This window comes from Amycolatopsis sp. NPDC058986 (genome assembly GCF_042741125.1).
In the GTDB taxonomy this organism is placed as follows: Bacteria; Actinomycetota; Actinomycetes; order Mycobacteriales; family Pseudonocardiaceae; genus Amycolatopsis.
This window is the reverse complement of sequence record NZ_JBHYJW010000070.1, coordinates 1-45769: the sequence shown is the minus strand read 5'-3', so window position 1 is coordinate 45769 and position 45769 is coordinate 1. Positions and strand designations below refer to the sequence as shown.

Genomic DNA, 45769 nt, shown 5'->3' with positions numbered 1-45769 from the left:
GGACCGGCTGACCTGACTACTTCTTGGTGAGGTTCAGATCGAGCGTGTTGCCGTCACTCTTGGCGAACGCGCTGATCCAATCGTTGAGCTGACCACAGTTCTGCAGTGCGGACAGCGAGTAGGTACCGGTCAGCTTCCCGCCCTTGAGCAGGTCGAAGTCCGGGGCCGTCTTCATCTCGCTGGTCGAGGGGCTGACCGTGCCGCACTTCGGGTCGCTGCTGATCGGAATCCCGAAGACCTGCACCGAGGGCAGGAACACGTTGAACTTGATGTGTGCCTTGAACCCGGTGCCCTCGAGCTCACCGGTCTGCTGACCGACCTGCTCGACCTTGATGTCCGAGCCGCCCTGGATGAACCCGAACAGCTTGAAGTCGGTGTGCGACGGGTCGAGCTTCAGGTCACCGGTGAAGGTCTTCTTCGCGAGGTCCACGTCCGCGTCGAAGCCACCACCGATCGGCGCGGTGCTGCCGAGCGCCTTCAGCGCGGTCTGGCCCTTGATGCCGAAGGAGTACTTCAGCCCGCCCCCACCGGGAGTGCTGGTCGGCGGCGTCGTCGGCGGAGTGGTCGGCGGCGTCGTCGGGGGCGTGGTGGGCGGGGTGGTCGGCGGGGTGGTGGGAGGCGTGGTCCCGCCGCCGTCACCGATGGTGACCGTGGCCAGCGTGTTGTTCTGGCCTGGATCCTGCGTGCACGGCGCGTCGATGTTGCCGTCCGGCGTGATGCCGGTGACCGAGCCGTCGGCCTTGCGCGGCGTGACCTTCAGCTCCAGGTCGCCCACGGTGATCTTGGCCTCGCCGGGCTGGGTGAAGGTGAGCGACGGGGTCTTGCCGCTGGCGTCGAGCGTCATCTCACCCGAGGGCGGGATGTTTGCCTTCGGCACGTCGATCGGCACCTTGACCGGCAGGTTCAGGCTCGGCGCCGCGACCGCCGCACTCGCGATCGCCTGTCCCTCCAGGGTCGCCGCCCCGATCAGGTTGAGCCCGCTGACGGTGTCCGCGTTGATCGTGGCCTTCGCCTTGATGTCGAACGCTCCGGTCGGCTGCCCGGTCTTGACCGTCTTCGGCAGATCGGAGTTGATCACCACCTTCATCGCCTGGGAACCCACCAGGGGGTAGGTGCAGTGGTAGTTCAGGGTGAGCGAGACGGGGTCGGCGGCACTGGTCTGTGCCCCGACCACGAGTGCCGTGGCGACAAGCCCCGCGGCACCGGCAGCGGCGGCGGCGACCGCCCTCTTTGTTCCTCTTCGGTGACTCACAATCGTCCTTCCGTGGTATCAACGATGATACGAAACGGCGTATAATTCCCCATGTCGCCTGTAAACCAGACCCCGGGGAATTTTCCGGGTAGCGACGATGTCTGACGGATCGCAACCGAACAGTAAACTAACGACGGCACCTGGCGCCGATCAAGAGCTTCCCCGGAAAACTTGGTGCCCCTGCGGTAAATTGTCATCCGGGAACGTCGCCCAGCGAGGGTTCCTAGCAGGGGCAGGCGAGTTTTCCCAGCACAGCGCTCTCTGGAACGCTCACGAGAACCGCTGACGCGCGTAACAAAAACCCCCGGCGGAATTAGCTCGCGCATGCCAATCATCATTTCCGTGCTCTCATCGTGCACCGCTGCGCTTGCCCGGCGGAAGCCTTCGTGAGTAACCTCGCAGTTCGCACCCGTCGGTCACCGGCGACCGGCGCAGAATGCGCTGCCCGGCCGTGCGCCCCGCCGACTCCCTCCCTTCGCGAATTCGACGAGGACATCATGAAAAGAATGCGCCGCACGGCGTCGAGAATCGCGTTCGCCCCCGCGTCCGCCGTGGCCGTCGCGGTCCTGCTGACCGCCTGCGGGGCGTCGAAGGCCGCCGACGCGGGCCACCACGCCGATCCCGCCGCGCTCGCCTGGGCCGACAAGGTGTGCACCGGCGTGGCGGCGGGCTCGGCGAAGCTGTCCCAGCCACCCGCCCTCGACCCCGGCAACCCGCAGCGGTCCAAGGACGCGATGGTGGGGTTCCTGACCTCGCTCACCGCCGCGCTGGACGACATGGCCGGCGGCATCCGCGCCGCCGGTGTCCCGCCCGTCCCGGATGGACAGTCCGCGGTGGACAAGGCCACCACGACCCTCGGCGAAACCCGGTCGAAGGTGGCCGACACCAAGGCGAAGATGCAGGACGCGAAGGTCACCGACCAGGCGAGCCTGCAGAAGGTGATCGGCGAGGCCGACGGCACCATGAGCAAGCTGAGCGAGCCGGAGGGCCCGATCAAGGACCTCAAGGCCAACCCCGAACTGAACCTCGCCTTCGCCGAGTCCCCGACCTGCAAACGGGTCTACGGCAACGCCTGACCCGTCCCGTCCCCTTCCTGGAGGCCCGGCCGTGATCTCCTTCCCCCGTCCGTCCCGCAAGGCCCTCGCCGCCGTGCTGGCCGTCGTCCTCGCCACCGGTCTGGCGGCCCTGCTCGGCGCGACCCCGGCGAGTTCGGCCGTCCCGTCCGGCACGGCCGGGACCGGTCCGTTCGACGACACGTTCTACACCCCGCCCTCGCCGTTGCCCGCGGGCAAGCCAGGCGACGTCATCCGCTGGCGTGCCTCGAAAGCCGGGCCACGCAAGGATTCCGTCAACGCGTGGCAGGTGATGTACCTGTCCACCGACGCGCTCGGCAAGCCGGACGCGGTGACCGGGACGGTACTGGTGCCGAAGAACGCCGACCCGGCCTCCGCGCCGATCGTCGCCTTCGCGCCCGGCACACACGGGCCCGCGTTCAGCTGCACGCCGTCGTCGATGATCGACATCGGGGCGTTCTACGAGCAGCCCGGCCTCGACGACCTGCTCGACGCCGGATACGCCGTCGCCGTCACCGACTACGAGGGCTACCACCAGGATCCGAAGACGACGTACGTGGTCGGCAAGTCCGAAGGCCCCGCCGTCATCGACTCGGTCCGCGCGGCACAACGGCTGTCCGAAACGAAACTCTCCCCCAGCGCCAAGGTCCTCTTCCGCGGCTACTCCCAGGGTGGCGGCGCGGCGGCATGGGCCGGTCAGCTCCAGCCGTCCTACGCGCCGGAGCTGAACCTCGTCGGAGTCGCCGCCGGCGGGGTGCCCGCCGACCTCGTCCAGGTGACCCTGCAGCTGGACGGGAAGTTCGGCTTCGGGGTGATGGCCTACGCGCTCGTCGGCCTCGACAACGCCTACCCCGAGCTGAAACTCGACTCGTTCCTCAGCGACAACGGGCGCGCCAAGCTCAAGGAGATGCAGCAGAGCGCCTGCACGTTCGAGCTGCTCACGACGTACGCGAACCAGAAGATCGCCGACTACACCACCAGCGCGGGCTACGTGAAGCCGGAATGGGTGGCGCGGCTCAACGAGAACAAGCTCGGCGGCATGCCGATCAAGGCCCCGCTGTTCCTCTACCACGCCACGCAGGACCAGCTCGTCCAGTTCGGCCAGGGCGACGCGCTGCACAAGGCCTACTGCGCGGCCGGGGTCAAGGAAACCTGGAAGACCTACGAAAGCGACCACATCACCACGATCTACACCGGCAACGCCGACGTGCTCGCCTTCCTCAAGGACCGGGTCGCGGGCACGCCTGCGACCTCGAACTGCTGAGCCCGCGGTGCCGAGACCCGCATCCGTGTCCTCTGTGGACACATTGTCGTCCACAGAGGACACCGCGGAGCGCGGGACGCGCCTGCCCGGCGGTGGCGAGACCGGGAAGCTTCGGGAGCTTCTCCGGTTCGCCACCGTCGGGCTGGCCGCGTTCGGTGTCACACTCGGGGTGAACTACGGCCTGAAACTCACCGTCCTGCAAGCGAAACCGGTGACCGCGCTGGCCATCGCGACCGTGGTGGCCACGGCGTTCGCCTACCTGCTGTCGCGCCGCTGGGCGTTCCACACCCGCGGTGGCAGGCGACGGGCGCACGAGGCCGTGCTGTTCTTCACGGTCAACGCGATCGCCGTGACGCTCAATCTGTGCCCACCACTGATCTCCCGGTACGTCCTGCGGCTGGAAGTGCCCGAGGTGAGCTTCACCGCGCAGGAGATCGCCGACTTCGTCAGCGGCATGCTGCTGGGCACCGCGGCCGGTTCGGCGTTCCGGTGGTGGGGCTACCGGCGCTGGGTCTTCCCGGTCGCGGGCGCCCGTCAGCCGGTGGTGCGCAAGCGTTCCGCGCGCAACGCGAGCTCGATCCGCAGCCGCTGATCCGGATCGTCCAGCCGGTCCCCGAACAGCTCGCCGAGCCGCCGGAGCCGGGCCCGCACCGTCTGCGGGTGCACGGCGAGCTGCCGGGCGATCTCGGGCGCGCTCCGCCGCGTCTGCACCAGGATCAGCAGCGTCGTGGCGAGTTCCTGGCGCTGCCGAGGCGGGAGCCCGGCGAACGGCGCCAGCACCTCCTCGACCAGTTGCTCCAGGAGGAACTCGTCCGCGAGCAGCAGCAGGGTGGTGAGGTGCTCGCCGCACCACAGCACCGGCCCGACGACGGTGATCAGTCCGCGCGCGGCCAGCTCCCCCGCGTGGCGGGCGATCCGGAACGATTCGGCGGCCCGCGAGAGCGGCACCGGCGGGCCCACCGCGGCCGACCAGCCCGCGGGCAGTTCCCGCAGCCCGCTCAGCTCGGCCTCGGGACAACCGGCCAGCGCGCCCGGCCGCTCGCCCGCGAGATCGGCGGGCGCCGTCGCCGGCAGCAGCCCCGCCGGCAACGCGGGAGCGCCGGGTGCGGCGCGGAACACGACGGCGGTGATCCTCTCCGGTGGCCGCCAGCCGATCGCGGTGGCCAGCGCGTCGACGTCGGCCCGCGCGTAGGCTGCTTCACCGGTCAGCAGCCGGAAGAGCCGGGCGCGTTGCTCGACGGGCCCGACAGCGCCGGACTCCGCCGCGTGGTAACCCTCGGTCAGCGCCATCGTCGCCTCGACGACATCGCCGAACAGCCCTTCCGCGGCGCCGTAGAGCACCTCACCGGACAGGCCGAGCTGACGGCCGGCGTCCGCGATCGAACGCCACAGCACCCGGCTCGCCACCCGGAACGCGGCCTGCGCCGCCTCCTTGCTCAGGCCCTGTTCGAAGGCGGCCCTGCCCTGCTCGCGGAACTCGGCGAGCGAGTCGTGCTGCAGCAGTTCCGGGACCCCGACCCGGTCGATGGCCCGTTCGATGCCACGCCGGGTGAGCTCGACGGCGCCCGCGCGCAGCGTGCTGTCGCCGAACACCTCGGCGCATTCGCCGATTTCGGCCACGACGTCCTCGACGCACCGGCGGGCTATCGCCGGGATGCGGGGCCGGATGACGTCGCCGAGTTCCCTCGGCAACCGCGCCCACAACGAACCCACGGGCCGCGCGCTCACGTGATCGCCCCGGGCCAGGAAAGTATGCCGACGATTTCGGGCCCCAATTCCTTCTCGCCTCGGCGCCGCGGGGCGCCTCGAATGCACGGAGCGTAGAACCGATCGCTCGTCCGTGTCAAAATCCGGTGCGACACAACGTCCGTATGTCACACATGAGTGCCGTCCGCGGATTTCGCAGACAATTGTTCGTCACGTTCCGGATGCGCTCGCCCGCGTCATCGAGTAGAAACACTCCTGGACCGGTTCCGGTGGTCCGATGCGCTCGAGCAATGAAGCTCGCGTCCCCCTTCGGCGAAATCACAGGTGGTCTTCGTGGTCGAGTACCGCAGCTTCCGCATGCTGGCGGCATTGCCGCGCCGGCTCGGCGACGAACTGCGGCCGCACACCGGCCACGCGGCGGCCGCGATGATCCAGGAGATCCAGCGTGCGGTCCCGGCGTTCTCGATGCCGTTGCGGGGCGTCTTCGGCCGTGTCGTGGTCGTCGCCGTCGAGCGCGCGGTGCAGCATTACGTCGACTGCATCGGCAACCCGGACATCTCCCACGACGGCTGGATCGCGTTCTACCGTGCACGGGGGCGGCAGGAGTTCGAGGAGGGCCGCGATCTCGATCCCCTGCAGGACAGCGCGACGATCGGCGCCCGCGCCGCGTGGCGCGCGATGCAGCCCGTCGTGCGCGGGCTCGACGTCCCGCCCGAGATCGTCGCGCTCTCCGCCGAAGCCGTCTTCAGCTACGTCGACGAGCTGTGCGCCACGGCGGCCGAGGGCTATCTGGCCGCCAAGTCCGAGGCCGCGGGCGCCGTCCCGATCCGCCGCCGCAGGCTGCTGACGTTGATCGCGCGCGCACCGGAAACCTCCGCGAGCAGCATCACGAGCCTGGCGGCCGGGGCGGACTGGCGGCTCCCGGAGACCGCGGCCATGGTCGCGCTCGAACGGGCTCCCGGCGCACCCGCGTTCCCCGCGCACCTGCTGGGCGAGGCCGTCCTGCTCGACCTCGACGACACCGAGCCGTACCTGCTCACCGCCGATCCCGACGCCGATCTCGCCCCGCTGGAAGGCGCGATGACCGGGTGGCGGGCGGCTGTCTCCCCCGTCGTCCCGCTGGCGGACGCGCCCGCCGCGCTGCACACCGCCCGCCGCGCGCTGCGGTTGTCCGGCGAAGACGTGCCGGGCCCGATCGTCTGGTGCCGGGACCACCTCGCGTCGTTGTGGCTGCTCGCCGAGGACTTCCTGGGCGCCGAACTGGCCAAGCAGAGCCTCGACCCGTTCGCCTCGCTCAGTGAAAAACAACGGGACCGGCTCAGCGAAACCCTGCTGGCCTGGCTGGAAACCCGTAGCGGAGCACCCGAGGTCGCCCAGCGCCTCGGCGTGCACCCGCAGACCGTGCGCAACCGTCTCCGGCAGCTGGAGCGGCTGTTCGGCGACCGGCTCAAGGACGCCGACGACCGGCTGGGCATGCAGCTCGCCCTGCGTGCCCAGCGGCTCATGCGCGCACACCGTCGCGACGAGGGGGAACCGGGGAGCTGACCGCTTCGGGCTCCCGGGCAGGCCGCCCACTGCGTTGCGCGGGCACCTGGACCGTCGGCAGCACCCGTCGCCAGCCCCGGCCCCGGCGACGGCCGCGCGAGCGCGGGTAGTCGGGCCCGAAATGGAAACTCGCCCGGCAGGCCATCAGCCCGCGGCCGTCGTTCCGGCACGGCGCGTCGTCGCATCCATGCGTCTCTCCCGTACTGCCGGGGTGATGACGAACAGTTTCCTGAATACCGGGACGGCCGGAAATTGTCGATACACAATTGTTTGGCAGTGCCCGAATCTAGCATCCGCGTGCGGTCGCGGCGAAGCGTTGTTGTCACGCCGATCGCAACCGATTCGGCCTGCCCGCGGCAGGCTCCCGGAACAGGGCTTCCTTACGTTATTTTCACCCGGAGCGGAAAGGCGGCACATGGCACTCGACGTACACACCGTGACCCTGCACGGTCAGGAAATCCGGCTGCGGGAATACGTCCCGCCCCACCCCGCGGAGTCCCCGGACGACGACGTCCTGGTGCTGCTGCACGGCATTTCGGGCAGTGGCGAGACGTGGCTTCCCCTGCTGGAGCAGTTCGAACGGACCGGGTTCGGCCACCGCGTCCTCGTCCCCGACCTGCCGGGGCACGGCGATTCCGGCGCGCCGCGGGCCGACTACGGCCTCGGCGCGCTCGCGAGCGTGGTCCGGGACCTCCTCGCGATCACCGGGCACCGGCACACCACGATCGCCGGGCACTCGCTCGGCGGCGGGATCGCGATGCAGTTCGCCTACCAGTTCCCCGAGATGTGCTCCCGGCTGGTCCTCGTGGGCAGCGCCGGCCTCGGCCCGCAGGTGACCCCGGTCCTGCGCGCGACCGCGTTGCCCGGGGCCCGCGCGACACTCACCGTGACCGTCAACCGGGTCACGGTGGCCGTCGCGCGTGCCTTCGCCGCGGCCGGCCGCAAGCTCGGTGGCCGCCTCTCACCGGAGGCCAGGGAACTGACCCGGCATCTGTCCTCGCTGGCCGACCCTGGCCGCAGGCGCGCCTTCCTGTTCATCGCCCGTAGCCTCATCGACCTGCGGGGCCAGCGGGCGAGCGCGGTCGACAAGCTGTACCTCGCCGAGCAGGTGCCGACGCTCCTGGTGTGGGGCACGCGCGACCCGCTCATCCCGCTCGAGCACGCCAGAAGGACGGTCGCGGTGCTGCCGGACAGCCGCTTGACGGTGTTCGAAAATGCGAAACACTTTCCACATGTGGCCGATCCCGCCCGGTTCGGCCTGACGCTGGAGCGCTTCCTCGCCGAGACCACGCCCGCCCGGTTGAAGCTGGAGGAGGTCGTGGCCGTCCTCGTCGCCGCGAACCGCGTCGCACCCCTGGAAACGGCCCCGGAAAAGTTGTCACCCGGGCATCATCCTCAGCGCCGCTAAATGTCACTCGCCACTGCTTCGAGCCACCCGTTCGGGTGTAGTCCGGACGGGTTACCTCAGCGGCTCCCGGAAGTCGTTGACAGTTCTCCTGGCCGGATTTTATGTTGCCTGAGCCACAAAATCTGGATCGGCTTCACCGTTGAAGAGGCTGATTTTGTTGCCAGCAAGGATAAAAACATGACCGACTTGGACACCGGGTTCTCGCGGCACGATCTGCGTACGGCACGGCCGGACCCGGACGTGCGGTACCCCGTCCCACCGCACCGGCCCGCTTCAGGACCCAGCACGCGGCCACGTGCCTTCACCCCGGCCCCGCGAACCCCTGTGGAGACCCGATCCGTGCGCAGCACCGGTGCGAATGGACTGTGGGCGTCCCTGCCGAGGGAACTGGGCGAGAAGTTCCGGCCACGGGTCGACCCGATGGCACGGGCCATCCTGCAGGAGGTGCAGCGAGCGGTACCCGAATACGCGCAGCCACTGGAGGGCGCGTTCGGCCAGATCATCACGCAGGGTATCCGTCAGGCGATCCTGCACTGCCTCGACAGCATCGGCGTCGGCACGGTCGCGCTCGACACATGGACCACCGTCTTCCGCAATCTCGGCAAGGTCGAGTTCAACGAGGGCCGCAGCCTCGACTGCCTGCAGACGGCCTACCGCGTCGGCGGCCGGGTCGCCTGGCGGCACGTCTCGGAGTTCGGCCAGGCGATCGGCAGCGACGCGGACACGCTGTGCACCGCGGCGGAGGCCATTTTCGCTTACGTGGACGAGATTTCCGCCCTCTCCATCGAGGGCTACACGGCCGCGCAGGCACGGGCCGCGGGCACCAGGGCACGGCGGCGGCGCCGGCTGCTCGAACTCCTGCTCGCCGATCCGCCGTCCTCCCCGCAGTCGATCGCGGCGCAGGCCGCGAACGCGCAGTGGGCGACGCCCGCCGAGGTCACCGTGGTCGCGCTGGAACGGCGGCAGGGGCCGCACGGCCCGGCCGCCCCCGACCTGCACGACGACGTCCTGGTCGATCTCGAAGGCGCCGAACCCTGCCTGGTCACCGGCGACCCCGGGGAGCACCTGAAGGACCTCGCCGAACGGCTGCCCGGCTGGCGTGCGGTGATCGGGCCCGCCGTCCGGCTCACCGACGCGCCGCGGTCGCTGCTGTGGGCCCGCCGCACGCTGCGGCTGGTCCAGCGCGGCGTCCTCCCGGACGTCCCGATCACGCGCTGCAGCGACCACCTGTCCACGCTGTGGCTGCTCGCCGACGAGTTCCTGGTCCGTGAGCTGTGTGCCCGCAGCCTCGCGCCGTTCGACGACCTCACCCCGAAACAGCGCGCCCGGCTCGGCGAGACACTGCTGATCTGGCTCCAGTCACGGGGCAGCGCGCCCGAGATCGCGAAGAAGCTCAAGGTCCACCCGCAGACCGTCCGGTACCGCATGCACCAGCTGATCGACCTGTTCGGCGACCGGCTGAACAACGCGGACGACCGGCTCGACATGGAAATCGCGCTGCGTGCGGAGGCCCTGCTCGCCACGGACTGAAGAAAGCGCTCGCACCGTGGGCGCCGCGCAGCACACTCCCCTACCGCACTCACTCACGACACTCACTCACAACGAGGTGATGAGGTGACCCGACCGCAGGGTGGCCGCGGCGGCGTCGAGGCGACGTTCGGCCCCCTGCTCGGGCCCGCCCGCAACGCCGGGGACGGCACGCGCCTCGTCCAGCTGTGGGCACTGCTGCCGCGCGAGCTGGCGGCGGTGTTCCGGCCGGGCCTGCCCGACGTGGCCGGCGAGGTGGTCCGCGAAATCCAGCGGACCATCCCGGACTACGCGCGCCCGCTGGACGGCGCGTTCGGGAAGGCGCTGAAAACCGGCGTCCAGGCGGCGTTCCTGCAGTTCCTCGACCGGATCGGGAAGCCGGACACGCCCGCCGAGGACCGCAGGCAGGTGTTCGTCAAGCTGGGCGTGCACGAATACACCCAGGGCCGCAACGTCGATGTCCTCCAGGCCGCGTACCGGGTCGGCGCCAGGGTGACATGGCGGCGGATGGCCGAGACAGGGACCCGCGCCGGTGTGCCGTCGGCGACGCTGTGCCTGCTCGCGGAGGCCATCTTCGCCTACATCGACGAGCTGTCCGCGCTGTCCGTCGCCGGCCACGCGGAGGCGCGGGAGAAGGCCGCGGGCGCACTCGAACGCCGTCGTCATCGGCTGATGGAACTCCTGCTCACCGAGCCACCGTCACCGCCGGGCATGGTCACCGAGGCCGCCGAACTGGCCCGGTGGCGGCTGCCGGACCGGCTGGTCGCCGTCGCACTCGACCAGCCCGGCGACGAACCGCCCGCGGCCGCCGCGGACGCGCTGGCCGACCTCGAAAGCAGCGCGCCGTGCCTGGTGCTCCCGGCGCCGGAGGACCGGGAGCAGCTGGCCGGCGGCCTCACCGGCTGGCGGGCCGCGATCGGTCCCGCCGTTCCCCCCGTCCTCGCCGCGCGCTCCCTGCGTGCCGCGCGGGAAGCGCTCCGCCTCGTCGACGCCGGGGTCCTCGACGACGAACCGGTGACATGGTGCGACGCGCATCTTTCGCGGCTGTGGTTGTTCAAGGAACCGTTCCTCGCCGCGGAACTTTCCCGGCGACGGCTCGGCCCGCTCGCCGGGCTGACGGAGAAGCAGTACACCCGCCTCGCCGGTACTTTGCTGGCCTGGCTGGAAACGTGCGGCAACGTCCGCGAGGTCGCCGACCGGCTGGCCGTGCATCCGCAGACCGTCCGCTCCCGCGCGCAGGAACTGGAAGCGCTGTTCGCCGACCGCCTCCACGATCCGGAGCACCGCTTCGAAATGATCCTCGCCCTGCGCACCACCCCCTGACCGCGTGATTCCCGGCGGAGCCGGGATGGTGTCGCGAACGACGCGTTCGAGACGCTCATCGTCCCCAACGGAGCGTTCGCGACAAAGCAGCGGAGAGGCGGCGCCTGCACCAGCCCACCACTCGCTCCCCACACACGAGATCTCCGTTGAATCACGCGAGATCTCCACTCGATCACGCGAGAACTCCGTTACCACACAACGATTTACCGCCAGAATAGTCCTCTATGGACAGTCGCCAACAGGTTCACCGATACGAGTGATGCCATCGCACAGGTGTTCGGCGTAGCGTCGAAGACATGATCAGTCCGAGCACCACCCCGTCCCCGCCCGACATCGCCGATGTCGCGGCAGCACTGTCCACCTACTGGATTCTCGAGGAGGAGATCGCCAAGGTACAAGCACGGCAGCTGCGCGCGCTGGAGGTGTATTCCCGGAGAGCCACATCGCGAAGAGCCGCCACCGCGGAGGTCGCGCGCACGCTGTCGCTGACGACAGCGGAGGCCGAGCGGAGGATCGCCCTCGCCCAAACCCTGGTGCGACGGCTGCCGGGCACGCTCGCCGCGATGGAACGCGGCGAGATCACCGAACACCAGGCCGCCGAGATCGCCGAAGCCATCACCCGTGCGGGAGGCCCGTCATGAGCGGGAGAGACGTGAGGTCAGCCGCCCAGCTGCGGCGTCCTGGGTTCCCCCGGAGACCACGCGAGACGGGCGGCGTGCCGGACGTCGCGGCGCCACGCGACCTCGTCATCACCCGTATCCGCCCGCAGCTCGCACACCAGAGCGTCCACATCGGACTGGGGGTCCAGATCGACGAGGCCGACATGGAGACCGGGGTGTTCCAGCACGAGAACGCGAACGAGCCCCCGCAGGAAATCGAGCCCGGGTTCCTCCGCGCCGAGGTCGGTGACGGAGCGGGTCACGACGTAGAGCCGGGTACCGCGCGCCTGGCCCGTCTTCCTGATCAGATCGGTCACCGCGTGCATCAGCTCGCGGGCGTCGTCGGCGTCGCGGTAGGCGCCCGGCGGCCCGACCAGCAGCACGATCCCCCACACCGGGCGGGCGTCGGCGGCACGTTCGGCGAGCAGCCCCGGCAGTTCGGCGACGTCGTCCTTCGGCAGCGACAGCGCCTCGTCGCCGGTCGCGTCCAGGGCGATGGCCAGGGTGATGAGCCGTGCCAGGCTCAACGGATGCTCGTCGGTCAGCAGCAGCCACGACCTCGGCGCGGCCAGCGGTGCGTCCGGCAGGGGCACCTCCGGCCAGCACGTCTCGAAGGACCCCGGGACGGGCGTTCCCGCGAGCGCTGCCCGGCCGAGCCGGTCCAGCTGCTCGGCGAGCCCGTGCTCGTCACCGTCCTCCGGCCGGTCGGCGTCCATTGCCCTCGCCCCCTGTCCGGTCATGCCGCGGCCAGTGCGGTGACCCGCCACCGGCCTCCGCTCCGCTCCGCGGTGACGCTCAGCTGCGCGGCACCGGTACTGCGCTGACCGTCCCCGCGGACACCGGTCTGGTCGAGGAATACCAGCAGCGAGGCGCGATCCCCGTCGAGCAGCTTCACCCCGGAGGTCACCGCCGCAGAGGTGACCACCAGCTTCTGCTCGGCGGCGAGCTTGCGGACCTGGGCGAACAGCTGGTCGTACTGCGCCAGCGCGGGCCCGGTCAGCACCTCCTTCGCGGCCTGCTCGCTCTTGCCGGGATCGTCGTAGCGATACGAGAAGATCGTGGCCAGTGCCTTGCCGACCTGGTCGTTCACCTCGGCGGTAGCGGCGACGTCGGCCAGCGCGGTGTTGTGGGAGACCACCGCCGTGGCGTCCCGCGCCTCGATCGCGAACCAGCCCGCGAGCGCGGCCATGACCACCGCCACCGCCCCGCACACGAGCGGCCATCGCCGACGCCGGACAGGTTCTGGCACCGAGTCGGGCGCCGATTCCGGTTCAGCGGCCGACTCCGCCTCGGCGAGGGGTTCCGCCTCGGACACGGCATCGTCGGGAACACCCTCGAGTTCCGTATCCGGCGCGTCCTCGGGTTCCGGTCCGGCGTGCGCGAGTGTCCGGCGGGCACTCCCCGCCACCTTCACCGCGCGCCTGCCCGGCTTCACGGCTCGTTTCGTGTGCATTCCCGTCCTCCGCGTCACGACTTGCCGACGTCAGACACCGGGACCTGGCCGAGCGCGGTGACCCGCCAGCCGTCCGGGGTTCGGTTCAGTTCGGCCTGGAACCGGTTGTGCTTGGTCACGGCGTCGCCGCCGTCGGGCCGCACCTGCAGTTCGACCGAGGCGATCACCTTGGCGGTGCCGGCGCCACTGTCCACTTCGGTCACCGCGGCGTCGGCCACCCGGCCGGTGGTCACGGTCTTCGCCTGGGCGATCCGGTCGAGACTGCCCTGTCTGTCCTGGGCCAGTTCGTCGTGCAGCGCGCCACCGGAGAGGTCCAGCCAGTGCTGGTAGCCCTGCGCGGCCTGCCGGTAGTCCAAAGTGGTCAGTGCGGCCACCGCCTGCCTGCCCGCGGCCAGCGCGTCCTCGCGCACGTTCGCCCGCGCGACACCGTCGTCGTGCCCGGCGTGCCACCAGGCGTAACCGAACCACGCGGCCAGCAGCGTCGCGAGCACCGCGGCCCCTGGCGCGAGCCAGCGTACGATCCGTGTCATCGCCTTCACTCCCTTCACCGGCCGCCGACCGGCGCGTTCTGCGAGCCGCGCACGTTCGTCGGATCACCCTTGGGCAGGGCGCATCGTGCAGCGGTGTTGAGCGGCCGCGCCGACGTGTCGAGCCCGTCGCGGTAGCCGGTGCCGTAGCCGGTGACGCACGGCGGCGGGTCGAAGAACGTCAGCGAAAGGCCGATGTGCGCGCCGTCGGGCCCGACGATCGCGTTGCCGGCGGCCACGGCCTTGGGCGCGGTGACGAGCAGTTGCTCGATGCCGTTCTGCCGGGACTCCAGCACATCCGCGGTGCTCAGCAGATTCGCCAGCAGGACACCGAGATTCGGCCCGGCCTCCCGCAGGAGCGTGCTGACCTCGTTCGCCGCCGACGGCACCGCGGGGATGAGCTTCCGCAGGTCACTGTCGGAGTTCTTGAGCGTCTCGGCGAGCAGCTTCGCGTTCGCCCCGAAGCTCCGGATCGCCTCCGCCTGCTGGATCTGGGTGTCGAGCACCGTGTGCGCGTCGGTGACGAACGTCGTCAACGGCGCGACGTGCGCACTCGCCGCCTTGACGAACTCGATGCCCCTGCCCACGAGCTGATCCAGCGCCGGACCGGCGTCCGAGGTCGCGTTGTACAGCTCGTCCACCACGGTGCGCAGCGCCGGCTTCGGCACCGACGCGGCGAAGGAGTCCACACTGGACAGCACGACGTCCACCGGCAGCGGGATCTTCGTGTCGTCCTGGGTGATCACCGATCCGTCGTGCAGCATCAGGCCGTTGCCGCGGCGCGGGCGCAGGTCGACGTACTGCTCGCCGACGGCGGACCGGTCCGCGACCACCGCCTCGGTGTCGGCGGGGACCTGCGGGGTGCCCGGGTCGATGTTCAGGTCCACCTCCATCCCGGAGGCGATCAGCCGCAGGTCTCCGACGCGCCCGATCGGCACGCCGCGGTAGGTGACCTCGGCGTTGGTGAAGATGCCGCCACCACTGGTGAACCGCGCCTTGACGGTGTAGCCGCGGTCGAGTACCAGCTTGTCGAGCCCGGCGTAGGTCGCCCCGACGTAGGCGATACCGAGCACGGCGATGATGACGAACACCACCACCTGCGCCCGGACGAGCTTGGTCAGCATCAGCGGCCACCCTGTGCCTTGAAGTCGAGGAACCCGTTCAGGTAATCGCCCCGGATGGCGTCGAGCGCGGCGTCCGGGAACGGGTAGGTGAAGATCATCTCCATCGCCTTCGGCAGCTTGTCGCCGGAGTCGGCCAGCCGCCGCAGCATCGGCTCGAGCGCCTTGAGGTCGGCGACGAGGTCGTTCTTGCTGCGGTTGACGGTGTCGACCGCGACCGAGGTGAGGCCGTCCAACGACTTCAGCATCCCGACCAGCGCCTGGCGTTGCTGGTTGAGCACGTCGATGCCCGGCGTCAGCCCGTTGAGCGTCGTCTTGATCTTGTCGGTGTTCGCGTTCAACGTCCCGGCGAGTTTGTTGACGCTCTCGATCGCGCGGGTGATCTCGGACTTGTGCTCGTCGAGGCCACGCACGAAGGTGTCCAAACTGGACAGCAGGCTGCGCGCGGCGGTCTCCTTGCCGCCGAGCGCGTCGTTGAGCTGATGGCTGATGTTCTGGACCTGGGCGACACCACCGCCGTTGAGCAGCAACGAAAGCGCGCCGAAGACCTCTTCGATCTCCGGGGTCAGCGACGAGCGGTCGAGCGGGATGACCGCGCCGTCGACCAGCCGCCCGTGCGGGCTGGCGTCACCCGGCGCGGCGAGTTCGACGAACTTCTCGCCGAGGATGCTCGCCTGCCGCAGCCGCGCGACGGCGTTGGCGGGCAACCGCACGTCGCCGTTGAGCAGCAGGCCCACCACCGCGCTGCGGCCGTCCGGTGCCAGCTCGACCGTCCGCACCTGGCCGACCGGGACGTCGTTGACCTTGACCCCGGACTGCGGCACCAGGTCCAGCACGTTGGTGAAACTGGCCGTGACGTGGATCGGGTGTTCGCCGAGCGTGGCGCCGCCGGGCAGCGGGATGTCGTAGACGTCGACCCCGCCGCTGCAGCCCGTCGCGGCCAGCGCGACCACCAGCACGGCGGCGACCTTCAGCTGCCGTTTCATGCGATCGCCTCGCTCCGCGAGACAGTGTCGAATCCTTTTCGGCGCATGACATCCATGATTCGCTCGCAAGCGTCGCTCATTTCGCCCCCGAGAACTCGGTCAGGTTCCCGCGGCCGTCGATGGTCCCGTCCGCCTGGTTGTACGCGCCGAGCAGGTTCGTCAGCGCGTTCGGCGCGGTGTCGAGCGCTTCGCCCAGCGACGCCTTCTGCTGGGCTAGCACCTTGGTGATCTCGGCCAGTTTGTCCACATCGGACTTGACCTTGCCGCGATTGTCCTTGATGAAGCCCTGCACCACGCCCAGCGCCTGGGTCAGCTCGTTGAGCGCTCCGGAGAACTGGTCCCGCTGGTCGGCGAGGATCTTGCTGAGCGAAGCGACCTGCTGGATCGCCTGTTTCACCTGGCCGTCGTTCGCGGCGAGCATGGCGGTGAACTTGCTGATGTTGTCGACGGAGTTGAACAGGTCGTCCTTGGAATCGCTCGCCGTGCGGGCGAACTCGCCGAGGTTCTTGATCGCCTGCCCCAGCGGCTTGCCGTTGCCGTCCATGTACTTCGCGGCGTTGGTCAGCACGTCGCTCACCGCGCCGTCCTTGTTGGCCCCCTGCGGCCCGAGCGCGGTCATCAGCTGGTGGAGGCTGCCCAGGAGCTGGTCGACCTCCACCGGCGTGGCCGTGCGCGCGGGCGGGATCCGGCCGCCCTCGCCCAGTTCCGGCCCATTCGTGTACACCGGCGTCAGCTGCACGTACCGGTCGGCGACGAGGCTCGGCGTGATCACGACGGCGCCGACATCGGCGGGCAGCTTCACGTCGGGACGCAGCGTCATGGTCACCTCGACGTCGGTGCCCTTCGGCTCGACCTTGGTCACCGAGCCGACCGCGACGCCGAGCACCCGGACGTCGGAGTTCGGGTAGATGCCGACCGCCGCGGTGAAGGACGCGATCAGCGTCCGGTCGGCGGGTTTCGTCACCAGCGGCCACACCGCGGTGACCAGCAGCCCGGCCACGACGACGACGGCGAGCCGCCGCAGCCAGGCTCGGCGGCGGTCCCGCGCGCCGAGATCGACGAGCATGAGATGGCGGGCCATCAGCGTCCCCCGTTCCTCGACGGCATGCAGCTGCCCGGTGTGGCGCCGGTCGGGACGAGCCCGCAGATGTAGGTGTCGATCCAGCGCCCGTTGCCGACCGCGTTGCCCAGCAGCCGGTAGAACGGCCCGGCCAGCCGCAGGCTGTCGTTGAGCTTGTCCTGGTTGCGCTGCAGCACGGTCGCGACGCGGTCGAGCTGGTCCAGCGCGGGCCCGAGCGTCTTCTGGTTGTCCGCCACCAGCCCCTTGAGCTGCACCGCCAGGTTCTTCACCCCGCTGAACAGCTTCGCGATGGCGTCCTTGCGCGCGTTCAGCTCGGTGAGCAGGGTGTTCCCGTTGCGGATGAGCGACTCGATCTGCTGCGAGCGTTCGCCGAGGGTCTTGGACACCTTGTTCGTATTGGCGAACAGCTTCACCAGTTCGTCGTCGCGCGACGCGAGGGTCTTGGACAACGCGGTGATGCCGTCGAAGGCCGTCCGCACGTCCTGGGGTGCCGATGCGCCGAGCGTGCTCGACAACGTCCGGAACGCCTCGGCGAGCTGGTTCGTGTCGATCGCGCCGACGGTGCTGGCGAGGTCGTTGAACACCGCGGTGACGTCATACGGCGCCGACGTGCGCTCTGCCGGGATCGGCTGGTCGGGGTCGAGCTCGGCGTTGCCGACCGGGTCGAGCACGAGATTCTTCTGTCCCAGCAACGTCTTGATCTTGATCGAGGCGGTGGTCCGGTTGCCGATCCAGGTGTCCTTGACCCGGAAGAGCACCTTGACGTGGTCCCCGGCCAGCTGGACGTCGGTGACCTCGCCGACCTTCACCCCGGCCACGCGGACCTCGTCGTTGCTCTTGAGCCCGGCGGCCTCGTGGAACTCCGCCGCATACGTCGTCCCGCCGCCGACGAACGGCAGGTCGTCGGAAAAGAACGTCGCCGAGCCGAGGATCGCCATCAGCAACGCCGTCACGGCGCCGACCGCGATCGGGTTGCGCGCGCGGAAAGGCTTGATACGAGGCGCTTTCATCGGCACCTCCCCTGTGTGACCGGGATCCCGACGGGCGGGCCGCCCGGCGCGGGCGCCGCGTCGGAGCGCACCGAGCACAGGTAGAAGTTGAACCACGAGCCGTAGGACACCAGCGTGCCGATACGGTCGAGCTTCTTCGGCAGGTTCGCGATGAACTGCTCGAACACCGGGGTGTTGTCGGCGAGGTTCTTCGACAGGTCGCCCAGGGTGGTGATGCTGTCCTTGAGCGGCTGGCGACCCTCTTGCAGGAGGTTCGCGGTCGCGGTGCTCAGCTCGCCGAGACCGCCGATGGCCTGCCCGATCGGCTTCGCGTCCCCGGCGAGGCCGGTCACCAGCTGCGCCGTCGTGTCGACGAGCTTGTCGAACTGGTCGCCCTGGGAGTTGAGGGTGTCGAGCACGGTGTTGAGGTTCCCGATCACCTTGCCGATCACCTCGTCCTTGCCCGCCAGCGTGGAGGTCAGCGAGGCGGTGTGCTTGAGCAGGCTGTCGATCGTGGCGCCCTCGCCCTGCAGGACCTGGACGATCTCGAACGACAGCTGGTTGACGTCGTTCGGCGAAAGCGCCTGGAACAGCGGTTTGAACCCGTTGAACAACGCGGTGAGGTCCAGCGCGGGATGGGTGCGCTCGGGCGGGATCAGCGCGTCCTCGGGCAAGGTGGTCGAGGCGTCGGTTCCCCCGGGGTCCACCGCCAGGTACCGCTGCCCGACGAGGTTGCGGTAGCGGATGGTGACCGACGCCGCCGACCAGAGCCGGTGCTTCACATCCACCGAGAACTTGACGTCCGCCAGCCGGTGCTCCACCACCGACACCGAGTCGACCTGGCCGATGCGCACGCCCGACATGCGGACCTCGTCCCCGGGGTTGACCGACGTCGCGTCGGTGAACCTCGCGGTGTAGCCGATCGTCGTGCCCACCCCGGAGTTCGCGATGGTGATCGCCAGGATCCCGGTGGCGACCGCGGTGATCACGAAGAAGATCAGGCCCTTGATGGCCGGGCCCACGACATTCCTCATTGGACGGTCACCTCCGTGCCCCGCAACGCGGGCCCGGCCAGGACGCTGCTCCAGTCCGGCACGTCCCCGGGCCGCATCCCGAGCGACGGCGCCAGGATCTCGGCAACCAGGCCCCGCTCGCCCGCCGAGTTCGCCGGGCCGAGATCACCGTCGGTGGCGAAGGCGGGCGCGGCCGAGGTGCCACCTCCGCCATAACAGCGCGGGCCACCCTTCTGGTTGTAGACCGGGTTGTCCCGGCCGGGCACGTATTTGTCCCTGGGGTCGTGGACCGACAGCTTCACGTGCAGGCCCGGTTCGTTCGTGCCCTTCCCCAATGCCTTCTCCATCACCGGTTTCAGCCGGTTCACCGCGTCGAACATGCACGGGAACTCCGGGGAATACCGCGAAAGCAGCTCCAGCGTCGGCCTGCTCTTGACGCTGACCCCGATGATGTTGTTCTTGTTCTTCACCAGGAACCCGTTCAGGTCGCCGGAAGCGGTGGTGACGCTCGTGTACAGCGCGTCGAGGTCGGCGCGAGTGTCCACAATGGTCTTTGCGGTGGTGGAAAGGTCGGACAGCGCTTGCAGGATGTCCGGCGCCGCGCCGGTGTAGAGGTCCGCGGCGTCGGCGAGGCCGGTGACGTCGGCCTTGAACTGCGGCATCAGCGGATTCACCTTCCCCAGCAGATCGCCCAGCTGGACTATGCTGTCCCCCAACGGTTTCCCGCGGTTGTCCAGCGCCTGCGAGATCGCTCCGAGCGAGCTGTTGAGCTTCTGCGGCTGCACCGCGCGCAGCAGTGGCAGCAGGTCGCCGAGCACCCGCTCCAGCTCGATCGCGTTGGCGGAATGGTCCTGGACGATGACGTCACCGGACCGCAGCGGGCCGCCCGTGGGCTGGTCCGGCAGCACGAGGTTGACGTACCGCTCGCCGAACACCGTCTTCGGCAGCAGCCGCGCGGAAACGTTCCGCGGCAGCTGATCGATCTTCGCGGGGTCGATCGCGAGGTCGATCTCGGCTCCGGCCGCGCTGCTGCGCACCGCCCGCACCTCGCCGAACGGCACGCCCTTGACCTTCACTTCCGCGGGCGGGGCCAGCTGGTTGCCGACCCGGTCGGTCTTGAGCGTGACCAGCTCGACGCGCTCGAAGTCCTTGTTGTAGACCGCGACCGCGAACCAGCCGAGCAGCACCAGGATGACGAGGAAGGCCACCCCGGCGGTCTGGGTCCGGAACCGCCTGCTCATCCGGACACCTTCACCGTCGTGGTGGAACCCCAGATCGCCAGGCTGAGGAACAGGTCCAGCACGCTGATGAGCACGATCGACGTCCGCACCGCGCGGCCGACCGCGACGCCGACCCCGGCGGGACCACCGGAGGCGCGGTAGCCGTAGAAGCAGTGCGTGAGGATGACGCCGACGCTGAACACCAGCACCTTCCCGAACGACCACAGGACGTCACCCGGGGGCAGGAACAGCGTGAAGTAGTGGTCGTAGGTGCCGCCGGACTGGCCGAAGAACACGACCGTGGTCACCCGCGAACCGAGGTAGGAGATCAGCAGGCCGATGACGTACAGCGGGATGATCGCGATGAACCCCGCGACGATCCGGGTGGTGACCAGGTACGGCATGCTGCGCACCGCCATCACCTCGAGCGCGTCGATCTCCTCGGAGATCCGCATCGCGCCCAGCTGCGCGGTGAACCCGGCCCCGACCGTCGCGGACAGCGCGAGCCCCGCCGACAGCGGTGCGATCTCCCTGGTGTTGAAGTACGCGGTCAGGAAGCCGGTCATCGCGGAGATGTTGATCTGGTTCAGCGCGCTGAACCCCTGCAGGCCCACCGTGATCCCGGTGAACACGCACAGGCCGACCATCACGCCGACGGTGCCGCCGATGACCGCGAGCGCGCCGCTGCCGAAGGTGACCTCGGCCAGCAGCCGCACCACCTCACGGAAGTAGCGGGTCACCGCCATCGGGGTGGCGGCGAGCGCGCGGACGTAGAACAGCAGCTGGTCGCCGAGCTCGTAGAGGCTGTTGCCGGGACGTTTGAGCGCGTCTCGGGCGCGTTCGGGAACGCTGGTCACGGATTCAGGTTCCCTTCGCCGGGACGAGCTGCAGGTACAGCGCGGTAAGGATGGTGTTGACGAAGAACAGCAGCAGGAACGTGATCACCACCGACTGGTTGACGACGTCGCCGACCCCCTTCGGCCCGCCCTTCGGGTTGAGCCCCCGGTAGGAGGCCACCACGCCGGCGAGGAAACCGAAGATGAACGCCTTGATCGTGCTGACCGCCAGGTCGGGCAGCTGGGCCAGCGCGTTGAAGCTGGCCAGATACGCGCCAGGGGTCCCGCCCTGCACCACGACGTTGAAGAAGTAGCCGCCGAGCACGCCGACGACGCTGACCAAACCGTTGAGCAGCACCGAAACCCCGATGGCGGCCTGGACCCTCGGCACGATGAGGCGGTGGATCGGCGAGACGCCGAGCACCTCCATCGCGTCGATCTCCTCGCGGATGGTGCGGGCGCCGAGATCGGCGCAGATCGCGCTGCCGCCCGCGCCGGAGATGATCAGCGTCGTCACGATCGGGCTCGCCTGCTGCACGACGGCGAGCACGCTGGCCGCGCCGTTGAACTGCTGGGCGCCGATCTGGCTGGTCAGCGAGCCGAGCTGGAGCGAAAGGACCGCGCCGAACGGGATCGAGACCAGGATCGCCGGCGTGATCGAGACGCTGGCGATGAACCAGAACTGCTGGATGAACTCGCGGATCTGCACCGGGCGCCGGAACATCGCGAGGATGACGTCGAGGCCCATCGCGCACATCCGGCCGAATTCGCGGAGCGCGTTCGCGGCCTTTTCCGGTGCGCGGGCGAGCAGGGTGCCTGGGCTCGTCATCTCAGCTCCCGCATCCGCTGGGAGGAGCGCCGGAGCCGATACAGCGCAGCTTGAGGTTCGTCACCAGGGTGTTGCCGGGCCCCGCGACGAGGCCGGTGAGCAACGGGCTGAGGTCCTCACGGACGCCACAGCCCGCGAACGGCGGTGTCGCGAAGGTCGTGGTGACCTTGACCGGTGGCGGGTTGTTCGCCTGCAACGGCAGGAGCGACCTGATCGTCACGGACGCGGGCTGCGCGGTACGGCAATTCGGGCCGACGTCGAGGACCCTGCCGTCCACCTTGACATTCGACAGCTTGCCGGTGATCGGCGCCCGGCCGGACGAACCGAGAATCGCGCCGTCGAACCGGCCCTGCGGAAAGACGATGTCGGAACCCAGCTTCGCGACGTGGCTCGTGGTCGGCTGCTGCTCGTCCCCCACGGAGAAGCCGACCTGCATACGGAACTCGGTAGGGGCGGGCGTCTGCTGCGCCGCGGGCGCCGGGCCGGGCGCGGGATCGGCGGAGGACGCGGAAGCCAGCGACAGCGTGATCAGCCCCAGCACCGCCGGGAACAGGAAAGCGCGCGAAACGCGCCCTATCAACGCTGACATTCGGGCTTCCTCACTTCGAATTCCCCGGCCGATCGGCCACTGGACAGCACGGTACTGGCGGGCCAGCACGGAAACAAGGAATACCGAAACTTCGCCGAAGAAAGGGTTTTTCTTGTTATCCGACTGACTGTTCGGGAGTACTCCCCTCTCGTGCTGGATCACAACTTTTGGCTGCTTCCGACGCCGGAAAGGCCGCCACGAGTGCGCCGGGAGCACACGCGGCGGCCTTCGGCGTTCCCGAACTGCCGCGGGAGACTCACTTCTACGTCGGCCTGCCACCGGCAGCCGAGTCCGCGGGACCGGCGACGTCCACCTCGAACGTGATCGGACCGGCCGTCTTCCCCGCCACCGCGTCGTCGTCGGGCAGGCCGGTGCCGATCTTCACCACGAGGGTCTGCGCACCGATCAACGGGAACGCGCAGGTGCACTTCAGCGTCAGCGACTCCGCGTGACCCGGCGCCGCCACGACGATGCCCAGGGCTGCCGCGACCACGACCGCGAGCGCGTGGAAGGGTCTTTTCGACTTCGGCGAGAACTTCACATCGGTCACTCCCGGAAAACAAAGTACCTCCGGTACCACACCCCGGCAATCGCCCCCGGAGCTTTTGTCACGCCGGTCAGTGCCCCGTGCGGCGAAACTGTCATCCGGAACCCGTCGCGGTTCTTGTGACGCGCATACGGAGATCGCGCCCCGGAATTGTCACGCGGGTCGCCAGTACGTGGGAATTCATTGCGGACACACCGAACCGCTGGGTACTTTCGGCCGAACCGAACCAGGGAGCGGCGATGGAGCAGGCTGCCATCGAGGTGACCGGCCTCGCCAAGAAGTACGGGGAAGTGACCGCCCTCGCCGACGTCAGCCTGCGGGTCGGGCGCGGCACCGTGCTCGCCGTCCTCGGCCACAACGGCGCCGGGAAGACCACGCTCGTCGACATCCTCAGCACCCGGACCCGGCCCAGCGGGGGCAGCGCGCGAGTGTGCGGTTTCGACGTCGTGCGCGCCGGGCGGCAGGTGCGGAAACGGATCGGGGTCACCGGCCAGTTCGCCGCGGTGGACGACGCCCTGTCCGGCCGGGGCAACCTCGAACTCGTCGCCCGGCTGCTGGGTGCGAACCCACGTCAGGCCCGCGCCCGCTCCGCCGAACTGCTCGCCGCGTTCGGTCTGGAGGACGCGGCGAACCGCCCGGCGAAGACGTACTCCGGCGGGATGCGGCGCCGTCTCGATCTCGCGGCCGGCCTCGTCGGCGACCCGGAAGTCCTCTTCCTGGACGAGCCGACCACCGGGCTCGACCCACTCAGCCGCGCCGGGCTGTGGAGCACCGTCGAGCGGCTCGCCGCGCGGGGCACCACCGTCGTGCTCACCACGCAGTACCTCGAGGAAGCCGACCGGCTCGCCGATCACGTCGTCGTCCTGGGCCTGGGCCACGTCACGATTTCCGGGCGGCCGGCGCAGCTGAAGGCCCGCCTCGGCGAGCGGACCGCGACCCTGACCTTCGGCACCGACCTCGCGGCCCGCCGCGCGCTGGCCGCGGTGAGCAAACTGGGCCTGCGCTGCACCAGTGCCGCGTCCGGCCTGGTGCTCGGCGTCGCGCTGTCCGGCCCGGCCGACGTGCCGGTGCTCGTCCGCGCCCTCGACGCGGCCGGTGCGCCGCTGCGGGATCTCACCGTCGCCGAGCCGACACTGGACGACGTCTACCTTTCCCTGCACCAGAATCCGGCGGTACCGTCATGACCGAGGCACGGCACCGGGCCACCTCGCGTCTCGTGCTGACGAATCCCGCGGCCTGGCCGGACAGCGGTTTCGGCACCCAGGTCCGGGTGCTCGCCGCCCGATCGCTGCGGACCGCGTTCGGCGACCGGCGGCTGGTGTTCTTCGGGCTCCTGCAGCCGATCGTGCTACTTTTGTTGTTCAGCCAGGTTTTCAGCGGAGTCAGCACGCTCCCCGGCGTCGCGGCCTACCAGGGCTACGTGAACTTCCTCGTCCCGGCCACCCTGGTGAACATCGCGATGACCACGGCGATGAGCTCGGGCGCCGGCCTGCTCGCGGAGATCTACAGTGGTTTCACCGGACGGCTGCGCTGTCTGCCCATCAGCCTTTCGGCCGTGCTGGTCGCCCGCACCATCGCCGATTCCGCTCGGCTCGGCGTCCAGCTGCTGGTGACCGTCGTCGCGAGCGTGGCCCTGCTCGGTTTCCGGCCGACCGGCGGGATACTCGGCGTCACCGCGGCGCTGGTGCTGACCCTGGTCGTCGGCTGGTGCCTGAGCTGGGTGTTCGTCGCGATCACGACCTGGCTGCGCAAGGCGGAGACGCTGCAGATGGCGTCCTTTGTGGTCATGTTCCCGCTGATGTTCTCCTCCAGCGCCTACATGCCGCTCGACACGATGCCCGGCTGGCTGCGCGTGATCTCCGCGGTCAACCCGCTCACCTACGCCATCGACGCGACGCGGGCGCTCGCACTGGGCAGGCCTTCGGGCTGGTCGATCCCGATCGCGCTGGGTATCGGGGCGGTCGCGGCGGTGGCGGGCGGCTGGGTCGCGGCGCGCACGTTCCGCTCGTCACGCGGTGCGATCCTGCCTTAGCGTCAGGGCTCCCCATGCGTCACGAGATGCGGCTTCCCGAAGCCGGAGCCTGCCGATGATCGAACGTTAGTATCCACAAAGGACAGAAATCGAAGCGAAGAAGCAGCCTCGATGTCCCGACACTCACCGTGTCCATCTTGGGCGAGATGGACACGGGATAGCTAGATCCCTTATATAACAAGGAAAATTGCGCCGTGCAGGTTCACCCGATCGATAGCACACATGTTCGATCAGGCGGCGTATCGTGGAGGTATGTCAGTCGACAGCAACACCTCCGCAACGCCCACCGAGTGGTGGCGCGTCGATGTCGACTGCCTGCTGACACGCCTTCTGGAGTCCGAGTCGGTACAGCGTCGGGAGGCTGCCGTGCAGGGTGAGGTGATGGCCGAGCTGGAACGGCGCGGGATTCGCGATACCACCGGGTACGGGAGTCTGGTGCGGCTGTTGCAGGAGACGCTGAACATCCCGTACGGCGAGGCGAAAGCCCGCGCGACGCGGGCACTGGCGTTGAACAGCACCCACGATCTCACCACCGGCGAGCAGCCACCTACGGCACCCGTGACCGCGCAGGCCGCCGCCGAGGGCGCGATCGGCGCCGCCCAGATCGACGAAATCCTCCGCGTCCTCGACAAACTCCCCAAGGCGGTGCCGGTGGATCAGCGGGAGCAGGCGGAGAAGATCCTCGCCGAACTCGCCCGCGCCGCCGGACCCCGGGAGATCCGTGCCGCCGGACGGCGTTTGTTGAGTCAGCTTGATCCGGACGGTCGGGAGCCGAAGACCCGGGAGCCGAAACCATTCCAGCCTGAGTTCTCGATCGCTCCACATCGGGATGGCGGGCACCAGATCAAGGCCCGGGTGGACGACGAGACCTCCGCACGCCTGCAAGCCATGCTGGACCCACTCGCCAAACCCCGCCCCGCCACCGAAGAAGAAGGCCGCGACACCCGAACCCAATGGGAACGGCGCGGCTGCGCCTTCTCCGAGTTGGTGCGGATGTGGGCCGAACACCCCGACCTCCCCACGCAGGCCGGGGAAGCCACCCACATCGTCGTGACGGTCGGGCTCAAGGAACTGCGGACCGGGATCGGACAGGCCACCCTCGATTTGCTCGGTGAGATCACCGCATCCGAAGCACGACGATTGGCCTGCGACGCCAAGGTCATCCCGATGGTGCTGGGTTCGCACGGCGAACCCCTCGACGTCGGCCGGGCCCAGAGGCTGGCCACTCCAGCCATTCGCCGAGCACTCATCCGTCGCGATGGCGGCTGCGCCTTTCCCGGCTGCGATGCGCCTGCTTACCGTTGTACGGCGCATCATGTGGTGTTTTGGGCACACCACGGCGAGACCAAAGTGGACAATCTAGTGCTCCTATGTTCGGTGCACCACAAGGTAATCCACCACTCCCCATGGGAAGTCCGCATCACCACCGACGGACTCCCCGAGTTCATCCCGCCCACATGGCTGGACGCCACCCGCACACCCCGACGCAACACCATCCACCTCAGAACCTGAGCCTCCAGAGGGATTCCCCGTAACGGGCGACTTTGGTGCTGCGAAGGGGCCCTTCAGTGCGTTGGATGCCATGAAGGGCCCCTTCAGGGCCTGCGAGGTGTCTCACCACGTGTGACCTGTGAGGTGAGAGTTACCTGCTGTGGCTGTTGAGACAGGAGAGCCATGCGTGCGGACGACCTGCCGTGGAACGTGGGGGATTTTGCTCGCCTCACGTACGAGCGAAGTCACCCTCGTGAGCATATGCGACCGGTGGATCCAGGTTGGCCGTCGCGAACGCGTCGTTCACGGCACACAGCCGCGCTCAGCACGCCGCAATGGGCCCTCCACTACATGCTTATGTCCTTTATGGATGCCGCTGCCATGGAGGGGCGCTTCGTGTAGCGGCGACACTTGCCGCGAACGCTCCGCTCAGGACGATCAACGTCCCCAGCGTCGTTCGCGACAAGCACGGGGCACCGAGAGACGCCCACCGAACGTGACCGCCTGCCCCGCAGTAGTGCCCCCGGTAACCGTCAGTGGAACTCGTTGGCACTCTCGTGGTAGTCGACCGGAAAGCCGTCCGCGGTCAGGAAATCGTGCAACCGCGCGGCCAGGTCGTCCTTGGCCGCACCGGCCTCGAGCCAGGTGGTGACGGCGACCTCCCAGTCACCGTGAACCGAACGCCACGGCTTCAGCGTCCACGTCAGCGCGATGTGGCCGCGAGCGCCGTAGACGGCGCCGACCTTCAGGTCCCGATCGGCGTTGACCCACCGCTGTTCCCCTTGCCAGCCGCGAAAGTCCAGTTCGTCGACGAACCGGGCCAGGCCTCGTCCCGTCACGAAGTTGGTCACGCTCTCCAACCGGGCGTCCAGCCCCGGCGCCTGCGCCCGGACGACGAAGAACATGCGACGGTCCAGCGGATGCGCCGCGGCATGGCGTTCCCCGAAGGACACCGACACCGCCGGGTCTTGCTCGCAGCGGACCACGACCTCGGCGTCGTCGAGACAGGCCAGTTCTGTCTCGGGCCGAAGCCACTCGTGCGGGCATTTCGTGGTCATCCCCTGAATCTACTGTGCGGCGTGCCCGATCACCGTCGCGAGCCCGAGATCGATGGCCCCGACGGCGGCCCGGCTTTCCGGCCCGAGACCGTGCCGTTCGGCCAGCCAGGCGGCTTCGGTGTAGGTCAGCCACACCCGGCCGTCGGCATCCTCCCAGGCCAGCGCCTTCGCCGGGAGGTCGATGCCCGCGGTCTGCCGGTCGGCCATCAGCGGCGTCCCGCCCCTCGGGTGCCCGAAGATCAGCAATTCGGTCGGGCGCAGGGAAAGTCCGGCCTGCGCGGCGTTGCCCGCGTGGTCGATCCTGGCGAACACCATGAGCCCGGCGGCGATGACGGCCTCGGCGAGCCGGTCGATCGTCTCGCGGACCGAGCGTTCGCACGCGACGGTGACCAGACCGGCGTCGCCCATGGCTACCTCCTCGGCACAACACACTCCAGCTGGTCGGCAGCGGCCGTGACGCCCCCGGCGGCGGCGAACGAGGCCCGGATCGCGGCGGCTCCCGCCGGATAGCGGGGTTCGGACAGCACAGCCGCGACCGCCTTCCGGATGTCCGGTGCCTTCGCGCGGTCGAAGCGTAGCCGCACGCCCGCCCCGGCGGCCACCACTTGGTGTGCCAGCATCGACTGGTCGTCCCGGATCGGCGCGACCACCAGCGGGACACCCGAGCAGAGGGTCTCGCACACCGTGTTGTGGCCACCGTGACACACCACCGCCGAGGCCTGCCGCACGACCTCGGCCTGCGGAATCCGGGTGGCCAGCAGCACCCCGTCGCTGATCAGGTCCCCGGACGGGTCGACGACAAGGCCCTGCACGTCCGGCATCCCGGCCAGCGCGTCGACGCATTCGGCCAGGAACCGGCGGCCGACCTCGGCGTTGGCGGTGCCGAGGGTGACCACGACGAGCGGGCGGCCGTCGAGCGCGTGCCACGGGAAATCCACCGCGGGCGCCGGTGCCGGCGCCGGGCCGACGAACCGCACCGGTCCGAGCGCGGCCGGTCCGGCGAGCGCACAGGTGGTGAAGGCGAGCACGAGATCCGGCGAAAACCGCAGGTCACCAGCGATGACGCCATGCCGGGCACGGAGGCCGTCCTGCAGATCGTCGATCCACGCGGCGATCTTGGGCAGCGCGCGCAGCGGGTCCACGAGTTCGGTGGACGTCGACGCCGACGTCACCCACGGCAGCCCGCACCGGCTCGCCACCAGCGCGCCCGCGAACGCCTGCTGATCGGTGACGACGACGTCCGGGCCGAAGTCCACCACCGCTTCGGCGACCCCGGGCACCATGGCGTCGGCGAGCGGGATCAAGTACTGCTCCCACAGGAACTTCAGCGCCGCGAAGCCCCGCAATCCCTCGGGACGCCGTTCCACCGCGAACCGCTCCGCGTCGCCGGCGGCGAACACCCTGGCCGCCCCGGTCAGCTCCGAGGTCGCGGGTTCCGGGCCGCACCAGGCGACCTCGTGGCCACGGACCGCCAGCTCGCCGGCCACCGCGCGCAGCGGCGCCACATGCCCGGTGAGCGGCGGGACGACCAGCAGGAACCGGCTCATCCCCCGCCCCCGCCGTGCCGGTCGATCCACTTGAGCAGCAGTTCGCGCACCTCCCGGTGCTGTTCGACCAGCACGGAGTGCCCCTGCCCCTCGAACACGTGCAGCTCGCCGCGTGGCAGCAGCGAGGTCAGCGCTTCCAGGTCGTCGGACTGGTAGCCGTGACTGCCCAAAATGGACAGTACGGGGCAGTCGATCGCGGCCACCTGCTCGGCCGTCAGCAGCGGGCCGAGCGGGACCTCCTCGGCCATCGTGGTCGACATGATCCGCTCCGCCGCCATCCGCGCGAGCCGCCGGTGGTGGGCGCTGTAGTTCGCCTCGATCCAGGCGAAGCTCTCCTCGACCTGCAGGAACCGCACGGTGTGTTCGAGGATCTGGGTCATCTTGTCCGCCCACAACGCGGTCGCGGGCTCCGACTCGATGCACACGATGCTGCGCACCCGCTCCGGGCTCGTGACCGCGTAGCTGTAGGCGAGCGTGCCGCCGAAGCTGTTGCCGACCAGGTGCACCGGCCGGTCGGGCGCGACCTGGCGCAGCAGGTCGTCCAGATCGGCCACGAAGTCGGCGATGGTGTACCCGCGTTCGGGACGCTCCGTCTTGCCGTGCCCGCGCAGGTCGTAGCTGATCACGTCGATGCCGGCGGCGGCGATCGGCGGCGCCAGCGTGAGGTAGAAACTCGCCAGGCTGTCGGTGCCCATCCCGTGCAGGAACACCACGGTCTCGGTGCCCCCGGCGGGCACGAGCTGCACGTTCGTCCGCAGCCCGTTGACGGTCATCGTCGGCATCGGGTCACCCTCGCCCGGCGAGCCGGGCGGCGACGTAGTCCGCGATGTCGCCGACCCGCAGCCCGATCACGTCGTCGAGATCCTTCTCCGCCAGGAACTCCGCGAGGTTGACGTCCTCGCCGTAGTACTCGGCGAGGATGCTCGCGAAGGTCACCAGATCGATGCTCTCCAGCTGCAGATCCTCGTGGAAGGTGGTCTCCGGCGTGATCTCGATGCCCAGTACCTCGGCGTCGCCGACCAGCTCGCCCAGCAACTCGGCGACGGTGGCGAAGACGGAAGCCGGCAACTGCTGTTCGATCGTCATGTCGTGCTCCTGTTTGTCCCACAACGGTTCCAGGCCACGACGTGACCCGGTATCCCGGCCGACTCCATACCGGCCCCGATCTCCTCCGCCAGCCCGCTCGTGTCCGCCTCCGCACGGACGGCGATGCGGGGCCGCACCGGGTCGCCGCGGTCGCGGACGAGAGCGACCGCGAGATCGCCGGTCTGCGCGACCGCGACGGCGAGGTCCGGCAGTTTTCTGCCGTACAGCCCCGAAACACCGGTCGCGTCGGGGTGCACGCGGATTTCCGCCGGGTACACCGCGTCCACCCCGTCGGCGGCGAGCCACGCGCGAACGGCGTCCTTGATCGCGACGCGCTCCAGCAGCCAACCCCGTTGCCGCCGGGGCTGGCACGCCACGTACTCGGCTCGTTCGGCGGCGCCGAGGTACACCCCCGCGTAGATGTCGCGTGCCGCGACGCTCGGCCAGCGGTCGGTGACCAGCGTCCAGGAACCCTCGTGCTCCTCGGAAAGCCGGTGCCGGTCGGGGAAGGCGTAGACGCGGTGCGCGGCGCGGTCGCAGGGGAAGCGGATGTCGCGCCACTGCTCGATCCTCGCGAGGACCGTCCCGTCGCGGACGAGTTCGGCGTCCATCTCCAGCACGTCCGGCCGCGGCAGGCGGACGCGCACCAGGCAGCCCACCCGCGTACCCGGCCCGGGTTCGGGGCCGTACCAGGTGATCCGGCCCATCGACGTGGGGAACGCGAGCAGCCCGTCGGGCCGGGTGCTCATCAGCCAGCAGCCGAGCAGCTGGCCGACGTTGTCCAGCAGCGCACCAGGGGCGGGCGGCACGACGAGCTCGCCACGGATGTGCTGCTCGCCGATCCCGCTCAGCCGCACCAGCCCCTGGTACGCCGGGCCGTGGAACATCTCCCGCCGGGTGTAGACCTCGGCCGCGGTCAGCGGGGGCGCGGTTTCCGGTCCGGGGACGGGAAAAGGCGCCGGGGACGACGGATACCGCTGTCCCAGGTGGACGTTCAGCGTGGCGTACGGCCCGATCTCGACGTGCACCCGATCGCCCTCGCGCGTCATCGAGAGCGGGACCCGCTGGGCGGGGGCGGCGATCAGCCAGCGCGAGAACGCCGCGTTGTCCACTCCGGTCGCGACCGCCCCCTGCCATGTCCGTTCCGCCGCCCGGCAGGCGAGGTCGACCAGCGTCGTCGCGGGGACGACCGGCCGGAAGTCCGCCTCGTCCGGCCAGTCCTCGCGCTGCCGGAAGAACCGGTGGTCGGCCAGATACGGCATTGTGGCGAGCGAAACGTCCACAGTGGACGCGGCGCGCTCGGGCTCCCGCCTGGCCGCGGCGCTGACGACGCTGGCCGCGGTCCGCCGGGTCTCGGCGAGCAACGCGGTGAACTCGGCGACGATCGCGTCCGGAATGCCGTCCGGAATCTCCGGCAGCGCCTCGCCGCCTTCCAGCAACCCCTTGGCTTCCTCGGCGACGGAAAGCAGCGCACCGCCGGTGTCGAGCCGGATCCGCCTGGGCTCCAGCGCGGCGAACCGCGGCTGCCCGCCCTCGACCCACACCGCGGTCGCGACGCGGCGCAGCTGCCCGAGCCCGGATCGGGTACCGGACGCCGCCGGGACGACCAGATGCGGCCGCTCCGCCAGCGTGTCCGCCACGAACGAACCGACCTGCCCTGCCCCGGCCTGCACGAACACGCGGACACCGTCGTCATACAGCGCGTCGACCAGCTCACGGAACCGGACCTTGCGCACCAGGTGCGCCAGGTACAGCTCCCGGACCTCGACCGCCGACGCCGGGTACGGCCGGGCCGTCGTCGCCGACCACACCGGGATCCGCGGCGCGCTCAGCTCCAGTTCCGCCACGAGCCGGGTGAACGGGCCGAGCCGCGAACGCAGCAGTGGAGTATGAAAGCCGGAGCGGAACGGCAGTGTCCTCGCGACGATTCCGCGTCCGGCGCACAGCCGGGCGAGCCGGGACGCGGCCGCGGGGTCCCCGCACACGATGGTCTGGCGAGGCGCGTTCTCATGCGAGACCATCAGTTCGGGTTCGTCGGCGAGCAGCTCGGCCGCGCGCTCCGCCGAACAGCCCAGTACCAGGAAGTCCGCTTCCGGCAAGGTGAAACCCTGTGGCCAGTACTGGGCCAGCAGGTCCGATGTGGACTGTGCGGGGTACATGCCGGCGGCCTGCATCGCCGTCCATTCGCCGACGCTGTGCCCGGCCAGCGCGTCCGGGGTGATGGCGAGCCGCCGCAACGCGGCGTCGAGCAACAGCCCGACCTGGGACACGCTCGACGCGCGGTCGAGCACGCTCGCCGTCGACCACTCCGGACGCTCCAGCCCGAAGTGCCGGGCGACGTCGGCGCAGTGCGGTTCCGCGTCGGCTTCGAGTCCCGGGTAGACGAACGCCGTCTTCGCCCCGGGCCGGCGCAGCAGCGGGTCGACCGAGCACCAGATGTCGTTGGGACCGTGCCAGGGCTTCCCCTCGGCGGCGACCTTCGCCAGCACCCGGCGGGCCACCGCGAGCCGCTTCTCGTCCGGCCCGACGATGCCGATCCGGCAGGGCTCCGACCCGTCCACATCGGACTGATCAGGGCGATCGAGCAGCTCCCGCAAGGCGTCCGGAGTGGACGCCGCGAGGCGGAGCACCCGCTCGGGTTCACCACTGACCCGCGCGCGGCGGCGCCGCGCCGGAGCCGGATCTCCCTCCTCCAGCACGACGTGCGCGTTGACGCCGCCGAAGCCGAACGCGTTGACCGCCGCCCGGCGCGGCACGTCACCGCCGTCCCACGGCTGGGCCTCGGACAAGGCGCGGAACCGGGTCTTTTCCAGCAGTGGATGGGGATCCGCGCAGTGCAGCGTGGGCGGCAGCATCGCGTGGTGCAGCGCGAGCGCCACCTTGACCAGGCCCGCGACGCCCGCGGTGGGCAGGGTGTGCCCGATCATCGACTTGACCGAGCCGATCACCCCGCGCGGCCCGGCGGGCGGGCCGAACACCTCGGCGACCGTGGCCAGCTCGGCCGCGTCCCCGGCAGGCGTCGCGGTCCCGTGCGCCTCCAGCAGTCCGAGCGCGCCCGGCGCCGCCGGATCGAGCCCGGCCGACGCCCACGCGCGGCGCAGCGCCAGCGTCTGACCGGTGACGGCGGGGCTGAGCAGGCTCGCGCCTTTGCCGTCGCTCGACGTCCCCGAACCGCGTACCACCGCGTACACCCGGTCGCCGTCACGCCGCGCGTCATCGAGCCGCTTGAGCACCACGACCGCGGTGCCCTCGCCGATCAGGAGGCCGTCGGCGGTACGGGAAAGCGGGCTGATCCGCTGGCTCGGCGACAGCGCGCCGAGCTGAGTGAACATCGACCACAACGTGTCGTCGTGGCAGTGGTGCACCCCGCCCGCCAGCACCACGTCACAGCGGCGCCGCGCGAGTTCCCCGATCGCCTGGTCCACCGCCACCAGCGAAGACGCGCAGGCGGCGTCCACTGTATACGCCGGGCCGCCGAGGTCGAGCCGGTTCGCCACCCGGGAAGCCGCCAGATTCGGCACCAGCCCGATCGCCGTGTCGGGCCGGAACTCGCCGAGCGGTTCGAGCAGGGCGGTCCGCAACCGGTCGAGCACCTCCGGCCGCGCCGAGGGCAGCAGCTCGCCGACGGTGTGGGTGATCTGCCGGACCGACCGCACCCGCTGCTCGAAACGCAGCAGCCCCGGCGAAAGGTAGCCGCCACGGCCGAGGATCACCCCGACCCGTTCGGGATCACCGAGCTTCGCCAGGCCACCGGCGTCGTCGACGGCGGCGACCGCCACCGCCAGCGCGGTCAGCTGGTCCGGTTCCATCCCGCCGATCGAGCTCGGCACGATGCCGAACGCCGCCGGATCGAAGTCGAGGGTGTCCGCGACGAATCCGCCGCGCCGCCCGTAGGTGCGGTCGGGTGTGCTGCCGTCGGCGTGGAAGCTCGGATCCCGCCGGTGCGCCGGGATCTCGGTGACCGCGTCGGTGCCGGAGGTGATGTTGTGCCAGTACTCGTCCACAGTGGACGCGCCGGGCAGGAACACGCCCATCCCGACGATCGCCACGGCCTCCTGGCGTCCCACAGTGCTCACCACAGTGACGCCGTGTACAGCACCGAGCGGGCGTCAGGCGAGCCGTAGGCCAGTTCCCGCAACAGCGCCGCCGTGCCCTCGGCCGGGTCGATCAGGGCGACCTCCCGGCGCTCGTATTCGCGCGCGAGTTCGGGCGACACCATGCCGCCGTGATCATCGGCGGGGGCCCAGGGTCCCCAGTGGACGGTCAGCGCCCGGCCGCCGGTGCGGTTCGCCCAGTGCTCGCCGAGGGTTTCGAGCGCGTCGTTCGCCGCCGAGTAGTCGGTCTGTCCCCGGTTGCCGAGCACCGCGGCGATACTGCCGAAGAAGGTGACGAACCCGGGCCGCACGCCGGACTGCTCCAGCGCGTCGAGCAGTGCTCTCGCACCGTCCACTTTGGTCCCGTAAACCGTGCGGAAGGACTGCTCGTCCTTGTCCGCCATGAGCTTGTCGTCGATCACCCCGGCCGCGTGGACGACGCCGTCGATGCGGCCGAAACGGGTGTGCAGATCCTTCACCACCTGCCGGACGGCGGCGCCGTCGCGCACGTCCAGTGTGCGATAGGTCCCGCTGCCTCCGGCGGCCTGGATCTCGTCCAGCGTCCTGGCGATCTCCCGCTGAGCGAGCACCGTCCGGACGCGACGCTCGATCTCGGCGACGGAACCACCCCGCGTGGCGAGCGCGGCACGCACGGCCTGCGTGTCACCGGGCAGTTCCTCGTCCTCGGGCTCGGCGGGCCACGGCGTGCGCCCGGCCAGTTCGATCCGGCAGCCGCTCGTCGCCAGCGCGACCGCCGCCCGCGCGGTGATCCCGCGCGCGCCCCCGATCAGCAGCACCACGGAGTCCGCGCCGAGTCCCAGCGCCCGGGTCTCACCGCCGTCGGGGCCCGCGCCCGCATAAGCGATCGAGCCGAGGTCGGCAGCCGTGGGTTCGATCGTCGCGCGACCCTCGGCGTCGTACCGGACCACCGCGGGACCGTCGGCAAGCGCCTCCTCCAGCGCCACCTTCCCGACGTCCACAGTGGACTCCAGCTCGACCAGCCTTGTCCTGGCGTCCCGCTCCCGCGCGGCGGCGCGGACCAGCCCCCGCAGTCCGGCGCAGTGGTCGGCCCCGGCCGCCGCCACCACGACCACCGCACCGCGCGTGGCCTTGAGCAGGCCGAACACCTGTGGGGCGATCGGCTCCTCGGCGTCGGCGAGCGGGTTCAGCACCACCACGACGTCCGCCTCGGCCGGTTCCCCCGGCACCGCGCCCGCTCCGGCGAACGCCGACCGGACGGACTCCACGAGGTCCTCCTGCCCGGGTTCACCGACGACCGCGACGGTCCTGCCCCGTACGCGTGCGGTGTCGAAGGTCCCCAGCGGCGCCGGGATCCGGGTGAGCACGTACCGGCCGGGCGCCTTCCCGATGGGTGCCTCGGCAGGCGGAGGCGCGGCCACGGCCGGCTGCTGATCCGGGGTCACCCATTTCTCCAGCCGGGTGGCCAGCGCGGCGGCGGTGCGATCCCGGCTGAGCTGGTCCTGGCTGTCGTCGTGGACCCGCCCGGACAGGCCGAGCTTCGCCAGCAGCGTGCCCGCGATCTCGGTACGCTTGATCGAGTCGATCGACAAATCGGCTTCCAGGTCCAGATCACCGTCGATCATCTCGGCCGGGTAGCCGGTGCGTTCGCTGATCACGCCGATCACCGTCGCGAGGACGTCGACCTCCTCGGCGACGGCCACCGGTTCGGGCTCGGGAGCCGCCACCGGGACAGGTGCGGCGATCTCGATCGGGGGCGGCAGCACCACCGGTGCGGCAGGCACGGCCGGTGCGGCCGCCGCGCCGAGGTAGCCCAGCATCACCTCGCGCTGGGCCGCGACGAGTTCGCGGGTGGTGCGGAGAAATTCGACGACGGCCTGGTCACGGCCGGGCGCGGGCTGGTTCATGGTCGTCCTCGGGATTCGTCGGGCGGGCACGAGCCCGTGGGCGGGGACCTCGCCACCGGGCGCGCGGACCAGCTGGCCGTCCACCGTCCAGCCGGGAGCGGGCGGCGGGCCGAGCCGGACCCTGCCGCGGAAAAGCCGTTCGGTGCGCACCTCGGCTCCGGCGACGGCGAGCCGCGCGAGCGCGGTCAGGAAGCCCCGCAGGCCGGGGCCGCCGGGATCACAGGCGATCACGGTGTGCGGCCGATCGCCGAGGATCTCCCCTGCCAGCCGGGAAAGAACCCGGCCGGGCCCTGCCTCGACGAAGGTCCGCGCACCCGCCGCGTACATGTCCTCGATCAGGTCCACGAACCGCACCGGCGCGCCGATCTGCGCGGCCAGCTCGGTACGCACCGCATCCGGCGCGTACGGCCGCGCGGTGCGGTTCGACCAGACCGGCAGGCCCGGTTCCGCGATCTCCGCGGCGTCGAGGTCGACGGCGAACACCGCGCCGGCCCCGGCCACCACCGGGCTGTGGAACGCGCACGCGACGGGGATCCGCTTCGCCGCGACGCCCTTTTCGCGCAGCCGCCGGATGGCGCGCTCCACCGCGGGAGCCGGTCCGGAAAGGACGGTCTGCCCGGGCGCGTTGTGATTGGCCAGTACGACATCGGGGCCGATCAGCGTGGCCGTGAGATCGTCACGGGACGCCTTGACCGCGGCCATCGCGCCGGGGTCGGCCCCGGCCACGCCGGCGATCGACCGCGCCCTGGCCCGGCTGAGCGCTACCAGCGTCGCGGTGTCGAAGGCGCCGGCGACCGAAAGCGCGGCCAGTTCGCCGTAACTGTGCCCCGCCAGCAGATCCGGCCGGACCCCGAGGTCGGCGAGCAGACGGCAGACCGCCGATTCGACCAGGCCCAGCGCGGGCTGCGCCACCTGGGTGTCCTTGAGCGATTCCTCGTGCGCCGCCTGGGTTTCCTCGTCGAACGCACGCGGCGGGAACGTCTTCGCCGCGACGTCGGGGGCGAGCCGCAGCACCTCGGCCAGCTCCGGGAAGTGCACGAACAGCTCGGCCAGCATCCCGGTCCGCTGGCTGCCCTGGCCAGGGAACAGGAACGCGACCTTGCCGAGTTCGCCGCCCTCGGCAGTGATCCCGCCGCGCCCCTCTGCGGCGTCCCGCAGTTCGGCGAGATCGCCCGCGACGACGGCGAGCCGCACCGGATCCGTGCTCGCGCCGGCGCGTTCCGAAGCGAGCGCCGCCAGCTCCCGCAACGGACGGCCCTCACCGGCCGCCAGCAGCTCGCGCAGTGTCCCGCGTGCACTGTCCACATCGGACCCACGGACCAGGAACAGCTCGGCCGCCCAGTCCCGCGGCCCGTGCCGCCGGTCCGGCCGCACCCCGGGAGCGCCCAGTACCGCGTGGAAGTTGGTCCCACCGAACCCGAACGCGCTCACTCCGGCGAACCGACGTTCGCGCGGCACTGGCGTCGGCCGGGCTGCGGTGGAGAACGTGAAGGGACTGCGGCGCGCGTCCCAGGCGGGGTTCGGCCTGCTCAGGTGCAGCGTGGGCGGCACAACCTCGTGCCACAGCGCCAGCGCCGCCTTGATCAGCCCGGCCAGTCCCGCGGCACATTTCGTGTGCCCGATCTGGCTTTTCACCGAGCCGAGCGCGCAGCTGCCCGGCGCGGCACCGGCGTCGGCGAAGAACTCGGTCAACGTGGTCAGCTCGGTGGCGTCGCCGACGACCGTGCCGGTGCCGTGCGCCTCCACCATCGCAATGTCCACCGGGGACACCGCCGCGTCGCGATAGGCCCGTTCCAGCGCGCGACGCTGCCCGTCCGGGCGCGGCGCGGTCAGCCCGAGCGCCTTGCCGTCGCTCGCCGCGCCGACCCCCTTGACCACGGCGTAGACGCGGTCACCGTCGCGCTCGGCGTCGGCCCGCCGCTTGAGCACGAGACACGCGGCCCCTTCGCCGAGTGCGATCCCGTCCGCCGCCGCGTCGAACGGGCGGCAGCGCCCGGTCGGCGACAACGCGCCCGCGGAGGTGAACATGAGGTAGTCGTTGATGCCGTTGTGCAGGTCGACCGCGCCGCACAGCACCATCGCGCTGGTGCCCGCCCGCAGCTCCTTCACCGCGAGGTCCAGCGCCGCCAGCGAAGAACCGCACGCCGCGTCGACGGTGTAGTTCGCGCCGCCGAGGTCGAGCCGGTTGGCGATCCGGCCGGAGATGACGTTGGCAAGCGTGCCGGGGAAGGAATCCTCGGTCAGCTCGGGCAGTTGGGCGAGCAGCTCTTCGGGGACGTCCTCCAGGTAGCTCGGCAGCAGCGCCCGCAGCACGCCGGCGTTCGCCAGGTCTCCCCCGGCCTCCGCGCCGAAGATGACGCTGGTGTGCTCGCGGTCGAAACCGCCTTCGCCGTAACCCGCGTCGACGAGCGCGCGTCGCGCCATCTCCAGCGAAACCAACTGAGCAGGGTCGATGCTGCCCATCGACGTCGGCGGGATGCCGTAGGCGAGTGGATCGAAATCCAGCGGCGGCAGGAAGCCACCCCACTTCGACGTGGACCGATCGGCGGAGTTCTGTCCGAAGTAGACACTCTGGTCCCACCGCTGTCGCGGGACTTCGGTGACGGCGTCGGCGCCACGCAGGATGTTCGACCAGAACGCGGGGAGATCCGGCGCGCCGGGGAACGCGCAGGCCATGCCGACGATCGCGATGTCACCGTCCACAACGGACTCGTCGGAACCCGTGCCAGGCGAAAGCGCCGCCTTGGCACGGAGCAGCTCCGCCGCGCCTTCGGTGACCTCGCGGTGCAACGCCGCGATCCCGGTACGTTCCCCACGCAGCACCGCGACCTGACCCGCCATGTACATCCCCTCGGCGAGCTGAGCCTGCTCGCCGACCGCGACGAGATCCGCGCCCTCGCGGCGGATTCCCTTGCTCGCGATCCGGAGCCGCCCGGTGTTCAGCTCCTCCAGCCGCTGCCAGCTCTCCTGCGGCGCGACCCCTTCGGCACGCAGCCTGGCCTTCACCGCCGCGAACTCCCCGGTGTACGGGCTGGGCAGGCAGCGGGTGAGATGGCCCGGCGCGGTCTCCAGCGTGACCGTGGTTCCGGCGCCGAGCACGCGGTCCTGGAACAGTCCCGTGATGGCGCCGTGGGTCACCGCCTCTTCGGTGAACAGGTACGCGGTGCCCATCAGCACCCCGATCCCGGCACCCCGCGCGGCCGGCGGCTCCGCCATCGCGGCGACCATCGCCGCCGAACGCGCGTCGTGCACACCGCCCGCGAACAGCAGCTCGACGTCCTTGATATCGGCGCCGCCGTGCTCGCGCAGGACGTCGAGCTGCTGTTCCCACAGCACGAAACTCGACCGGGGGCCGATGTGCCCACCGCATTCGGCGCCTTCGAACACGAAGCGGCGGATCCCGGCGTCGAGGAACTGCCGCAGGAGGATCGGCGAGGGCACGTGCAGGAAGGTCGCGATCCCGTCGGCCTCCAAGGCCTTGGCCTGCGCGGGTTTCCCGCCCGCGATCAGCACGCATCGCGGGCGCGCGGCCCGCACCACGGCGAGCTGTTCGGCACGCAGTGCCTCCGGGACGAACCCGAGGATGCCCGCGCCCCACGGCCGGTCGCCGAGCCGGGCGGCGGTCCGCCTCAGCAGTTCGGCGGTCTTGGCCCCGTCGGCGGTGGCCACCGCGACGAACGGGAACCCGCCGTGCTCGGCGACGGCCGCGGCGAAACCGGGCTGGTCGCTCACCCGGGTCATCGGGCCCTGCACGACCGGCAACGCGGTGCCCAGCGTGCGGCACAACCGGGCACCCTGGTCCGCCGGATCCGCCGGCGGCGCGGCGAGTGACCGCACCACCGAGCGGACAGCGCTTTCGGCGTCCTGGAACCGGTTCGCGAACAGTGCCGCGAGGCCGTCGTCGGCGCGGGACAGCCGGTTCCGTTCCGCGTGCGGGACGTCCGCCTCGGGGAACAGGCCCAGCCCGTCCAGCACGACGCCCGCCGCTCCCCCGGCGACCGCGGCCACCGCCGTCCGCGGCCCGATGCCGCCGTACGCCCAGACCGGGACGTCACCGCCGAACCGCTCCAGCAGCCGTTGCAGCAGCACGAACGTCGTCAGTTCCGAACCACCCGCCTCGCTGCCGCGGGCGACGAGGCCGGAGGCACCGGCGTCGAGCACGCGGACGGCCTGCTCGACGCCGGTCACCTCGGCCAGCACGGGTGCGCCACCGCCTGGCCAAGGCGTGCCCTCGGCGAGCAGGACGAGCCCCGCGCCACTGTCCCGCACCACCTCGGGCCGTACCGGGCAGCCCGCACCGAGCCGCACCCCGAAGGGAAAACCGGCGTCCACAATGGACTCCCAGGCGGTCCCGCCCGCACCGAGGTCGACGACACCCAGTCCGCCACCGCGCGCGACGGCGGCCGCCAGCCCGGGATCGGGCCGCCCGAGCGGGTGCACGCCGAGTACCCGCGTCCGCGCCGTCGCGTGGCTCATCGGTGGACCTCCTGTTCACCTCCCGCCGGGGGCGGACCTCGAGGATTCGACGATCTTCACCGGGGGTTCCAAGAAATAACCTACTTGCCGTAGGGAGTGCAATACTGCCGCAGGAAAACTCGGGAAACAAGTGAATCCATGCTAAAGTCGCGGCGCCGCCGACGAATACATCGCCTACCCGAAACAAGTCGCTGACCAGCACTTTTATCATGCACCTCCCAGCTTTCCGCGACAATTTACTCACCGGCGTCACAAACCGCAGGAATAGTCACCGACGTACGACAAAAATGGCACTGGAGCGCACGTGGAAGTAACAGGACGAGTCATCGTGCTGACCGGCGCGGCACACGGGATCGGCGCGGCCATGGCGCGGCGGTTCGCCGCGGACGGCGCGGCCGGGGTGGTCGTCTCCGATCTCGACCTCGCCGCGGCCGAGGACGTCGCGGCGGGCATCGTCGCGGCGGGCGGCACGGCGATCGCCCGGCACGCCGACGCGACGTCCAAACAGGACTTGAAGCGGCTGGTGGCCGACGCGCGCGCCGAGTTCGGCCCGGTCGACCTGTTCTGTTCCAACGCGGGCGCCGCGTTCGGCACCGGGGTGCACGCCGCCGACGAGCAGTGGGCGCGGTCGTGGGCGATCAACGTCATGCAGCACGTGCACGCGGCGCAGGTCGCGCTGCCCGCGATGCTCGGCAGGGGCGAGGGGTACCTGCTGATCACCGCCTCCGGCGCCGGACTGCTCGGCACCCCGGGCGACGCGCCGTACTCGGTGACCAAGCACGCCGCCGTCGGGCTCGCCGAATGGCTGGCCATCACCTACCGGCCACGCGGCGTGCGGGTCAGCGCGCTGTGCCCGCTCGGGGTGCGCACCGCGCTGCTCGAACCGGGTATCGCCGCCGGGCATCCCGCCGCGCTCGCGATCGCCGCGGCGGCGCCCCTGCTGGAGCCGGAAGACGTCGCCGCCTCGGTCGTGCGCGGCCTGGCGGCGGAGGAGTTCCTGATCCTGCCCCACGAATCGGTGCGGGACACCTACGCGCGCAAGGCGCAGGCGCCGGACGAGTGGATCGACCGCACCGTCGAGGCCACAGTCGAGGCCCTCGGGAAGAAGGGCTGAGCATGGAGTACCGCAGGCTCGGTGCGAGCGGGCTGTCCGTCAGCGAGATCTCGTACGGCAACTGGCTTACCCATTCCGGCGGCGCGGACCGCGTCGCCGCCGCGCTGGACGCGGGCATCACGACGTTCCACACGGCGGCGGCCTGGGGCGGCGGCGCGGCGGAGGAGGCACTCGGCACGGCGCTCGCCGGTGCCCGGCGCGACGATCTCGTGCTGTGCACCGGCGTCTTCTGGCCGGAGGGCTCCGGCCCCAACGACGCCGGTCTGAGCCGCAAGCACCTGGTCACCTCGCTGCACGGCTCGCTGCGACGGCTGGGCACCGACCACATCGACGTCTACCAGCTGCTGCGGTTCGACTACCGGACCCCGCTGGAGGAAACCTTCCTCGCGCTGTCGGATCTGGTGCGGCAGGGGAAGATCCTGTACGTCGGCACTGCGGAATGGACGGCCGACCAGCTGCTGCAGGCGAGCACCCTCGCGCGGCGGTTCGACGTCCCGCTGATCGCCAACCAGCCGCACTATTCGATGCTGTGGCGGGTCGCCGAGGCGCAGGTGATGCCGGTGTGCGCCCGCGAGGGCATCGGCCAGTTCGCCTCGGTCGCACTGGCGCAGGGGGTACTGACCGGCAAGTACCGGCCGGGACACATCCCGCCGGGATCACGCGCGGCGGTGCCGGGCGACGCACGGAAAGCCGTGTCGCCCCTGCTGATGCCGGATCTGCTCGAACGCGTCGCCCTGCTGCGCGGGGTCGCCGACGAGGCAGGGCTGACCATGGCACAGCTCGCGCTGGCCTGGACACTCCAGCACTACACCGTCGCGTCGGTGGTCGCCGGCGCGAGCAGTCCGGACCAGGTCACCGAAAACGCCAAGGCGTCCGGGGTCTCCCTCGACCTCGACGTGCTGACGCAGGTCGACCAGCTGCTCGGCAGCTTCGTGCAGACCGACCCGCGGCTCACCTGGTCCCCGCCCGCGAACATGTGAGATCGCTACGGCGCCGCGTGCTCCCGGATCGCCCGTGCCTCCTCCTCGGTCGACACCGCGGGCGGCGAGCCCGGAAGCGGCCTGCGCGCGGACTCCTTGGTGAAGAAGCACGCGACGGCACCGATGATCCCGGCGATGATGAGGTAGTAGCCCGGCCAGTTCAGATCGCCGGTGACCGCGATGAGCGAGGCCGTCACCACCGCCGTCGTCCCGCCGAAGAGCGACACCGAGATGTTGAACGCGATGGACAGACCGCCGTAGCGAACCTCGGTCGGGAACAACGCGGGCAGCGTCGAGGGCATGGTGCTGTTGAAGCACACCAGCATCAGGCCCATCAGCGCCAGTCCGCCGAAGACCGGGCCGACCCCGCCCGCGCGCATGAGCAGCACCGAGGGCACCGCCAGGACCACCATGAACGCGCAGCCGGCGAAGATCACCGGCCGCCTGCCGATGCGGTCGGACAGCCGCCCGACGAAGGTGATGAACACCATCATCAGCAGCAGTACGACGATCTGCAGCACCTGCGACGTGGTCTCGCTGATCCCGCCGTGGTCCGGCAGCCCGGCCAGGTACGTCGGCATGTACGAGGTGAGCATGTAGTTGGTGACGTTGAAGACCAGCACGAGCCCGCCGCACACCACCATGGGCCGCCAGTAGGTGACGAAGAGCGTGCGGATCTCGCGCAGCGTCTGCTTGCCCTCCCGGCCCTGCGACTCGTGGGCGAGCGCCTTGAACGCCGGGGTCTCCTCCAGCTTGAGCCGCAGGTAGAGACCGATCAGGCCGAGCGGGCCGGAGATCAGGAACGGGATCCGCCAGCCCCAGCTGAGCAGATCGTCCTCCGGCAGCACGGTGGTCACCACGGTCGCGATGGTGGCGCCGAAGGCATAGCCGGTCAGCGTGCCGAACTCCAGCCAGCTGCCGAGGAAGCCGCGCCGCTTGTCCGGGGCGTACTCGGCGATGAACGTCATCGCGCCGCCGTACTCGCCTCCGGTGGAGAAGCCCTGGAGCAGCCGCGCGGCCAGCATCAGCATCGGCGCCGCGGCGCCGATCGCGCCGTAGCTGGGGATGAAGGCGATCACGAACGTGCCGACGGCCATCAGGATGACCGTGATCGAGAGCACCTTGGTCCGGCCGATCCGGTCACCGAGCGGGCCGAAGAACATCCCGCCGAACGGCCGGACGAGGAACGCGACCGCGAACAGCCCCAGTGTCCCGATTGTCCCGATGGTCTCGTTGGCGCCGGTGAAGAAGACCTTCCGGATGGTCACTTCGAGGTACGCGAACACCCCGAAGTCGAACCATTCGGTCACGTTGCCGATGGCCGCCGCGCCGATGGCCCGCCGGATCACCCCCGGCTCGGTCACCGTGACCCTGCCCGCCTCGGCGGGCCGCTCACCTGCGACTTCGTCCGGTTTTCCCACGGACCACTCTCCCGTCTCCCATGCGGCAGGCAACGCTGCGCCTGCCGCCGATCGCGGCCTCACCTACCCGTGAAACCCCCGCGGTCTCCTTCCACGCCAGGAAACCGTTTTACCTGACGCGGCTCGTCACCGCTGACTGAGGAGGGAGGCGGCGTCCACTGTGTGCCCGAGGAGTAGCGCCGTGGTGACCGGCCCGACACCGCCGGGCACCGGAGTGAGCGCGCCGGCCACTTCGGACACCTCTGGAGCGACATCGCCCGCGAGGCCACCGTCCTCGGTCGGGTTGGTGCCGACGTCGATCACGACGGTGCCGGGAGCGACGTGCCTGGCGGTGACCATCCCGGCCCGGCCCACCGCCACGACCAGCACATCCGCCTGGCGGGTCATACCCGGCAGGTCGGCCGTGCGGGAATGACAGACGCTGACGGTGGCATCGCGCGCGAGCAGCAGCTGGGCCGCGGGCACACCGACCACAGTGGACCGTCCGATCACGACGGCGTGCCGTCCGGCCAGCGGGACGCCGTGGTGGTCGAGCAGCGCCATGACCGCCTCCGCGGTGGCCGGCGCGAACGCGGGGAGCCGCGCCGCGAGCCTGCCGAGGCTCGCCGGATTGGCGCCGTCGACATCCTTCGCCGGGTCGATCGTGCCCGCGAGGTCAGCCGCCGTTGCCCCTTCGGGCAGCGGTGTCTGGAGGATGATGCCGTGCACCGTGTCGTCGGCGCTCAGCGTTTCGAGCGTGCGCCGGATCTCCTCGGCCGTGGTGTCCGCGCCGAGGTCGACGACGTCGCACTCGATCCCGGACTTCGCTGCGGCCTTCGCGATCGAACGGACGTACCAGAGGCTGGAGCCGTCGTCGGTGGCCACCACCACGGCGAGCTTCGGCGGTGTCCCGGCGGCGGTCAGCGTGTCCGCGGTCTCCTTGGCCCTGGCCCGTAGCGACGCGGCGAGTTCCTTGCCGGACAACGAAATCGCGGTCACGAGGTCAGCCCCGCCCGCACCTCGGCGGTGACCTTGTCCGCCCGTTCGCAGATCCCGTCGACGCCGTCCTTGGTGGCGACCAGCTCGGCACGGGCCTGCTCGTCGCGGATGCCGCCGAGGTTGACCTCGATGTTGACCCGCGCGGTGGTGGCCCCGGCCCGTGCCGCCTCGGCGGCCGCCGCGATGTCGGTGACCACGTTGCGGTTGCCGACCGGCAGCAGCCGCTCGGCCAGCGTCACCACCGCCGCGGCCGCGCCGACGACCTCGGCCGGTGGCCGGCACGCGCCGAGCAGCGCGTCCGCGATGGCGTGCGACCTGGCCTTCTTCTCGTCGTCGGTCCCCTTCGGCAGCGCGTACGCCGCGGTGACCGCGGTGAACGCCGACGCGTCCTTTTCGGCCAGTCGCAACGCCCGCTGCCGCAGCTCGTCGGACTCGGCGACGACGGCGTCGATCACCTCACGGTCCCCGGCGTACTTCGGGCCGTCGCTGTACCGCGCGACCATGCCGACCAGCGCGGCGGCCTGCGCGACGTGCAGCGCCGCCGTCGCGCCCCCGCCGGGGGCCAGGGTTCCGGCAAAGTCTTTTGGGGTTGGTTGCAGGGCGGGCACGGCTCTTGTTGATCATGTGAGTGTCTAGGTCCCATGATCGTGTGAGAGA

38 protein-coding genes are annotated in these 45769 nt (G+C 70.5%); 13 read left to right on the top strand and 25 right to left on the bottom strand.

Going from position 1 to position 45769, the window contains the following annotated elements; all coding sequences use genetic code 11:
* Window positions 1-16: 16 nt before the first annotated feature.
* The gene (locus tag ACFW0G_RS39175; RefSeq protein ID WP_378330579.1) at window positions 17-1252 is read right to left on the bottom strand and encodes a DUF6801 domain-containing protein; all 1236 of its coding nucleotides are present in this window, start codon (window positions 1250-1252) and stop codon (window positions 17-19) included.
* Between the two features lie 497 nt (window positions 1253-1749).
* On the opposite strand from ACFW0G_RS39175, the gene ACFW0G_RS39170 reads away from it, so the two are divergent.
* The 3 genes from ACFW0G_RS39170 (at window position 1750) to ACFW0G_RS39160 (ending at window position 4181) form a co-directional block, all read left to right on the top strand.
* Window positions 1750-2328: a hypothetical protein gene (locus ACFW0G_RS39170; RefSeq protein WP_378330578.1), complete on the top strand. Its 579-nt coding sequence runs from the start codon at window positions 1750-1752 to the stop codon at window positions 2326-2328.
* Between the two features lie 31 nt (window positions 2329-2359).
* The gene (locus ACFW0G_RS39165) at window positions 2360-3589 is read left to right on the top strand and encodes a lipase family protein (RefSeq protein WP_378330577.1); all 1230 of its coding nucleotides are present in this window, start codon (window positions 2360-2362) and stop codon (window positions 3587-3589) included.
* Between the two features lie 82 nt (window positions 3590-3671).
* Window positions 3672-4181 (top strand): GtrA family protein, encoded by a 510-nt coding sequence (locus tag ACFW0G_RS39160; protein ID WP_378330582.1) that lies wholly within the window; start codon window positions 3672-3674, stop codon window positions 4179-4181.
* Here ACFW0G_RS39160 and ACFW0G_RS39155 read toward each other — a convergent pair.
* The gene (locus ACFW0G_RS39155; protein ID WP_378330576.1) at window positions 4124-5317 is read right to left on the bottom strand and encodes a helix-turn-helix domain-containing protein; all 1194 of its coding nucleotides are present in this window, start codon (window positions 5315-5317) and stop codon (window positions 4124-4126) included. The two genes, ACFW0G_RS39160 and ACFW0G_RS39155, sit on opposite strands and share 58 nt — an antisense overlap.
* 303 nt (window positions 5318-5620) lie before the next feature.
* Between ACFW0G_RS39155 and ACFW0G_RS39150 the strand changes: the two genes are divergently transcribed.
* From ACFW0G_RS39150 to ACFW0G_RS39130, 5 genes are all read left to right on the top strand, one after another.
* Entirely contained in the window at window positions 5621-6841 is a 1221-nt protein-coding gene (locus ACFW0G_RS39150; protein WP_378330575.1) for a PucR family transcriptional regulator, read from the top strand.
* 415 nt (window positions 6842-7256) lie between these two features.
* A complete protein-coding gene (locus tag ACFW0G_RS39145) occupies window positions 7257-8249 on the top strand; it encodes an alpha/beta fold hydrolase (RefSeq protein WP_378330574.1) in 993 nt (330 codons plus the stop codon).
* A 339-nt stretch (window positions 8250-8588) separates the two neighbouring features.
* On the top strand, window positions 8589-9779 hold the full coding sequence (locus tag ACFW0G_RS39140; RefSeq protein WP_378330581.1) for a helix-turn-helix domain-containing protein: 1191 nt from the start codon (window positions 8589-8591) through the stop codon (window positions 9777-9779).
* Window positions 9780-9863: 84 nt separating this feature from the next.
* Window positions 9864-11099: a PucR family transcriptional regulator gene (locus tag ACFW0G_RS39135; protein ID WP_378330573.1), complete on the top strand. Its 1236-nt coding sequence runs from the start codon at window positions 9864-9866 to the stop codon at window positions 11097-11099.
* Between the two features lie 296 nt (window positions 11100-11395).
* The gene (locus tag ACFW0G_RS39130) at window positions 11396-11740 is read left to right on the top strand and encodes a DUF222 domain-containing protein (protein WP_378330572.1); all 345 of its coding nucleotides are present in this window, start codon (window positions 11396-11398) and stop codon (window positions 11738-11740) included.
* Between the two features lie 17 nt (window positions 11741-11757).
* Here the strand turns inward: ACFW0G_RS39130 and ACFW0G_RS39125 are convergent, their stop codons facing one another.
* From ACFW0G_RS39125 to ACFW0G_RS39065, 13 genes are all read right to left on the bottom strand, one after another.
* Window positions 11758-12498 carry a hypothetical protein gene (locus tag ACFW0G_RS39125; RefSeq protein WP_378330571.1) on the bottom strand — a complete coding sequence of 247 codons (741 nt, stop codon included), beginning with the start codon at window positions 12496-12498 and terminating at the stop codon, window positions 11758-11760.
* Complete coding sequence (locus ACFW0G_RS39120; RefSeq protein WP_378330570.1) at window positions 12495-13211, bottom strand: hypothetical protein; 717 nt, start codon at window positions 13209-13211, stop codon at window positions 12495-12497. Before ACFW0G_RS39120 ends, ACFW0G_RS39125 begins: the two co-directional genes overlap by 4 nt.
* Before the next feature lie 14 nt (window positions 13212-13225).
* A complete protein-coding gene (locus ACFW0G_RS39115) occupies window positions 13226-13741 on the bottom strand; it encodes a hypothetical protein (RefSeq protein ID WP_378330569.1) in 516 nt (171 codons plus the stop codon).
* A 14-nt stretch (window positions 13742-13755) separates the two neighbouring features.
* Window positions 13756-14862 carry an MlaD family protein gene (locus tag ACFW0G_RS39110; RefSeq protein WP_378330568.1) on the bottom strand — a complete coding sequence of 369 codons (1107 nt, stop codon included), beginning with the start codon at window positions 14860-14862 and terminating at the stop codon, window positions 13756-13758.
* Entirely contained in the window at window positions 14862-15845 is a 984-nt protein-coding gene (locus ACFW0G_RS39105; protein ID WP_378330567.1) for an MCE family protein, read from the bottom strand. The genes ACFW0G_RS39110 and ACFW0G_RS39105 overlap by 1 nt, the downstream gene beginning before the upstream one ends.
* A gap of 76 nt (window positions 15846-15921) precedes the next feature.
* Entirely contained in the window at window positions 15922-16926 is a 1005-nt protein-coding gene (locus ACFW0G_RS39100; RefSeq protein ID WP_378330566.1) for an MCE family protein, read from the bottom strand.
* Window positions 16926-17936 carry an MCE family protein gene (locus ACFW0G_RS39095; RefSeq protein WP_378330565.1) on the bottom strand — a complete coding sequence of 337 codons (1011 nt, stop codon included), beginning with the start codon at window positions 17934-17936 and terminating at the stop codon, window positions 16926-16928. Before ACFW0G_RS39095 ends, ACFW0G_RS39100 begins: the two co-directional genes overlap by 1 nt.
* On the bottom strand, window positions 17933-18949 hold the full coding sequence (locus tag ACFW0G_RS39090) for an MCE family protein (RefSeq protein ID WP_378330564.1): 1017 nt from the start codon (window positions 18947-18949) through the stop codon (window positions 17933-17935). Before ACFW0G_RS39090 ends, ACFW0G_RS39095 begins: the two co-directional genes overlap by 4 nt.
* Window positions 18946-20169: an MCE family protein gene (locus ACFW0G_RS39085; protein WP_378330563.1), complete on the bottom strand. Its 1224-nt coding sequence runs from the start codon at window positions 20167-20169 to the stop codon at window positions 18946-18948. Before ACFW0G_RS39085 ends, ACFW0G_RS39090 begins: the two co-directional genes overlap by 4 nt.
* Complete coding sequence (locus tag ACFW0G_RS39080; RefSeq protein ID WP_378330562.1) at window positions 20166-21005, bottom strand: MlaE family ABC transporter permease; 840 nt, start codon at window positions 21003-21005, stop codon at window positions 20166-20168. The genes ACFW0G_RS39085 and ACFW0G_RS39080 overlap by 4 nt, the downstream gene beginning before the upstream one ends.
* Before the next feature lie 4 nt (window positions 21006-21009).
* Window positions 21010-21813 (bottom strand): MlaE family ABC transporter permease, encoded by an 804-nt coding sequence (locus ACFW0G_RS39075; protein WP_378330561.1) that lies wholly within the window; start codon window positions 21811-21813, stop codon window positions 21010-21012.
* A 1-nt stretch (window position 21814) separates the two neighbouring features.
* A complete protein-coding gene (locus ACFW0G_RS39070) occupies window positions 21815-22402 on the bottom strand; it encodes a hypothetical protein (RefSeq protein ID WP_378330560.1) in 588 nt (195 codons plus the stop codon).
* Between the two features lie 262 nt (window positions 22403-22664).
* Window positions 22665-22952, bottom strand: coding sequence for a hypothetical protein (locus ACFW0G_RS39065; protein WP_378330559.1), 288 nt, complete (start codon window positions 22950-22952; stop codon window positions 22665-22667).
* A gap of 236 nt (window positions 22953-23188) precedes the next feature.
* Here ACFW0G_RS39065 and ACFW0G_RS39060 point away from each other — a divergent pair, with 236 nt between their 5' ends.
* The 3 genes from ACFW0G_RS39060 (at window position 23189) to ACFW0G_RS39050 (ending at window position 26493) form a co-directional block, all read left to right on the top strand.
* Complete coding sequence (locus ACFW0G_RS39060) at window positions 23189-24133, top strand: ATP-binding cassette domain-containing protein (protein WP_378330558.1); 945 nt, start codon at window positions 23189-23191, stop codon at window positions 24131-24133.
* A complete protein-coding gene (locus ACFW0G_RS39055) occupies window positions 24130-24981 on the top strand; it encodes an ABC transporter permease (protein WP_378330557.1) in 852 nt (283 codons plus the stop codon). The genes ACFW0G_RS39060 and ACFW0G_RS39055 overlap by 4 nt, the downstream gene beginning before the upstream one ends.
* A 222-nt stretch (window positions 24982-25203) precedes the next feature.
* Window positions 25204-26493, top strand: a complete 1290-nt coding sequence (locus ACFW0G_RS39050) for a DUF222 domain-containing protein (protein ID WP_378330556.1) — start codon at window positions 25204-25206, stop codon at window positions 26491-26493.
* 512 nt (window positions 26494-27005) lie between these two features.
* Here ACFW0G_RS39050 and ACFW0G_RS39045 read toward each other — a convergent pair.
* The 7 genes from ACFW0G_RS39045 to ACFW0G_RS39015 are packed head-to-tail and all read right to left on the bottom strand — an operon-like array spanning window position 27006 to window position 40619.
* Window positions 27006-27530, bottom strand: coding sequence for a DUF6228 family protein (locus tag ACFW0G_RS39045; RefSeq protein WP_378330555.1), 525 nt, complete (start codon window positions 27528-27530; stop codon window positions 27006-27008).
* A 9-nt stretch (window positions 27531-27539) separates the two neighbouring features.
* A complete protein-coding gene (locus ACFW0G_RS39040; RefSeq protein ID WP_378330554.1) occupies window positions 27540-27938 on the bottom strand; it encodes a DUF302 domain-containing protein in 399 nt (132 codons plus the stop codon).
* A 2-nt stretch (window positions 27939-27940) separates the two neighbouring features.
* Complete coding sequence (locus tag ACFW0G_RS39035) at window positions 27941-29077, bottom strand: glycosyltransferase (RefSeq protein ID WP_378330553.1); 1137 nt, start codon at window positions 29075-29077, stop codon at window positions 27941-27943.
* The gene (locus ACFW0G_RS39030) at window positions 29074-29859 is read right to left on the bottom strand and encodes an alpha/beta fold hydrolase (protein WP_378330551.1); all 786 of its coding nucleotides are present in this window, start codon (window positions 29857-29859) and stop codon (window positions 29074-29076) included. The genes ACFW0G_RS39035 and ACFW0G_RS39030 overlap by 4 nt, the downstream gene beginning before the upstream one ends.
* A gap of 4 nt (window positions 29860-29863) precedes the next feature.
* A complete protein-coding gene (locus tag ACFW0G_RS39025) occupies window positions 29864-30163 on the bottom strand; it encodes an acyl carrier protein (protein WP_378330550.1) in 300 nt (99 codons plus the stop codon).
* Window positions 30160-34230, bottom strand: a complete 4071-nt coding sequence (locus ACFW0G_RS39020; RefSeq protein WP_378330580.1) for a beta-ketoacyl synthase N-terminal-like domain-containing protein — start codon at window positions 34228-34230, stop codon at window positions 30160-30162. The genes ACFW0G_RS39025 and ACFW0G_RS39020 overlap by 4 nt, the downstream gene beginning before the upstream one ends.
* 5 nt (window positions 34231-34235) lie before the next feature.
* Entirely contained in the window at window positions 34236-40619 is a 6384-nt protein-coding gene (locus ACFW0G_RS39015; RefSeq protein WP_378330549.1) for an SDR family NAD(P)-dependent oxidoreductase, read from the bottom strand.
* 304 nt (window positions 40620-40923) lie between these two features.
* Here ACFW0G_RS39015 and ACFW0G_RS39010 point away from each other — a divergent pair, with 304 nt between their 5' ends.
* Together ACFW0G_RS39010 and ACFW0G_RS39005 are read left to right on the top strand one after the other, a co-directional pair.
* Entirely contained in the window at window positions 40924-41733 is an 810-nt protein-coding gene (locus ACFW0G_RS39010; protein WP_378330548.1) for an SDR family oxidoreductase, read from the top strand.
* 2 nt (window positions 41734-41735) lie between these two features.
* Window positions 41736-42713 (top strand): aldo/keto reductase, encoded by a 978-nt coding sequence (locus tag ACFW0G_RS39005; RefSeq protein ID WP_378330547.1) that lies wholly within the window; start codon window positions 41736-41738, stop codon window positions 42711-42713.
* 5 nt (window positions 42714-42718) lie between these two features.
* Here ACFW0G_RS39005 and ACFW0G_RS39000 read toward each other — a convergent pair whose 3' ends face one another.
* From ACFW0G_RS39000 to ACFW0G_RS38990, 3 genes are all read right to left on the bottom strand, one after another.
* Window positions 42719-44134 (bottom strand): MFS transporter, encoded by a 1416-nt coding sequence (locus tag ACFW0G_RS39000; RefSeq protein WP_378330546.1) that lies wholly within the window; start codon window positions 44132-44134, stop codon window positions 42719-42721.
* Window positions 44135-44260: 126 nt separating this feature from the next.
* The gene (locus ACFW0G_RS38995; RefSeq protein WP_378330545.1) at window positions 44261-45112 is read right to left on the bottom strand and encodes a bifunctional 5,10-methylenetetrahydrofolate dehydrogenase/5,10-methenyltetrahydrofolate cyclohydrolase; all 852 of its coding nucleotides are present in this window, start codon (window positions 45110-45112) and stop codon (window positions 44261-44263) included.
* Window positions 45109-45720, bottom strand: a complete 612-nt coding sequence (locus tag ACFW0G_RS38990; RefSeq protein ID WP_378330544.1) for a cyclodeaminase/cyclohydrolase family protein — start codon at window positions 45718-45720, stop codon at window positions 45109-45111. The genes ACFW0G_RS38995 and ACFW0G_RS38990 overlap by 4 nt, the downstream gene beginning before the upstream one ends.
* Window positions 45721-45769: the final 49 nt, after the last annotated feature.

What these genes read in the sequence shown, in the direction of transcription:
- ACFW0G_RS39170 (WP_378330578.1), top strand. Translation starts at nt 1,750, where the DNA reads ATGAAAAGAATGCGCCGCACGGCGTCGAGAATCGCGTTCGCCCCCGCG.
- ACFW0G_RS39145 (WP_378330574.1), top strand. Translation starts at nt 7,257, where the DNA reads ATGGCACTCGACGTACACACCGTGACCCTGCACGGTCAGGAAATCCGG.
- ACFW0G_RS39130 (WP_378330572.1), top strand. Translation starts at nt 11,396, where the DNA reads ATGATCAGTCCGAGCACCACCCCGTCCCCGCCCGACATCGCCGATGTC.
- ACFW0G_RS39125 (WP_378330571.1), bottom strand. Translation starts at nt 12,498, where the DNA reads ATGACCGGACAGGGGGCGAGGGCAATGGACGCCGACCGGCCGGAGGAC.
- ACFW0G_RS39120 (WP_378330570.1), bottom strand. Translation starts at nt 13,211, where the DNA reads ATGCACACGAAACGAGCCGTGAAGCCGGGCAGGCGCGCGGTGAAGGTG.
- ACFW0G_RS39115 (WP_378330569.1), bottom strand. Translation starts at nt 13,741, where the DNA reads ATGACACGGATCGTACGCTGGCTCGCGCCAGGGGCCGCGGTGCTCGCG.
- ACFW0G_RS39110 (WP_378330568.1), bottom strand. Translation starts at nt 14,862, where the DNA reads ATGCTGACCAAGCTCGTCCGGGCGCAGGTGGTGGTGTTCGTCATCATC.
- ACFW0G_RS39105 (WP_378330567.1), bottom strand. Translation starts at nt 15,845, where the DNA reads ATGAAACGGCAGCTGAAGGTCGCCGCCGTGCTGGTGGTCGCGCTGGCC.
- ACFW0G_RS39100 (WP_378330566.1), bottom strand. Translation starts at nt 16,926, where the DNA reads ATGGCCCGCCATCTCATGCTCGTCGATCTCGGCGCGCGGGACCGCCGC.
- ACFW0G_RS39095 (WP_378330565.1), bottom strand. Translation starts at nt 17,936, where the DNA reads ATGAAAGCGCCTCGTATCAAGCCTTTCCGCGCGCGCAACCCGATCGCG.
- ACFW0G_RS39090 (WP_378330564.1), bottom strand. Translation starts at nt 18,949, where the DNA reads ATGAGGAATGTCGTGGGCCCGGCCATCAAGGGCCTGATCTTCTTCGTG.
- ACFW0G_RS39085 (WP_378330563.1), bottom strand. Translation starts at nt 20,169, where the DNA reads ATGAGCAGGCGGTTCCGGACCCAGACCGCCGGGGTGGCCTTCCTCGTC.
- ACFW0G_RS39075 (WP_378330561.1), bottom strand. Translation starts at nt 21,813, where the DNA reads ATGACGAGCCCAGGCACCCTGCTCGCCCGCGCACCGGAAAAGGCCGCG.
- ACFW0G_RS39070 (WP_378330560.1), bottom strand. Translation starts at nt 22,402, where the DNA reads ATGTCAGCGTTGATAGGGCGCGTTTCGCGCGCTTTCCTGTTCCCGGCG.
- ACFW0G_RS39060 (WP_378330558.1), top strand. Translation starts at nt 23,189, where the DNA reads ATGGAGCAGGCTGCCATCGAGGTGACCGGCCTCGCCAAGAAGTACGGG.
- ACFW0G_RS39055 (WP_378330557.1), top strand. Translation starts at nt 24,130, where the DNA reads ATGACCGAGGCACGGCACCGGGCCACCTCGCGTCTCGTGCTGACGAAT.
- ACFW0G_RS39050 (WP_378330556.1), top strand. Translation starts at nt 25,204, where the DNA reads ATGTTCGATCAGGCGGCGTATCGTGGAGGTATGTCAGTCGACAGCAAC.
- ACFW0G_RS39045 (WP_378330555.1), bottom strand. Translation starts at nt 27,530, where the DNA reads ATGACCACGAAATGCCCGCACGAGTGGCTTCGGCCCGAGACAGAACTG.
- ACFW0G_RS39040 (WP_378330554.1), bottom strand. Translation starts at nt 27,938, where the DNA reads ATGGGCGACGCCGGTCTGGTCACCGTCGCGTGCGAACGCTCGGTCCGC.
- ACFW0G_RS39035 (WP_378330553.1), bottom strand. Translation starts at nt 29,077, where the DNA reads ATGAGCCGGTTCCTGCTGGTCGTCCCGCCGCTCACCGGGCATGTGGCG.
- ACFW0G_RS39030 (WP_378330551.1), bottom strand. Translation starts at nt 29,859, where the DNA reads ATGCCGACGATGACCGTCAACGGGCTGCGGACGAACGTGCAGCTCGTG.
- ACFW0G_RS39025 (WP_378330550.1), bottom strand. Translation starts at nt 30,163, where the DNA reads ATGACGATCGAACAGCAGTTGCCGGCTTCCGTCTTCGCCACCGTCGCC.
- ACFW0G_RS39015 (WP_378330549.1), bottom strand. Translation starts at nt 40,619, where the DNA reads ATGAGCCACGCGACGGCGCGGACGCGGGTACTCGGCGTGCACCCGCTC.
- ACFW0G_RS39005 (WP_378330547.1), top strand. Translation starts at nt 41,736, where the DNA reads ATGGAGTACCGCAGGCTCGGTGCGAGCGGGCTGTCCGTCAGCGAGATC.